Annotated in this window: 53 protein-coding genes, 5 tRNA genes and 1 other RNA gene (1 of these 59 running past the window's edge); 28 read left to right on the top strand and 31 right to left on the bottom strand. The window is 35.9% G+C overall.

All coding sequences use genetic code 11. The annotated features are described in order from the left end of the window. Together glyS and glyQ are read right to left on the bottom strand one after the other, a co-directional pair. Nucleotides 1-1,110, bottom strand: partial view of a glycine--tRNA ligase subunit beta gene (gene glyS / locus J3U23_RS10595; protein ID WP_416380078.1) — the 5' portion only. The gene continues 963 nt to the left of window position 1, outside the view; the window shows 1,110 of its 2,073 coding nt (coding positions 1-1,110); the start codon lies at nt 1,108-1,110; its stop codon lies off the left edge, out of view. A gap of 10 nt (nt 1,111-1,120) precedes the next feature. Next, on the bottom strand, nt 1,121-2,053 hold the full coding sequence (gene glyQ / locus J3U23_RS10590) for a glycine--tRNA ligase subunit alpha (protein ID WP_065562010.1): 933 nt from the start codon (nt 2,051-2,053) through the stop codon (nt 1,121-1,123). Nucleotides 2,054-2,255: 202 nt separating this feature from the next. Between glyQ and envC the strand changes: the two genes are divergently transcribed. Then, nucleotides 2,256-3,464, top strand: a complete 1,209-nt coding sequence (gene envC / locus J3U23_RS10585) for a murein hydrolase activator EnvC (RefSeq protein WP_267339218.1) — start codon at nt 2,256-2,258, stop codon at nt 3,462-3,464. After that, nucleotides 3,461-4,258, top strand: coding sequence for a divergent polysaccharide deacetylase family protein (locus J3U23_RS10580; protein WP_267339217.1), 798 nt, complete (start codon nt 3,461-3,463; stop codon nt 4,256-4,258). The genes envC and J3U23_RS10580 overlap by 4 nt, the downstream gene beginning before the upstream one ends. Nucleotides 4,259-4,264: 6 nt before the next feature. On the opposite strand, the gene rapZ is transcribed toward J3U23_RS10580, so the two are convergent. From rapZ to dsbB, 4 genes are all read right to left on the bottom strand, one after another. Next, nucleotides 4,265-5,113: an RNase adapter RapZ gene (gene rapZ, locus J3U23_RS10575; protein WP_065562013.1), complete on the bottom strand. Its 849-nt coding sequence runs from the start codon at nt 5,111-5,113 to the stop codon at nt 4,265-4,267. A gap of 93 nt (nt 5,114-5,206) precedes the next feature. Next, complete coding sequence (locus tag J3U23_RS10570) at nt 5,207-5,803, bottom strand: XTP/dITP diphosphatase (protein ID WP_267339216.1); 597 nt, start codon at nt 5,801-5,803, stop codon at nt 5,207-5,209. Between the two features lie 74 nt (nt 5,804-5,877). Next, nucleotides 5,878-6,534, bottom strand: coding sequence for a bifunctional tRNA pseudouridine(32) synthase/23S rRNA pseudouridine(746) synthase RluA (gene rluA, locus J3U23_RS10565; protein ID WP_065562015.1), 657 nt, complete (start codon nt 6,532-6,534; stop codon nt 5,878-5,880). A 75-nt stretch (nt 6,535-6,609) separates the two neighbouring features. Then, nucleotides 6,610-7,143 (bottom strand): disulfide bond formation protein DsbB, encoded by a 534-nt coding sequence (dsbB, locus tag J3U23_RS10560; protein WP_267339215.1) that lies wholly within the window; start codon nt 7,141-7,143, stop codon nt 6,610-6,612. Between the two features lie 148 nt (nt 7,144-7,291). Between dsbB and rluC the strand changes: the two genes are divergently transcribed. Together rluC and J3U23_RS10550 are read left to right on the top strand one after the other, a co-directional pair. Continuing rightward, nucleotides 7,292-8,266: a 23S rRNA pseudouridine(955/2504/2580) synthase RluC gene (gene rluC / locus J3U23_RS10555; RefSeq protein WP_065562017.1), complete on the top strand. Its 975-nt coding sequence runs from the start codon at nt 7,292-7,294 to the stop codon at nt 8,264-8,266. A 26-nt stretch (nt 8,267-8,292) separates the two neighbouring features. Continuing rightward, nucleotides 8,293-8,952, top strand: coding sequence for a histidine phosphatase family protein (locus J3U23_RS10550; RefSeq protein WP_267330950.1), 660 nt, complete (start codon nt 8,293-8,295; stop codon nt 8,950-8,952). 61 nt (nt 8,953-9,013) lie between these two features. Here J3U23_RS10550 and J3U23_RS10545 read toward each other — a convergent pair whose 3' ends face one another. From J3U23_RS10545 to proS, 3 genes are all read right to left on the bottom strand, one after another. Next, nucleotides 9,014-10,468, bottom strand: a complete 1,455-nt coding sequence (locus J3U23_RS10545; RefSeq protein ID WP_065562019.1) for a M48 family metalloprotease — start codon at nt 10,466-10,468, stop codon at nt 9,014-9,016. 134 nt (nt 10,469-10,602) lie between these two features. Next, a complete protein-coding gene (locus tag J3U23_RS10540; RefSeq protein WP_065735038.1) occupies nt 10,603-11,154 on the bottom strand; it encodes a tyrosine-protein phosphatase in 552 nt (183 codons plus the stop codon). Between the two features lie 33 nt (nt 11,155-11,187). Beyond that, complete coding sequence (gene proS, locus J3U23_RS10535) at nt 11,188-12,903, bottom strand: proline--tRNA ligase (protein ID WP_065735039.1); 1,716 nt, start codon at nt 12,901-12,903, stop codon at nt 11,188-11,190. Between the two features lie 170 nt (nt 12,904-13,073). Here proS and J3U23_RS10530 point away from each other — a divergent pair, with 170 nt between their 5' ends. Further along, nucleotides 13,074-13,454 carry a hypothetical protein gene (locus tag J3U23_RS10530; protein WP_065562022.1) on the top strand — a complete coding sequence of 127 codons (381 nt, stop codon included), beginning with the start codon at nt 13,074-13,076 and terminating at the stop codon, nt 13,452-13,454. Nucleotides 13,455-13,691: 237 nt separating this feature from the next. Further along, entirely contained in the window at nt 13,692-15,050 is a 1,359-nt protein-coding gene (locus tag J3U23_RS10525) for an L-serine ammonia-lyase (protein ID WP_267339214.1), read from the top strand. Between the two features lie 254 nt (nt 15,051-15,304). On the opposite strand, the gene mpl is transcribed toward J3U23_RS10525, so the two are convergent. The 4 genes from mpl to xerD all read right to left on the bottom strand — a co-directional run bounded on the left by mpl (nt 15,305) and on the right by xerD (nt 20,258). After that, nucleotides 15,305-16,687, bottom strand: coding sequence for a UDP-N-acetylmuramate:L-alanyl-gamma-D-glutamyl-meso-diaminopimelate ligase (mpl, locus tag J3U23_RS10520; RefSeq protein ID WP_220225585.1), 1,383 nt, complete (start codon nt 16,685-16,687; stop codon nt 15,305-15,307). A 121-nt stretch (nt 16,688-16,808) separates the two neighbouring features. Next, the gene (recJ, locus tag J3U23_RS10515; RefSeq protein WP_267339213.1) at nt 16,809-18,539 is read right to left on the bottom strand and encodes a single-stranded-DNA-specific exonuclease RecJ; all 1,731 of its coding nucleotides are present in this window, start codon (nt 18,537-18,539) and stop codon (nt 16,809-16,811) included. Between the two features lie 73 nt (nt 18,540-18,612). Then, complete coding sequence (dsbC, locus tag J3U23_RS10510; protein WP_065735043.1) at nt 18,613-19,317, bottom strand: bifunctional protein-disulfide isomerase/oxidoreductase DsbC; 705 nt, start codon at nt 19,315-19,317, stop codon at nt 18,613-18,615. Nucleotides 19,318-19,343: 26 nt separating this feature from the next. Further along, on the bottom strand, nt 19,344-20,258 hold the full coding sequence (gene xerD / locus J3U23_RS10505) for a site-specific tyrosine recombinase XerD (RefSeq protein ID WP_065562027.1): 915 nt from the start codon (nt 20,256-20,258) through the stop codon (nt 19,344-19,346). Nucleotides 20,259-20,404: 146 nt separating this feature from the next. Here xerD and J3U23_RS10500 point away from each other — a divergent pair, with 146 nt between their 5' ends. Further along, nucleotides 20,405-21,031, top strand: a complete 627-nt coding sequence (locus tag J3U23_RS10500; RefSeq protein ID WP_267339212.1) for a Pr6Pr family membrane protein — start codon at nt 20,405-20,407, stop codon at nt 21,029-21,031. Further along, nucleotides 21,028-21,678 carry a glutaredoxin 2 gene (gene grxB / locus J3U23_RS10495; protein WP_267339211.1) on the top strand — a complete coding sequence of 217 codons (651 nt, stop codon included), beginning with the start codon at nt 21,028-21,030 and terminating at the stop codon, nt 21,676-21,678. The genes J3U23_RS10500 and grxB overlap by 4 nt, the downstream gene beginning before the upstream one ends. A gap of 130 nt (nt 21,679-21,808) precedes the next feature. Here the strand turns inward: grxB and J3U23_RS10490 are convergent, their stop codons facing one another. Next, nucleotides 21,809-22,849 carry a tagatose 1,6-diphosphate aldolase gene (locus tag J3U23_RS10490; RefSeq protein ID WP_267339210.1) on the bottom strand — a complete coding sequence of 347 codons (1,041 nt, stop codon included), beginning with the start codon at nt 22,847-22,849 and terminating at the stop codon, nt 21,809-21,811. Between the two features lie 183 nt (nt 22,850-23,032). Here J3U23_RS10490 and J3U23_RS10485 point away from each other — a divergent pair, with 183 nt between their 5' ends. After that, nucleotides 23,033-24,352, top strand: a complete 1,320-nt coding sequence (locus J3U23_RS10485) for an MFS transporter (protein ID WP_267339209.1) — start codon at nt 23,033-23,035, stop codon at nt 24,350-24,352. Nucleotides 24,353-24,414: 62 nt separating this feature from the next. On the opposite strand, the gene J3U23_RS10480 is transcribed toward J3U23_RS10485, so the two are convergent. From J3U23_RS10480 to J3U23_RS10455, 6 genes are read right to left on the bottom strand one after another with little or no spacing between them, the layout of a single operon-like run. After that, the gene (locus J3U23_RS10480; protein WP_267339208.1) at nt 24,415-25,218 is read right to left on the bottom strand and encodes a pyrroline-5-carboxylate reductase family protein; all 804 of its coding nucleotides are present in this window, start codon (nt 25,216-25,218) and stop codon (nt 24,415-24,417) included. A gap of 15 nt (nt 25,219-25,233) precedes the next feature. Then, nucleotides 25,234-26,085, bottom strand: a complete 852-nt coding sequence (locus J3U23_RS10475; RefSeq protein ID WP_267339207.1) for a VOC family protein — start codon at nt 26,083-26,085, stop codon at nt 25,234-25,236. A gap of 12 nt (nt 26,086-26,097) precedes the next feature. Next, the gene (locus J3U23_RS10470) at nt 26,098-27,738 is read right to left on the bottom strand and encodes an ABC transporter ATP-binding protein (protein ID WP_267339206.1); all 1,641 of its coding nucleotides are present in this window, start codon (nt 27,736-27,738) and stop codon (nt 26,098-26,100) included. Next, entirely contained in the window at nt 27,735-28,565 is an 831-nt protein-coding gene (locus tag J3U23_RS10465; RefSeq protein ID WP_220225593.1) for an ABC transporter permease, read from the bottom strand. Before J3U23_RS10465 ends, J3U23_RS10470 begins: the two co-directional genes overlap by 4 nt. Before the next feature lie 2 nt (nt 28,566-28,567). Next, nucleotides 28,568-29,548, bottom strand: coding sequence for an ABC transporter permease (locus tag J3U23_RS10460; RefSeq protein ID WP_267339205.1), 981 nt, complete (start codon nt 29,546-29,548; stop codon nt 28,568-28,570). 11 nt (nt 29,549-29,559) lie between these two features. After that, on the bottom strand, nt 29,560-31,155 hold the full coding sequence (locus J3U23_RS10455; protein WP_267339204.1) for an ABC transporter substrate-binding protein: 1,596 nt from the start codon (nt 31,153-31,155) through the stop codon (nt 29,560-29,562). A gap of 329 nt (nt 31,156-31,484) precedes the next feature. Between J3U23_RS10455 and adhP the strand changes: the two genes are divergently transcribed. Both adhP and J3U23_RS10445 read left to right on the top strand, forming a co-directional pair. After that, complete coding sequence (gene adhP / locus J3U23_RS10450) at nt 31,485-32,516, top strand: alcohol dehydrogenase AdhP (RefSeq protein ID WP_065735054.1); 1,032 nt, start codon at nt 31,485-31,487, stop codon at nt 32,514-32,516. A 182-nt stretch (nt 32,517-32,698) separates the two neighbouring features. Then, entirely contained in the window at nt 32,699-34,144 is a 1,446-nt protein-coding gene (locus J3U23_RS10445) for an APC family permease (RefSeq protein ID WP_267339203.1), read from the top strand. 60 nt (nt 34,145-34,204) lie between these two features. On the opposite strand, the gene rimL is transcribed toward J3U23_RS10445, so the two are convergent. From rimL to J3U23_RS10425, 4 genes are all read right to left on the bottom strand, one after another. After that, nucleotides 34,205-34,756, bottom strand: coding sequence for a 50S ribosomal protein L7/L12-serine acetyltransferase (gene rimL, locus J3U23_RS10440; protein ID WP_267339202.1), 552 nt, complete (start codon nt 34,754-34,756; stop codon nt 34,205-34,207). A gap of 105 nt (nt 34,757-34,861) precedes the next feature. Beyond that, a complete protein-coding gene (locus J3U23_RS10435) occupies nt 34,862-36,226 on the bottom strand; it encodes a PTS ascorbate transporter subunit IIC (protein WP_267339201.1) in 1,365 nt (454 codons plus the stop codon). A 20-nt stretch (nt 36,227-36,246) separates the two neighbouring features. Next, complete coding sequence (locus J3U23_RS10430) at nt 36,247-36,519, bottom strand: PTS sugar transporter subunit IIB (protein ID WP_065562042.1); 273 nt, start codon at nt 36,517-36,519, stop codon at nt 36,247-36,249. A 30-nt stretch (nt 36,520-36,549) separates the two neighbouring features. After that, nucleotides 36,550-36,993: a PTS sugar transporter subunit IIA gene (locus J3U23_RS10425; protein WP_065735058.1), complete on the bottom strand. Its 444-nt coding sequence runs from the start codon at nt 36,991-36,993 to the stop codon at nt 36,550-36,552. 283 nt (nt 36,994-37,276) lie between these two features. Between J3U23_RS10425 and J3U23_RS10420 the strand changes: the two genes are divergently transcribed. Continuing rightward, a complete protein-coding gene (locus J3U23_RS10420) occupies nt 37,277-38,308 on the top strand; it encodes a LacI family DNA-binding transcriptional regulator (RefSeq protein ID WP_267339200.1) in 1,032 nt (343 codons plus the stop codon). Between the two features lie 109 nt (nt 38,309-38,417). On the opposite strand, the gene J3U23_RS10415 is transcribed toward J3U23_RS10420, so the two are convergent. The 3 genes from J3U23_RS10415 to tgt form a co-directional block, all read right to left on the bottom strand. Further along, nucleotides 38,418-38,542: non-coding RNA, RtT sRNA (locus J3U23_RS10415), on the bottom strand. A 40-nt stretch (nt 38,543-38,582) separates the two neighbouring features. Further along, nucleotides 38,583-38,659 (bottom strand) — tRNA-Pro (locus J3U23_RS10410). Between the two features lie 71 nt (nt 38,660-38,730). Then, nucleotides 38,731-39,867 (bottom strand): tRNA guanosine(34) transglycosylase Tgt, encoded by a 1,137-nt coding sequence (tgt, locus tag J3U23_RS10405; RefSeq protein ID WP_267339199.1) that lies wholly within the window; start codon nt 39,865-39,867, stop codon nt 38,731-38,733. A gap of 139 nt (nt 39,868-40,006) precedes the next feature. On the opposite strand from tgt, the gene J3U23_RS10400 reads away from it, so the two are divergent. Next, nucleotides 40,007-40,669 carry a M48 family metalloprotease gene (locus J3U23_RS10400; protein WP_267339198.1) on the top strand — a complete coding sequence of 221 codons (663 nt, stop codon included), beginning with the start codon at nt 40,007-40,009 and terminating at the stop codon, nt 40,667-40,669. A gap of 51 nt (nt 40,670-40,720) precedes the next feature. On the opposite strand, the gene queA is transcribed toward J3U23_RS10400, so the two are convergent. Next, the gene (queA, locus tag J3U23_RS10395; protein WP_267330976.1) at nt 40,721-41,746 is read right to left on the bottom strand and encodes a tRNA preQ1(34) S-adenosylmethionine ribosyltransferase-isomerase QueA; all 1,026 of its coding nucleotides are present in this window, start codon (nt 41,744-41,746) and stop codon (nt 40,721-40,723) included. A 155-nt stretch (nt 41,747-41,901) separates the two neighbouring features. Here queA and J3U23_RS10390 point away from each other — a divergent pair, with 155 nt between their 5' ends. Continuing rightward, nucleotides 41,902-42,660, top strand: a complete 759-nt coding sequence (locus J3U23_RS10390; protein WP_065735063.1) for a M48 family metalloprotease — start codon at nt 41,902-41,904, stop codon at nt 42,658-42,660. A gap of 63 nt (nt 42,661-42,723) precedes the next feature. Here J3U23_RS10390 and J3U23_RS10385 read toward each other — a convergent pair whose 3' ends face one another. Then, a complete protein-coding gene (locus J3U23_RS10385; RefSeq protein WP_065735064.1) occupies nt 42,724-43,938 on the bottom strand; it encodes a pyridoxal phosphate-dependent aminotransferase in 1,215 nt (404 codons plus the stop codon). 146 nt (nt 43,939-44,084) lie between these two features. On the opposite strand from J3U23_RS10385, the gene J3U23_RS10380 reads away from it, so the two are divergent. The 7 genes from J3U23_RS10380 to J3U23_RS10350 all read left to right on the top strand — a co-directional run bounded on the left by J3U23_RS10380 (nt 44,085) and on the right by J3U23_RS10350 (nt 51,063). Then, nucleotides 44,085-44,354 (top strand): ACT domain-containing protein, encoded by a 270-nt coding sequence (locus tag J3U23_RS10380; protein WP_065562050.1) that lies wholly within the window; start codon nt 44,085-44,087, stop codon nt 44,352-44,354. 42 nt (nt 44,355-44,396) lie between these two features. Next, nucleotides 44,397-45,752 (top strand): PFL family protein, encoded by a 1,356-nt coding sequence (locus J3U23_RS10375; RefSeq protein ID WP_267339197.1) that lies wholly within the window; start codon nt 44,397-44,399, stop codon nt 45,750-45,752. A gap of 306 nt (nt 45,753-46,058) precedes the next feature. Further along, nucleotides 46,059-46,535 carry a PTS sugar transporter subunit IIA gene (locus J3U23_RS10370; RefSeq protein ID WP_267328982.1) on the top strand — a complete coding sequence of 159 codons (477 nt, stop codon included), beginning with the start codon at nt 46,059-46,061 and terminating at the stop codon, nt 46,533-46,535. A 9-nt stretch (nt 46,536-46,544) separates the two neighbouring features. Next, nucleotides 46,545-46,823 carry a PTS sugar transporter subunit IIB gene (locus tag J3U23_RS10365; protein ID WP_220218834.1) on the top strand — a complete coding sequence of 93 codons (279 nt, stop codon included), beginning with the start codon at nt 46,545-46,547 and terminating at the stop codon, nt 46,821-46,823. Between the two features lie 10 nt (nt 46,824-46,833). Further along, entirely contained in the window at nt 46,834-48,222 is a 1,389-nt protein-coding gene (locus tag J3U23_RS10360) for a PTS galactitol transporter subunit IIC (RefSeq protein WP_220218835.1), read from the top strand. Between the two features lie 87 nt (nt 48,223-48,309). Next, nucleotides 48,310-50,373 carry a BglG family transcription antiterminator gene (locus J3U23_RS10355; protein WP_065562055.1) on the top strand — a complete coding sequence of 688 codons (2,064 nt, stop codon included), beginning with the start codon at nt 48,310-48,312 and terminating at the stop codon, nt 50,371-50,373. 27 nt (nt 50,374-50,400) lie between these two features. Then, the gene (locus tag J3U23_RS10350; protein WP_267339196.1) at nt 50,401-51,063 is read left to right on the top strand and encodes a class II aldolase/adducin family protein; all 663 of its coding nucleotides are present in this window, start codon (nt 50,401-50,403) and stop codon (nt 51,061-51,063) included. A 95-nt stretch (nt 51,064-51,158) separates the two neighbouring features. Here the strand turns inward: J3U23_RS10350 and dhaL are convergent, their stop codons facing one another. Together dhaL and J3U23_RS10340 are read right to left on the bottom strand one after the other, a co-directional pair. Next, complete coding sequence (gene dhaL, locus J3U23_RS10345) at nt 51,159-51,788, bottom strand: dihydroxyacetone kinase subunit DhaL (protein WP_267330979.1); 630 nt, start codon at nt 51,786-51,788, stop codon at nt 51,159-51,161. Nucleotide 51,789: 1 nt separating this feature from the next. Continuing rightward, on the bottom strand, nt 51,790-52,794 hold the full coding sequence (locus tag J3U23_RS10340) for a dihydroxyacetone kinase subunit DhaK (RefSeq protein WP_267339195.1): 1,005 nt from the start codon (nt 52,792-52,794) through the stop codon (nt 51,790-51,792). A 285-nt stretch (nt 52,795-53,079) separates the two neighbouring features. Between J3U23_RS10340 and tcdA the strand changes: the two genes are divergently transcribed. The 7 genes from tcdA to J3U23_RS10305 form a co-directional block, all read left to right on the top strand. Then, on the top strand, nt 53,080-53,874 hold the full coding sequence (gene tcdA, locus J3U23_RS10335) for a tRNA cyclic N6-threonylcarbamoyladenosine(37) synthase TcdA (protein WP_267339194.1): 795 nt from the start codon (nt 53,080-53,082) through the stop codon (nt 53,872-53,874). A gap of 263 nt (nt 53,875-54,137) precedes the next feature. Continuing rightward, nucleotides 54,138-56,849, top strand: coding sequence for a bifunctional acetaldehyde-CoA/alcohol dehydrogenase (gene adhE / locus J3U23_RS10330; RefSeq protein WP_267339193.1), 2,712 nt, complete (start codon nt 54,138-54,140; stop codon nt 56,847-56,849). Between the two features lie 153 nt (nt 56,850-57,002). Continuing rightward, nucleotides 57,003-57,078: transfer RNA gene (locus J3U23_RS10325), tRNA-Thr, on the top strand. 32 nt (nt 57,079-57,110) lie between these two features. After that, nucleotides 57,111-57,195 (top strand) — tRNA-Tyr (locus tag J3U23_RS10320). Nucleotides 57,196-57,250: 55 nt separating this feature from the next. After that, nucleotides 57,251-57,325: transfer RNA gene (locus tag J3U23_RS10315), tRNA-Gly, on the top strand. Between the two features lie 3 nt (nt 57,326-57,328). After that, nucleotides 57,329-57,404, top strand: a tRNA-Thr gene (locus tag J3U23_RS10310). Nucleotides 57,405-57,586: 182 nt separating this feature from the next. Next, nucleotides 57,587-57,671: GTP-binding protein (locus tag J3U23_RS10305; RefSeq protein WP_010312103.1), on the top strand; the 85-nt coding region annotated here is incomplete at its 3' end.

Here is a 57,671-nt window from a genome sequence, read left to right as displayed (position 1 = left end):
GGCCTCAATACGAAGTGCTTTATCTTTAACTGTACCAAGTTGTTGTTGAAATAAAACCGTCTCAAGGCGAGGAAGGCGATCTTCCAAACGTTGTTTTAAGTCTGTTCTATAGAAAAATTCGGCATCAGCTAAACGAGGACGAACCACTTTTTCATTACCAGAAATAACAACTTGAGGATCTTTTGATTCAATATTTGCAACGAAGATGAAGTTTGGTAATAGTTTTCCTTGTTTATCATAGACAGGGAAATATTTTTGATCGCCTTTCATCGTATATACCAATGACTCGGCTGGAACTTCTAAAAATCTTTCTTCAAATTTTGCTGTTAATACTACAGGCCATTCAACCAATGATGAAACTTCTTCAAGTAAGCTTTCAGTTAAATCTGCTTTACCATTAAGTTTTTCAGCAGCTTCTTGAGCTTGCTGCTTAATGATTGATTTTCGCTTGTTATAGTCAGCAATAACTTTGCCTCGTTGTTCAAGGATTTCAGGATATTGGTCAGCATTATCAATGGTAAATTCTTGTTCACCCATAAAGCGGTGTCCGCGAATAATACGATCTGATTGAATGTCTAAAATGACGCCCGGTACAAGTTGATCACCATATAGCATAGTTACAGTATGGCTTGGTCTGATAAATTCAACTTGGCGAGCTGCCCAGCGCATAGGTTTAGGAATAGGTAATTTATTTAATGCATTTTTAACCATATCACATAATAAATTAACAACAGGCTTTCCTTTTTGATTATGAGTATAAGATAACCATTCGCCTTTATCTGTTTGAATGCGCTCTGCTTGAGAGATATCGATGCCACATCCTCTAGCCCAGCCTTCTGCTGCTTTTGTTGGTTTACCATTTGCATCAAATGCGGCACTTACCGCAGGACCGCGTTTAACAACTTGGCTATCTGGTTGAGTGTCATTTAAATTCAATACTTTTAAAGCTAAACGGCGCGGCGATGCAAACCAAAGTACCTCACCATGTTCTAAGTTAGCATTATCAAGTTGTTCAATAAAATTAGCTGCAAAGCTTTCAGCCAAAGTGCGGAGTGATTTCGGTGGTAACTCTTCAGTACCGATTTCTACTAGAAATGTTTTTTGCATAATATATCAATTCCTACTTTGATGCATTTTGGTTAGAACGTTTATTTTGGCACATTGGAAATCCAAGTGCTTCACGAGAGGCGTAATATGCTTCAGCAACCATTTTTGTTAATGTTCTGATACGCAATATGTAACGTTGTCGCTCAGTTACTGAAATAGCTTTGCGGGCATCAAGTAAATTGAAGCAGTGAGCTGCTTTTAAAATACGTTCATAAGCAGGTAGCGGTAGAGGTTTTTCTAATTCAAGTAACATTTTTGCTTCTTTTTCATGTTGTTCAAAACAATAAAATAAGAAATCAATATTAGCGTACTCGAAATTATAAGTGGATTGTTCAACTTCGTTTTGGTGAAAAACATCACCATAAGTGGTTTTACCAAATGCGCCATCACTCCAGATTAAATCATAAACGCTATCTACACCTTGAATATACATAGCAAGGCGTTCTAAACCATAAGTAATCTCGCCAGTCACCGGTTTACACTCAAGACCACCAACTTGTTGGAAATAGGTAAATTGGGTCACTTCCATACCGTTTAACCAAACTTCCCAACCTAATCCCCATGCACCTAATGTTGGATTTTCCCAATTGTCTTCTACAAAACGGATATCGTTAACAGTTGGATCAAGACCAAGCTCTTTTAGTGATCCTAAGTAAAGTTCTTGGATATTATCTGGTGATGGTTTTAAGATAACTTGGAATTGGTAATAATGTTGTAACCTATTAGGATTTTCACCATAACGACCATCAGTAGGGCGACGAGAAGGTTGAACGTAAGCAGCATTAATCGGTTCAGGACCAAGTGCTCTTAAACAGGTCATTGGATGAGAAGTACCTGCGCCGACTTCCATATCTAATGGCTGAATCACTGTACAACCTTGATTAGCCCAATAATCTTGTAACGTAAGTATTAAACCCTGAAAGGTTTTGACATTAAACTTTTGCATGATGTTATCTTTGTGGTTAAATTAATTTTTACTACAAATTAAATAGTGCTACATTTTATACTTTTTATTAGTGCTTGTGAAATGCCTAATTACTTTTATTAATAAAGTTACATAATATAGTTTTCATTTTGCATCTTTACACATTTGTAGGTATAGTAAAGTTATCTTTATTGCTTGGTAATAAATCATAAATAAAAAGGCCATGTCTATTTATCGTAATCTATTGATTATTTTATTTATTGGATTAATGAATACACATTTTGTGTATGCTGATGATAATCAACAATTAGAATCATTGCGTCGTTCAATTAAAGAGCATGAAAAGCGCCTAGCAGAACAAACAAAAGAACGGACTCAATTGGTCAATGATCTTAAAAACCAAGAAACTGAAATTGCTAATTTACTTACATCGATTGAAAAAAATGGTCTTACGCTAAAAAAATTAGATGGGGAAATTACTAATTTAATCAAGCAAATTGATGAATTAACCATTAAACAAAATCAACAACGAGATGAGTTATCCAAACAGCTAGAAAGCGCATTTAAATTAGGAAAAAATACCAATTTTAAGTTGATCTTTGCTAGCGAACAAAGTGAGCGTAATGAACGCCTTATTACTTATTTTCGTTATATTAATGAAGCAAGACAACAACAAATAAATAAGCTTCGTGAAACGCAATTACAACTCAATGAAAAGAAAAATGCTTTACAAAAAAAGCAAGCCACTCAAAAAACACTACATAACAAGCAAAAACAAGAGCAAATAGCCTTAGAAAAAAATCACCAAAAACGCCAAAAAACTATCAATTCTCTTGAATCATCAATGCAAAAAAATCAACAAAAATTAGCTCAACTTAAAGATAATGAAGCGAAATTACAGGCTAAGATTGCTCAAGCAGAAAGAGAAAACCGTCGAATTGCGGAAGAAGAAGCAAGGCAAGCCAAAAATATCCAAGAAAAACAAAAGAATACAAATTATACACCTAACGCGGATGAACGTGCGTTAATGGCTCGAGTTAGTGGTATTGGTAAACCACAGAATCAATTTCTTTGGCCTGTAAATGGTAGTATTGCTCATCGATTTGGTGAGGCTTTGCAAGGTGAACTTCGTTGGAAGGGAATGGTGATAAATGCCAAAGATGGCACACAAGTCAAAGCAATTACTGATGGTCGAGTTATCCTAGCCAGCTGGCTGCAAGGTTATGGTTTTGTGGTTGCGCTTGAGCACGGTAAAGGCGATATGAGTTTATATGGCTATAACCAACGTGTTTTAGTAGAAGTCGGTGATAATGTTAGGACAGAGCAGCCGATTGCAATTGTTGGTTCAAGCGGAGGTCAAAATACTCCTGGGCTTTATTTTGAAATTCGCCGAGATGGTAAAGCATTAGATCCTAGTGGTTGGTTAAAATGATTAAACGTATATTATATATAGGGATATTATTATTAAATGTAAATAGTGCATATGCTGCGAAACTAGCGTTAGTGATTGATGATTTTGGTTATCGTCAACATAATGAAGAACAGATTATTTTATTTTCACCCAACATTACAATTGCTGTTTTACCACATTCACCAAATGCCAAACATATCGCAACCTTTGCTCATCAACATGGTAATGATGTGATTATTCACTTACCTATGGCTCCTATGGGGAAACAACCTCTAGAAAAAGATACTCTATTTCCTTATATGGATGAAGCAGAAGTAAAAAGAATTGTTGATGATGCAGTATCCCTAGTTCCATATGCAATTGGTGTAAATAATCATATGGGCAGTTTGATGACATCAAATTTCAATGGTATGCACAATGTTATGAAAGCGTTAAGTCATCACTCAATGTTTTTTTTGGATAGTAAAACGATAGGTAAAACTCAAGTAAAAAATGCCGCAACTGATTATAATATAACTGTAATTGGGCGTGATGTATTTTTAGATGATCAGCAGATAGAAAGTGCTATTAGTCAGCAGTTTGATCTGGCAGTTAAAATTGCGCAAAAAAATGGTTATGCTATCGCCATTGGCCATCCACATCCTCAAACCGTTAATGTTTTAAGAGCAAAATTAGCTAATTTGCCTGACAATATCGAATTAGTTAAAGTCAGTGAATTAATTAAACCGGCTAAACCTAAGCTAACTCTGAAAGATATTTTTGAAAAATATAAAAAACGATTTGAGGAGTTACCAAATTTTGAACTTTCAGAGTAGTAGTAATTATTTTTTTTCAAGTGTTCGATGACGAATTTGCACTTGTTTATTTTGCGCTTTAAAGAACTCGGCTAATTGTTCTGCAATAAAAACAGAACGATGTTGCCCACCAGTACAACCAATGGCAATAGTTAAATAGCTACGATTATTTTTTTCTAACATTGGTAACCACTGTTGTAAATAATTGGCTGTTTGATAAATGAAATTGGTAACTTCATCATGTTTTAGTAAGAAATTTTTAACAGGCTCATCTAAGCCAGTTAATGGACGTAATGATATATCCCAATGCGGGTTAGGTAAAAATCTTACATCAAATACGAAATCAGCATCGACAGGTAAACCATGTTTAAAGCCAAATGATTCAAAAATCATGGTTAATTCCCGCTCTTTTTTTCCTAAAATCCGTGAACGAAGAATATTAGATAACTCATGAACTGAAAGATTATCAGTATTAATAACTAAACTTGCGTGTGATTTTAAAGGCTCTAAATACTTCTCTTCAAGATCAATGGCTTCTTCTAAAGAGTATTTTTGATTGGTTAGTGGATGTATTCGTCTTGTTTCGCTATAACGTCGGATCAGAGTATTACGACTACAATCAAAAAAGATGATTTCAGGAGTAACAGATGATGGTAATCGCTGAAAAATATCATGATCAAAATTAAAGTTAGCTGGTAAATTGCGAATATCGATACTAACCGCAACAGGTGTATTGTTATCTTTTAATGATTCTGCAAGTTGCGGTAATAATGCGACGGGAATATTATCAACACAATAAAAACCCATATCTTCTAATGCGCGTAATGCAATTGATTTTCCTGAACCAGAACGGCCACTTACTATCAACAATATCACAATATCGACTCCAAAATAATTGGTGCACTAGTATATACTGTTTAGTTCAACATGTGCAATTCATGAAAAGAAACAATAAGCTAAATAAACTCTCTAATAATCTGTTTTTATTTTAGCTATTAACTGTTTTAAAGCCTGTCCACGATGAGAAATCTGACTTTTATGTTCTTTAGTTAACTCTGCTGCACTGCAATTAAGCTCAGGAATATAGAATAATGGATCATAACCGAAACCACCACTTCCATGAGGTTCATTCATAATTAATCCATTCCATTTCCCTAAACAGATGATTGGTGTAGGATCATTTTCATGTCGCATAAAAGCGAGTGCACAATAAAAGTATGCTGTCCTTTTTTCTTTAGGCACATCTTTTAATTTAAGTAATAGCTTTTCATTATTGCTTTTGTCATTACCATGTTCTCCCGCATAACGAGCAGAATAGATACCAGGTTGCCCGTTTAGTGCTTGAACAACTAAACCTGAATCATCTGCTATCGCCGGTAGTTGAGTCACTTTTGCGGTATGTCTTGCTTTTAAGATGGCATTTTCAATAAATGTTAGGCCTGTTTCTTCTATATCAGGAACATTGAAGGTATTTTGGGCTATAACATCAAATCCAGCATCGGCTAAAAGCGTTTGTAATTCATTGACCTTTCCTTGGTTATTAGTGGCTAAAACAATTTTCTGCATTTAATGACTCCATGATATTAGTTTTATATCGTAATTAGTTAATCAAGTATAGCAAGTAGATGTACGCTTAAATTTTAAAAATCAGGTTCACAACGGAATGTCAGAGTTTCACCGGTTTTAGGATGATTTATTGTTAGATGTTGAGCATGTAACAATAACCTTTTTGACATTGAAAATGCTTCAGGATGAGCATAAAATTTATCGCCTAAAATAGGATGCCCTATAGCTTGCATATGCACTCTTAATTGATGAGAGCGCCCTGTAAATGGAAACAATGCCACCCGAGTTGTATTATCATTATTGCGTGAGATAACTTGATAATGTGTTAATGCGTATTTGCCATTTTCATGATCTACCATCTGTCTTGGGCGATTAGGCCAATCACAAATTAATGGGAGTTCGACTTGGCCTGCGTCATCCTTAAGGTGACCGTGGACCACAGCAATATATGTTTTTTTAGGTATACGCTCTCTAAACTGCTTTTTAATTTCTCTATCTGCTAATTTAGATAAAGCAGCAACCATAATGCCACTCGTAGCCATATCTAGACGATGGACTGATTCAACATAACTATATTTTTGTTGTAAACGATGAATAATACTATCTATAAATTGTGGTTTATTTCCTGATACCGACAAAATACCAGGTTGTTTGTTAACCACAACAATATGATCATCTTGATATAAAATAGTTAACCAAGGATCAATGGGGGGATGATATTCCAAAAGCATTTAGTGTGATAATTTGTCAAATTAAATTGTCACACATTCTAACAAACTCGGTAAAAAGTGCCAGTTGAAATAAACTTATTTACTCCAGATTGACTTTTTATTAGCTGAAAACAATTGGCAAAATAGTATGATCAAACTAACAAAAAGATAGCAAGCAAAAATGATTATCATCCATTGCGACATTTCAATAGTTAAGAACGACCAAATTTTTTCTGAACAAGAACCATAAGCATTAAACAAGCTTGGTAACCATTCATTTAATGGTAACCAAGAAGGGAATTGGACATTAATTGCACAGGTATCACTTAAATCCGGTTCGAACTGCAAATGGGCATGAAAAGTTGCTAATTCAAACCCCTTAAAAGCGCTAAATAGCCAGATTAATATGCCAGCTAGTCTAAATATTAATTTTTTAGGGTTGATAAGTCCAACGATGCTGCCAAACATAATACCGTAAATTGCACATCGCTGATAAATACATAAAGTACAAGGAGCTAGGCCTAAACCATGTTGAAAATAGAGAGCGGTCAATTCAAAAATAGCGGTGGAAAGAAACAATAAAAACCAAGCAAATCTTCCTCGAGAGTATTGGTTGAGTAAATACAACATACTATTTTATTCCTCCATATTCCGCTATAATCATTTTATATTAAGGTTATTAAAATTAACCAATCTTATTCTTATTACCATTAGTGTAGTTTATTTTTAAGTAATGTAAAACGACTTTTATTTATTAAGGGTGGATTAATCTTTTCTTATGGACTCAAACGTTCAACAAACAAAATTACAAGTCTCATTTGTCACAATCACTGAAGAAAATGTGACACAACGAATTGACAACTTTTTAATAACATACCTTAAGGGTGTGCCTAAAAGTATGATTTATCGCATACTTAGAAAAGGGGAAGTGCGTGTCAACAAAAAGCGGATTAAGCCAGAATATAAATTAGCTGTTGGTGATGAAGTTCGAATTCCACCTATTCGTGTTTCAGAAAAAACAGTTCCTGAAATTTCAAAAAAACTGAATAAAGTTGCTGATTTAGAAAAATCAATTATTTATGAAGATGATGTGATTCTTGCGATTAATAAACCATCTGGCATTGCTGTACATGGTGGAAGTGGCTTAAGTTTTGGCGTTATTGAAGGATTAAGAGCATTAAGACCTGAAGCCAAATTTTTAGAATTAGTACATCGTATCGATCGTGAAACATCTGGTGTTTTACTTATTGCTAAGAAACGTTCTGCACTAAAAGCATTACATGAACAACTTCGTTTAAAACAGATGCAAAAAAATTATTTAGCTTTAGTGAAAGGTAATTGGCCTTCTGAATGTAAAGTTGTACAAGCACCACTATTAAAAAATGTACTCAAAAGTGGTGAACGTGTGGTTAAGGTAAATGCAGAAGGTAAGCCATCTGAAACACGATTCAAAGTGGAAGAACGCTTTGGTTTTGCAACATTAATAAAAGCTAGCCCAGTAACCGGACGAACGCATCAAATTCGTGTACACACTCAATATGTTAATCATCCAATAGCATTTGATGATCGTTACGGAGATAGCCAATTTGATGAATTGCTAGCTAAAAGTAAACTTAATCGATTATTTTTACATGCAGCTAATGTGAAATTTATTCATCCAAAAACTTTACAAGAGATGCAATTACATGCTCCGATGGATAATATATTGCAAAACTGTTTAATCCAGATTAGAAATGATAAATATCAACAATGATTTAAATGAGAAGGTAATCAACAATAATGAAAGATCTTAATTTATATTTAATTAGACATGGTCAAACCGAATGGAATATTAAAGATCAAATGCAAGGATCGAAAAATTCGCCTTTGACAGAAAATGGTGTTTTAGGCGCTCAAATCACTGGAAAGCATCTGAAAAATATACCTTTTATACAAGCCTACTCAAGCCCACAACAACGGGCTAAAGAGACTCGAGATTATATCATTCATGAAAATGACAATGTCATTCCGACTTTTGAACTTGATAATCTAAGAGAAATGGATTTTGGTCTTTGGGAAGGCAAACATGTCCCTTCATTAAAAAAAGAAATACCTGAATTCACGACTTATTTAACCGATCCTGAAAACTTTGACTCATCTATTAACCAAGGTGAAAACTACCTTGATATACTTTCTCGAATGAAAGAAGCTTTAAATGTTATCGTAAAAAATGCACCGCAAGATCAAGGCAATATTTTGGTTGTATCACATGGTACGGTTTTAAGAATATTACTTTGTGTTTTAAATGGTGGAGATTGGCGTAGACATCGTGATGAAGATTATTTCCCACGAGTGTTAAATACCAGTATAAGTGTAGTTAACTATAAGCAAACTGATGATAAGCCTGAGGGGGAATTTTCAGTTAAGTTTTATAATAATGTCGATCATTTAAACAATTAATTACCCTTAATTTAGTCATGTTTACTCGGCTAATTAAGTTATTAGCCGAGTAATATTCAGACTACCTTCTGCTATAAGCAGCGTAACGTTTTTGTAATTGTTTCAATTGATTAATTCTTGCGTCAATTTTTGAAATTAATGTTTGATTACCTTTAGCTTGAGCTCTAGCATTGGTTAACAATTGAATTGCTTCAGGGAAACGTCCTTCAAGCGCGATTGATTCAGCCCTTGCACTCATTTCTTGAGCTCTCGATTTTATTCCCCCATAAGCGGTAACCAGTAAATCCCAACCATTAGTATCATCATTGTGATCAAATGTATAACGATGCAATAAACTCACAGCTTGCTGATATTGGCCATCTTTTATATAAGCATTAGCAAGATTTAATTGTAATACAGCATTATCCGGTGATCGTTTTAAGGCAGATTGTAAACGAGCTATGGCTTCTTTATTATTATTACTTTCTAAATTGATATCTGTCATTAAATCAATATACCAAATATTATCTGGATCATTATCTAATAACGGTTGCAATTGAATTTTTGCTTGAACAAGATTTTTACTTTTGTAATTACTTAGTGCGACGGCATAGGTTAGCGCCTTTTTACCCTGATCGGTATTCAATTTGCGATAATTATCAAGTAATAGTTTAGCGGTATTATTATTTCCCATAAGTATTGCTATTCGGGCCTTAGCTAAATAATAACTTAATGAGGAAGGTACATTTTTTTTAGAATATTGCAAAGAGCGATTGCGCATATCCGATAAACGGCTATTCGGTAATGGGTGAGTCATTAAAATTTCAGGCGGTTTACTACTGAAGCGACTTTGATCAGCCAGTTTTTGTAAAAATTCAGAAGATGCATGAGGATCAAATCCGGCTTTCGCTATGGTTCTAAGCCCAACTCTATCAGCTTCTTGTTCATTTGATTGAGTAAAACTAATCATACTCTGTGTCGAACTTGCCATGGTGGTTGTCATTGCCGCCATACCCGCTTCTGGATTAGCTAATGTTAATAGTAATGAACCTAAGGCTCCCCCCCAAACATAAGGACTATTTTTATTTTGAGCCTCCATAGCGCGAGCTAAATGGCGTTGAGTAACATGCCCAATTTCGTGAGCCATAACCGAAGCTAATTGGCTTTCATTATCAGTATCCATAATTATTCTTGAATGAATGACAACATTACCGCCAAAAAAAGCAAAGGCATTGAGCACATTACTTTTCATTATATAAAAATGGAAAGGGGTTTGAACTGATTCAGATTTAGAAACTAATTTTTTCCCTAAATTATTAATATATTGATTTAAGACAGGGTCATTGGCTATAGGAGCACTGCCTCGTAACAATCGCACATAATAATCACCCATCTCTTTTTCTTGCCCGATGCTTAATGTGGTTGCAGCTGCGGTTCCCATCTCAGGTAGTGTTATATTATCTGCTGCATAAACAATAGGTGTATTTTGTAAGAATAGTGATGTTGATAGTACCAATGCGATTGCTTTTTTTAACATATTTATGACTCATAAAAAAATTTGATTATGAAACATTTTAGCTTAAAAAAAAGACAATATCACTTTGAATTTTTTATCAAATTGAGCTATTTATTTGATAAAGACTATTTAGTTTATTAAATTAAATAATGAAATTATTCAAATACAGCATGGCGAATATATTCTACATCAACGTTTTCAATGTATTTTCGTATGTTAGGATAAACATTGTAGTGATGACCAAATTCAGTTTGCATTAACTCATTAATTGCTTGAGATTTAGTCCAATTCTCAAAAACCAAACGGTACATAGCAATAGTGACGCCGGTACGATCACTGCCTTGCCAACAATGGATTAATATCGGTTTAGGAGAGGTATGAATCGCTTTCATTACTTGGATCATTTTCTCATCAGTAATATCACCTGCCCGCATTCGAATCCAAACTTCTGATATCTGTGCATTTTCGACTAACTCTCGATCGCTGTGAAATAGCCGTAAATTTATAATGGTTTTAAAGCCAAGTTTATCAAGCTGCGCTATCTGCTCTACACTGGGTTGCTCAGAGCGATAGACATCATTAGAAACTTGATAAAAATTATCGGGGAGATGTAAAGAATTGATATTAGATTGGCAACCACTAATGATAAAGCACAAGTAACACAATAAGAAAATATTAGTTATTTTGGATATTTTATTACAGGCCATTTGTGCTCCAATATTAAAATCTAATTCTTAAATTTATTGTTGACGTTTTTTAATAAATTCAACGATATCATCAACTTTAATTAATTCTTTATCGCCACCCGCACGATGTTTGTATTCCACTTCACCATTATCAAGGTTACGTTCACCAATAACGATAGTATGAGGAATACCAATAAGTTCGGCATCTGCAAACATAACACCAGGACGCTCTTTGCGATCATCAAATAATACTTCAATACCCAGAGCTTGGAGATCGGCATAAAGTTTTTCAGCAGTGGCTTGTACTTTTTCTGATTTATGCATATTCATTGGAATAATGACAACACTAAATGGTGCAATCGCTTCTGGCCAAATGATCCCTCGATCGTCATGGCATTGTTCAATTGCAGCTGCAACAATTCGGCTAACCCCAATTCCATAACAGCCCATGATCATCACATGGTTTTGTCCATCTTCACCTTGGACAGTTGCTTTCATTGCCTCTGAATACTTAGTACCAAGTTGGAAAATATGCCCAACTTCAATACCACGTTTAATTTGTAATGTCCCTTTACCATCTGGGCTAATATCGCCTTCAACCACATTACGAATATCTTCAATGCGAGGTAAAGCGACATCTCTTTCCCAATTGATATTGAAATAATGTTTATGATCAATGTTGGCGCCAGCACTAAAATCACTCATTACTGCCACATCACGGTCAATGATGATTGGCATATTAAGGTTTACTGGTCCTAAAGAGCCAGGTCCTGCATTCACTACCGCGCGAATTTCTTCTTCAGTTGCAAATTCAAGCGGTGATGCCACAATATCAATTTTTTCCGCTTTGATTTCATTCAACGTGTGATCACCACGAACTAATAAAGCTACAAGTTGGTGCCCACTCTCTTTAGTCGCCTTGACCATGAGTGTTTTAACTGTTTTTTCAATCGGTAAATTGAATTGTGCAACTAATTCATCAATTGTTTTGGCATCAGGAGTATCAACTAGTTCCATTGCCTTAGTTGGTGCTGATCGGCTTTGCGTTGGTGCTAATGCTTGTGCCATCTCAATATTAGCAGCGTAATCAGATTCAGTTGAAAAGACAATATCATCTTCACCACTATCGGCTAATACTTGGAACTCATGCGACCAGTTGCCACCAATAGAACCCGTATCAGCACGCACAGCTCTAAAATTTAAGCCAGCACGAGTAAATACCGCACTGTAAGCCTTATACATATCATCATAGGTTTCTTGTAAAGATTCTTGTGAAGTATGAAACGAATAAGCATCTTTCATAATAAATTCACGCGAACGCATTACCCCAAATCGTGGGCGGACTTCGTCGCGGAATTTGGTTTGAATTTGATAAACATTAAGCGGTAATTGTTTATAGGAACTGACTTCATTACGAAGTAAGTCAGTGATCACTTCCTCATGGGTTGGGCCTAATACAAAATCACGGTCACCACGGTCTTTGATACGTAATAGCTCTGGACCATATTGTTCCCAACGACCACTCTCTTGCCAAATATCAGCAGGTTGCACAACTGGCATTAACACTTCAATTGCCCCTGCTTTGTTCATCTCTTCCCGAACAATATTTTCAACTTTTTTAAGTACACGATAGCCAGTAGGTAGCCAAGTATATAATCCTGCGGCAACTTTACGGATCATGCCGGCACGTAACATTAATTGATGGCTTATCACTTCAGCATCAGCGGGTGTCTCTTTTAATGTAGATAGAAGATATTTACTGGTTCGCATAAATTTATCCTGAAAAAAATAATGTACTAATAATATACTAAAATGTGAGCTAGTTTAGCAGTACCTAACGTAACACTAAAGTAATTTTATTGGTTATTGTTGTTATGAGTAAAAATATAGAGTAAATTTAGATAATTATAAGATTAGAAAAATAATAAGGTTGAATATTTTTGAAATTTTTATCTCGTATTGCTCTTATTTTGTTCTGCATGATTCTACTTTACTATCCATTCAAAATCGCCAAATACCATTTAATGGATATGAGTTATGATGAAATTTCAAATGTCGGTTGGCGCTTTGATACTTGCAAAACTAAAGATGATGATTTAGTAAGCAGTGCTGATTGCCCGTGTGGTGGATTAATCGAACCGGATGATGATGTTTACATTAACAACGACGGATACATGTACTTTGGTAATAAACTCTATGGTAAGGTGACTTTGATAGAAAAACCAAGCTATTTTCAAATGGATCTTTTGACGGGGGGATTTTTAAAAATTGAACATATAGATACAGGGTTCATTTGTTACTACGACTCTGTTATGGATTAAAATAACGGGTATTATAAAATTGTTACTATGATTCTATATAATCATTTTGACATGTTTTTAAACCAAAATTAGGTGTCAAAAACCCCGCTCCTCAACTTTTTTTTAATTTATTTAAGGATAAAAATTTAATCTCAATTATTAGCTTGATTAGCTAATACTTATCACCATAATATAGCACTATATAAGTCATTTTTTATTCATAACTACGTGCATGTCAAAGATTATAAAAGGGATAAAATGGGTTCAGTTTTTGAGATATTTAAAATTGGTATAGGTCCTTCAAGTTCACATACAGTTGGTCCAATGCGAGCGGGTAAGGCGTTTATTGATCAACTGATTGATAATGGGCAAATGCCATTAGTGACAAAAATTGTGGCAGATGTTTATGGTTCTTTATCACTGACCGGCAAGGGGCATCATACTGATGTTGCAATTATTCTTGGATTATCTGGCGAAAAGCCTGATACCGTTAATATTGACCAAATTCCCCATTTAATTCAAACCATGAACCAATGTGGTAAATTACCGATATATAATGGTAAATACCAAATCGATTTTTCTAACGAAAGCATTATTTTTCATTCAACTTTTTTACCATTACATGAAAATGGTATGACGTTAAGCGCTTATCATGGTAATGAACTCATCGTCCAGAAAACCTATTATTCAGTGGGTGGAGGAAAAATTGTTGAAGAGGAGCAGTTTGGACAACAACAGCAGAATTCTGTTGATGTGCCTTATCCTTTTTCAACAGCAGCGCAATTATTGAAGCATTGTGATGATAATTCGTTGTCGGTATCGAGTATTGTGTTAAAAAATGAGTTACAACTGCATAGTTATGATGATGTTGTAAATTATTTTTCTTTAGTTGGACAAACAATGCTTGATTGTATTAAACGCGGCATGAATACTGAAGGATTATTACCTGGTGCGCTTAAGGTTCCTCGTCGAGCAAATGCACTTTATCGCCAATTATTGACTAGCAAAAATAATAATGATCCAATGATTATTATTGATTGGATAAATATGTTTGCGTTAGCAGTTAGTGAAGAAAATGCCGCAGGGGGAAGGGTAGTGACGGCGCCAACCAATGGTGCTTGCGGCATAATACCAGCCGTTCTTGCCTATTATGATAAGTTTATCGATCCGGTCTCGCCCGATATTTTTATTCGCTATTTTTTAACTTGTGGAGCCATTGGTTTACTTTATCAAAAAAATGCATCTATTTCAGGTGCTGAAGTTGGTTGTCAGGGTGAGGTCGGTGTTGCTTGTTCAATGGCGGCTGCTGGTCTGGCTGAATTGTTGGGGGGTAATCCTCAGCAAGTTTGTATGGCAGCCGAAATTGGTATGGAACATAATTTAGGTTTAACCTGTGATCCTGTTGATGGTCAAGTACAAGTTCCTTGTATTGAACGTAATGCGATTGCTGCAGTTAAAGCAATTAATGCGACACGCATGGCATTAAGGCGCACTACTGCAGCTATCGTTTCGCTTGATAAGGTGATTGAAACTATGTACGAAACCGGAAAGGATATGAATGCAAAATACCGAGAGACTTCGCGCGGTGGGTTAGCAATTACTGTTCACTGTAGTTAATAATGAAGAGCTAGTTATGTGAGCTTTTTGCTGTGCAATGTAAGTAATCACTCACCGAAATTACTTTAGTGAGTGATAAATGTTAAGTTATAAGTCTTACAATAATCACTGTTAAAACATTACCACTATTACTCGATGCCACTATTATCTGATTATAAATAAGAGTGGCATATTTAAGTATTACAACAATCTTTTTTGCATCTTTTAATATGCAGATGCATTTAGGAAAATTAATTATTTAGTGCGATTAATCGTTATGCATCTAATTGTTTTCTTAATTGTTGTTTTTTTAAGCTTTCTAAAATCTTGTTATGAATTCCACTAAAACCACCATTACTCATAATCAAAATGGCATCGGTTGGTTTGGCTGATTTTGTTATCATTTCAACTAATAAGTCAATATCAGCTGTCCAATAAGCCGGTTGGATACAGGCATCGACTACATCAGCAACTAACCAAGGTAGTTGTTCTGGTTGGAACATATATATTTCATCAGCGCGACCTAATGATGGAGCAAGTTCATCTTTTGAAATCCCTAACTTCATTGTGTTAGAACGAGGCTCTAATACTGCTAAAATTCGTCGATTTGCACCAATTTTGCTGCGTAATGCTTCTAATGTTGCTAAAATTGCCGTTGGATGATGAGCAAAATCATCATAAATTTCAATGTTATTGACCTCACCATATAGCTCCAAGCGTCTTTTAGCATTTAAAAATGATCCTAATGCTAAACAAGCATCTGCTGGATCTATACCAACATTGTGTGCAGCGGCAATTGCCATTAAGGCATTATGCATATTGTGTTCACCAACTAAAGAATAGTTAACTGTACCCATCTTTTTGTTGTTGTAATAAACATCAAACTGACTAGCATCATTAGCAATCTTTTTCGCTAACCAACCGTCTTCAGATTCGGTAAAAGATTGTTTACTCCAACAACCTTTTGCTAATACTTGTTTTAAATTGACATCTTCTTGAGGAGAAATAATCAATCCTTTACTTGGTACTAAACGAACTAGATGATGGAACTGTTTCTGGATAGAACTAAGATCATCAAAAATATCTGCATGATCAAATTCCAAATTATTCATAATCAGTGTTTTGGGACAATAATGCATAAATTTAGAGCGTTTATCGAAAAATGAACAGTCATACTCATCCGCTTCAATAACAAAAAAGTTGCCTTCACCTAATCTTGCTGATACTTCAAAATTACCCGGAACACCACCAATAACAAAACCTTGTTTGTAGCCTTGTTTTTCTAAAATCCAGTTAACCATTCCAGCCGTTGTTGTTTTACCGTGTGTACCTGCTACAGCAATAACCCAACGGTCTTTTAGTACATTATCATGTAACCATTGTGGTGCAGAGACGTAAGGAATGTTATTGTCCAAAATGTATTCAACACAAGGATTTCCTCTTGATAGGGCATTGCCAATGATAACTAGATCAGGAGTTGGTGTTAATTGTGATGGATCGTCTCCTTCAATAATATCAATATGCTCTTTTTGTAACAGCGTACTCATTGGTGGGTAAACATTTTTATCTGATCCTGTTACTTTGTGACCTAATGAACGAGCTATTAATGCAATACCGCCCATAAATGTGCCACAAATCCCAAGAATATGAATATGCATTTTTTGTCCTTAATGTTGTATAAAATGTACTAATGATAAAACGATTGTATTGCTAATTTTATTTTTATGATTAACTGATCTGATTTTACAGAATCTAGTAATTATAGTCGATCTTAATCGCTTATGCGATAGGCCAAATATGTCTTATCATTAATTTTAGGGTTTGATTTCCTCGAAACTCATTTACATCTAAGTGATAAACAATTTTTGCTTCTTTTATCGTTTGGTCTGGCCACTTTGTTAAATTAACATTAAAACAGATCCCTTCAATTATTGGTCCCCCATTTTTGGGTTCTAATACTAATTTAAGGTGTTTTTCAGCAAATATGCGTTGCTGATGAATAATAAATTCGCCATCAAATGTAGGTTCGATAAATCCTTCACCCCATGGACCAGAGTCTTTTAGTAGTTTTGCAATTGAATAATTAAAATCTTCGTTATTTATCTCGCCATCGGTTTCAATCGTTTGTTCAAGTACCTTCAAATCAAGTTGCTCAGTTATCACTGTTTCTAAAAGATCCCTAAATTTATCTAAATCTTTTTCTTGAATACTTAATCCAGCAGCCATGGCATGACCACCAAAGCTAACCAAAATATCTGGATATCTTTGATTCAATTCATAGAGTACATTTTGTAAGTGAATACCATCTATTGATCTTCCAGAACCTTTCAATAATCCATCTTCTGTCGAAGCGAAACATATCACAGGACGATAATATTTGTCTTTCAATCGTGCTGAGACTATACCAATAACACCTTGATGCCACTCAGGATGATGTACCACTATTGAATTAGGTAAAGAAGGTTTATGTATCTGTTCAACGTGGGATAAAGCTTCTTGATACATCGTTTGCTCAATTAATTTTCGATCACTATTAAGCGTATCAAGGTCGGCTGCTTGATTGACTGCACTATCATAGTCTTCACATAACAATAATTCTACGCTCAGAGACATATTATCCATTCGTCCAGCAGCATTTAGTCTTGGGGCTATATAATAAGCAAGATCTGTTGAGGTGAACGTGAGGGGATCTCGTCTGGAAATATTTAATAATGCTTTAATTCCTTCACAACAATAGCCTGCTCGGATACGGCTAACACCTTGATGGACTAGTATTCGGTTATTTAGGTCGAGTTTTACCACATCGGCAATAGTGCCAAGGGCAACTAAGTCTAATAAGCTAGCAATATTAAATTCTTCTAAATTATGTGTGGTGAACCAGTTTTCCTTGCGTAATTTTGACCGTAATGCCAGCATAAAATAAAAAGCTACACCAACGCCTGCTAAATGTTTTGAAGGAAAAGTGCAATTTGGTAAATTAGGATTGATAATTGCATCCGCAGGAGGTAGTTTTTCTGGACATAAGTGGTGATCGGTAATAATGACGGTTAAATTCGACTGTTTTGCAAATTCGACCGCCTCAACAGCAGAAACACCGTTATCAACAGTAATAATAAGATCCGCTTTTTGTAAAATTGCTTTCTTTACGACGTTAATACTTAAGCCATATCCATCATCAAAACGATTTGGAATAATATAATCGACAAATTGACACCCCATTTTTTTTAACGCTTTTACCGTTAATGCGGTACTGGTTGCGCCATCGGTATCAAAGTCTCCAACAATGATTATTCGCTCATTGTTTTTCATTGCAGAATAAAGGATGTCAACAGCTTTATTGGTCCCATCTAGATTGTCGTAGTTACATAGATTACGAGTGGTATAGTCTAGTTCTTGCATAGACGTTATTCCGCGCAATGCATATACTCGCTGCAACAATAACGGAATGTCATTTGATAATTCTGGTAGCGTTTCGGGTAATTTACGATGTATTAATTTATCTGCTTTCATATGATGAATGTTAGCGCGTATGCGCTAACAATTTTTTGTATTCTATAATTTAAAGGTTATAAATTATACAGTACTAGTTATTAGATTTCTTTTTTAAAATTTCGATTAATTTATCAGCCGGAACGTAACCAGAGACAAGTTGTCCATCAGGTAATACTATTGCTGGTGTTCCACTAATACCTAGTTTTTTACCAACGTTAAATTGCTGTGTTACATAAGGGATCATGCTATTAGCAGGTGAAATTTTATTACCTTTATATGCATTTTCAAAAGCGGCTTTGCGATCAACTACACTCCAAATGGATTGCATATTTTTACCTACTTCACTATCTGCTCCTGCTCGTGGAAAAGCAAAATAGTGAACTGAGATGCCTGCATTTAAATATTGCTCAATATTTTCGTGTAATAATTTACAGTAGTGGCATGTGTAATCGGTAAAAACTGAGATAACATATTGTTCATTTGGAGCTTGATAAACAATGGCATCTTTTTCAATTGATTTCATTAATTTTAAGTTATTGCTGTTGGCAATATTTACTGGTTCACTGCCTTCAAGATTATAGATTGGCCCTTGAGTTAAGAATTTACCATCATCAGTGACATAAAAGATACCATCTGGTGTGGTAACACTTTTTAGCCCTTGTATTGGATTATTTTCGATTGTAATTTCTTTGCTAGAAAAACCTAACTTTTCCATTGTTTTTGTAATATCGGCGTTAGAGGCTAATACTGAAGTTGAGATCAATGCTAAACCTAAACTGATTACTAATTTTTTCATTCAATTATCCTTAGTTTATTGAACCGCTATGCGCGAGGATGATGTTTGCTGTGCAACTGTTTTAATCTTTCTGTTGCAACATGTGTATAAATCTGTGTAGTTGATAAACTACTATGCCCAAGTAACATTTGTACAACACGCAAATCGGCACCATGATTAAGTAAATGCGTTGCAAAAGCGTGTCTAAGTACATGAGGCGAAAGGGCTTCTATATTAATGCCCGTTAGTATGGCATAATATTTTATCCTATGCCAGAAAGTCTGTCGTGTCATTTTTTTACCCAATCGACTTGGAAAAAGAACATCAACAGGGCCATTTTTTAAAAGATCGTTGCGCGCATATTTGAAATAGTATTCAAGCCAATAAATAGCCTCTTCTCCCAAAGGAACTAAACGCTCTTTATTTCCTTTACCAACGACTCTAACTACTCCTTGTCTAAGACTTACATCGCTAATCTCTAGATTCACTAACTCCGAAACGCGTAGCCCTGTTGCATAAAGCACTTCTAACATCGCTTTATCTCGCAATTCTATTGGATCATCAATACTTGGTGATTCAAGAAGAGCATCAACCTGTAATTCAGTTAGATCTTTGGGTAACTTTTTGGGTAATTTGGGTGATGATAATATAGCTGATGGATCATCCGTACGATAATTTTCTTGATATAAATATTGAAAAAAACGTTTAGTCGCACTAAGTAAACGAGCTGAACTGCTTGCTTTATAACCATCTTTAACGCGTTGCAATAAAAATTCCTGCAAATTAATTGATTGCGCAGTGATGAAATTAACTTGCTGTGATTGCAGTGATTGGCTTAAAGCAAACAGGTCGAGTTTATAAGATTCGATAGTATTTTCAGAAAGATTTCGTTCCAACCAAATTGAGTCTAAAAATTGTTCAATTAATATTTTATTTTGTGATGATATCTCTTTATCAGACATTAAAAGCCAACTCTTTTTTCGACGATTTTTCCTATTATATACTAACTGCTAATAACTATTCACTTTAGTTTATGTTGGAAGAATCTTTTGTATCTTTTCTTTAGCCTACGATATACTGCATTATCAGTTATTTTTTATAATAAGTTATGCTGAAACGAAATATTAATCTTTTTATTGTGCTATATGCTTTTTTGGTAATAGGTCTTGAAACTTATATTTATTGGCATACACGACTTCGGCCTTGGCAACCAGGAACACCTATCGGGAGAATGGTTTTTTATTACAGTTTTTTTACCGTGTTGTCTAATCTCATGTTGGCATTTAGCTGTTTGTGGTTAGCCTTTAATCCAAACTGTAATCGATATTTATTTAAAGTGATTCGATTAAATGGTTTAATCGGAGTAATTATAACGGCTATTGTCTATAATCTAATATTAAGAAGTATTCATAAACCACCGAGTACATTATTACAATTTACTAATGAGAGTTTACATGTCGTTTTACCTATTGCTGGCGTATTAAGTTGGTTAATATGGGGGCCATTTCGACGCATTCATTTCAAGATTATCGTTGGCTCGTTTTTGTCAATGCTAATTTATGGTATTTATATCTTCACAAGAGGTTATTTTACTAATCAATATCCCTATCCTTTTATTAATGTAGTGAAGGTTGGTTACGCTAAAGCGCTTTATTCCTCTGGATTGGTTTTTGTGCTGTTTTTAGTCTTGGCTTTTTTATTATGGGGCATTGATTGTTTTAGGAGACGAATATGAAATTATTTATTTATGAACACTGTCCTTTTTGTGTACGTGCAAGAATGATTTTTGGCTTGAAAAATATTCCGGTTGAACAGCATGTTTTTCTAAGTAATGATGCTAAATCACCAGAAAGCATGATTGGCGAAAAAATGGTGCCCATCTTACAAAAAGAAGATGGTAGCTATATGCCAGAAAGTTTGGATATTGTTGCTTATATCGATAGCAATTATGGCGGTAGCCCTATTTTAACAGGACCTAAAAATCCAAAAATTGAAGCATTGATAAAACAACTTCAACAATATGACTATAAGTTAGAGTGTCCGCGTTATATCAAGCTTGGTTTAGCTGAATTTGCTACTCAAGATGCTATTGATAATTTTGTCACAAATAAGAGTAAAAAGATGGGATCGTTTGATGAATGCCTTGCTCAGACTGATTCGTTAATCGCTAAGGTTGCTGATTTATTCACTCAACTTGAATCTTTAATTACTTCACCTCATGCATGTAATGGCTTATTATCTTGGGATGATATTTGTTTGTTCCCAATATTACGCAATTTGACATGTGTTAAAGGACTTAAATTTCCGACTAAAATCAGAGAATATTTAGAATCTATGTCTAAAAAAAGTAAAGTAAATTTATTTTTTGATAAAGCTATCTAATTGGATATATTTGCAGGAGTATCAAAAAGTAATCAGCTAATTAATTGCTAATTATAAGAGTACAAGTAGGAAGAAAACTTGTACTCTTTTTTGTATTAAATCTTCGTTATAAATTTTAAAAAATAATCAATTAATTGCTTAGTACAGGTTCAATAATTTCAATCTTATCTTTGCCACCATACACATCATACCAAGGTGTTGCGTATTGTTTTAAGATTTTGTTAAGGTGCTCAACATTTTCACGACCAGTTGTATCTAGCCAGCGTTTTAAGCCATCTTTACCGCCGTTAGCATATGCTGCCACGCCTTCAAACCAAGTTGCACGACCGCCTAAAATACCACTGTATTTAGCGCCATGTTCGCCAGCAAAAATAAGCTCTTCATGGAAAGTTTTGGTTGGTACACCCGCACTTAAGTAGATAAATGGGCGTGTGGCGGCGTCACTTGCTTGTTTAAAATATTCAGCCGCTTGTTTTTGGGAATATACCACAGGATTATTATCGTTAAATCCTTCAACATTTTTAAATAGAACTGGCACTTCTACTTTTAAGATATCGATGTAATAGTGATCTTTAGTAAATTCCTCAATAGTTTTGATCACTTTTTGAGGTTTGATTTTGGCAAATTCAGGGCTTTTATCATCAGTCACCACATTATCATAGACAATTGGTTCGACAAATACCGGAATATCAGCGGCTCTCGCTTCATTGCCTAAACGTTCTAAAAAGGCATGTTTTTTATCTAAGATATCTTGAGGATCATCCGGATTATAATAAACAAGGACTTTTGCTGCATCAGCACCTTTTTTCAATAAACGTTGCAGTGAATCTTCAGGCAAAATATCGGGTAAACGACCGGGAGTATTGGCATCATAACCAGTTTTTTCATAAGACATAATTAAGCCAGCATTTTTATTTTTTGCCGCCATACCTTTGAAACCAAGTTCTTCATCAAGCAAAATGGCACTAACATATTTGGTTAATTCCTGAGAAACAAGCTCTTTAAATTCATAAACCATGTCAATGTGATAACGCTCTTGACCAACGGCATTTTGCATCATTTTTACCATTGAACCACGCTGATCGATTGCTAATGCTGCAATTACGCCATCTTGGTTAGATAATTGTTGCATACGGTTGAATTTTCCACGAGAAATGCGTTTTGTTGCCATTTTAGAACTCTCCATTTGTTAAGATTTTGTTATTGTAGGTATTTGTATGGCTAACTATTAATCATTTAGTGCTAGTTTTGATTTTTGTTTACTTTTAGATATTTTCTTTTAAATAACAGTTAGTTCTTGTATAGTAGTACAATTTACTAGACTGGTTGTAAACAAATATTTACAAGGATGATTATGCCAAATTCTGCAATTTCCAAAAATGTGAGAACATTAAATAATCAGGATTATAAAACCTTAGCGCTTTCCGCGTTAGGTGGCGCATTAGAGTTTTATGATTTTATTATTTTTGTCTTTTTTTCAATAACGATTAGCCATTTATTTTTTCCGACTAATATGCCTACATGGTTAAGTCAAGTTCAGACTTTTGGCATTTTTGCTGCCGGCTATTTGATTCGCCCTTTTGGTGGTATTGTGATGGCTCATTTTGGTGATATATTTGGCCGCAAAAGAATGTTTACACTTAGCATCCTATTAATGGCTTTACCAACATTATTTATTGGCTGTCTACCAACTTATGCCAATATCGGTATTTTTGCGCCATTATTACTGTTAATGATGCGATTATGCCAAGGACTTGCCGTTGGTGGTGAAGTTCCTGGAGCATGGACATTTGTTGCCGAACATGTTCCTAAAAATAAAATAGGTCTAGCGTGTGGTATTTTAACTAGTGGATTAAGTTTAGGTATCCTGCTTGGTTCACTGGTATCGACAATAATGAGTAAAAGTATCTCGGTAGAACAAATGAATGAGTGGGGATGGCGAATTCCATTTATTATCGGCGGTATTTTCGGTTTAATCGCTATGTATCTACGTCGTTGGCTAAAAGAAACGCCGATTTTTCTTGAAATTCAAAAACGTAAAAATCAAGAATTATCAAGAAAGTTGCCAGTAATTACTGTGATTACTCAATATTTACCCCAAACAATTTTATCGATGCTACTTACTTGGGTGTTGTCAGCGGGTATTATGGTGATAATGTTAATGACGCCAATTTTGTTACAAAAGCAATTTGGTTATTCAGCAATCGAAGCTTTGCAAGGGAATATATTAGCTATCATCGGACTGATTATCAGTTGTACATTTTACGGTATGATGATGGATAAGTTTTCGATGGGCAAAGTACTTGTTGTTGGTTGTATCGTGGCTGCTATCATGATTGCTATATTTTATCTATCACTAGATAATCCGAATCTTCTATTTATCACTTATTCATTAGCAGGTTTTAGTGTTGGAATTGTCGGTTCTTTTGCTTATTTTATGGTTAAAGTGTTTCCAACTCAGGTGCGTTATAGCGGTGTGTCGTTCTCATTTAATATGGCTTATGCCATAGCTGGTGGCTTAACGCCATTACTAATCTCATTTTTTAGTGATTTTGTAAGTAAAATGGCGCCCGCTATTTATGTTGTTGGATTATTTGTGTTAGGTGCATTGATCGGGCTATTTTTATTAATCAATAATAATAGCCAAAAATATATAGCAAAAGATATCTCTTAACATTTAATAGATAATAAAAAAAGTTGAGGAGCGGGGTTTTTTAAGTTCCTCAACAATTATATTTAGCTTATTTTACTGCTTTTTCCCAGCTCAATAGTTCGAATGACTCCAGCTTTCACGCTTCGTTGTAACCCTGCGGCAAAATCACTATTATTTAGTTCATACAAACTATGCATTCCAACTCCGGCTGGCGAGTTATTAATATCAAGCAATTGTCTTGGATGTTTTTGACTTAATTGAAGCATTGAGGCTGCGCCGTGTAAATTTTCGATCGCAATACGTTTGGCCATATCTCGGGGCAATCCAACTAAAACTCCAGCATCAACTAACGATTCATAAAAATAATAAATATAATTCGGTCCTGCAACGGCATAGCCAGTAAAAATATCAAGCAGTGATTCGTCAATATATTCAAGTTTACCAAAACTTTTGAAGAATTGGGTGACGGGTTTTTGTTTTGCAACAGCCTGATCATTCTCGTCGGTAGCAATACCTGAATAACCAAAACCTGTATCGGTAAGTGTATTTGGAATTGTTCTAATAACAGGAAGATCAACTTTTAAGGATTGTTTTATTTGGGCAATTGTTACTCCAGCAATGATTGAAATGATAATAGTCTCTTTAACATCCAATTGTTGAACAATGTTACGCCATGCATCTTGAGGTCGAACCCCCAATACAATAATATCTGCATTGACGATTTTGCCAGTTGGGGTAACACCATAAGTTGAATGTAAATAGTCTAAGCGAGATTTAACAATATCGTTCACTAATATATTTTGGGGTTCATATGTTTTATTATTTATCAAAGCGCTAATAATCGCTTCAGACATATGGCCACTACCGACAAATAAAATTTTACTCATACTGATAGTTCCTATTTATAATTGGCTAAAGATCATTACAACACCATAAGTTTCACTGGCAGGTACGATAATCGTATCATTCTGTAAATTGTATTTAACTTCCCCATTTTCTAGTGCTTGTTGGGTTTGCGCTAATGATTTTGTTGTGAAGCCTAAAGCAACTTTACGATCTTGGTCGTTATTCGCTTTACTTACTGACGAGCCAAAAAGATGCTGTATTGCATTTGGTGTAAGGTAATCAATAAATTTATCTTCAGCTTTTAGACGTACGCCTCCGTCAATTTCGATAATGTTTGCTAAAGGGAAAGTTTTTTCAAGCAATTTAATTGAGGAACGGGGTTTTTGAGCTTCAATAATGACTTGATTAATATTTATTACACCATTTGGGTGCGTTTGCCACTCTTTACGCCAAACCAGTTCCGGGGTCAGTTGGTCGCAAAAAAAGATCTGTCCATTTGGTGTATAGGAAGGGTCTAATCTGACGGTTTTAAAACGCGCCTCTGGTTTAGTGCCATCATTTAATTCGACAGGTCTAAAAAAGGATTTAGGACCGTCACCCTCAACTTTTATACCTTGGCTAACAAGTTGTTGATAAAGTTTGTTGGCATCTTTGGTTTTGAAAACTAATCCAGTTAGCCCGTCAGCAAAACACCAACTTTTATCTACTTTACCCGCATTTTGAGGTTCAAAACCTAAAAGCTCAAGATATGTGGTCGTAAATATCGCTAAATTGTTACTTGTTCCTAGTGAATGGTGGCCCCTTGGGGTTGTTGTGAATCCCAGTTTTTGATATTGAGAATTTGCTTGATCGAGCTGATCTGATACGGTGATTACAACATGATCAATTTGTGGACTAAGTATTGTCATTATATTCACTCCTTAAATATGAATAGCGGGAGACATATCAATTAATCGATGTGGATTCCATCCTTTACCAGGAACCGCATCAAGTAGATCTTTGGTATAAGATGCTGTCGGATTTAGAAAGACTTGTGATGCGATACCTTGCTCGACGATTTTTCCTGATTTCATTACAATAATATGATCACAAATTTGTGCAGCAACTCGCAGGTCATGGGTGATAAATAGAACCGTTAAATCCAGCTTTTTTTGTAATTGCGTTAATAGTTCAAGAACTTGTGCCTGAACTGAAACATCAAGCGCCGATACCGGTTCATCAGCAATCAATATTTTCGGCTCTAATGCTAATGCTCGAGCAAGGCCTATTCGTTGTCGTTGTCCTCCTGAAAATTCATGAGGATAACGGTTTAATGCCTCGCTTTCCAATCCCACCATGTTGAATAACGCTTTTGCTCTTTTGATTGCTTCGTGTTTGTTTGTTCCGTGAAGTATTGGTCCAATCGTAACTTGATCGCCGACTTTTCGACGTGGATTTAATGACGCATAGGGATCTTGAAAGACCATCTGAATATGGCGTGAATATTGTTTAAGTTTTTTCCCTTTTAAATTGGCAATATCTACATCTTCAAAGTTGATTTGACCGCTGTCTATTTCTAATAATTTAATAATGCATCTGGCTAACGTTGATTTACCTGAGCCGCTTTCTCCCACAACGCCTAAAGTACTACCTTTATGTAACTTAAAGCTAACATTATTAACCGCATAGGTTGTACGTCGGTTTTGCTTAAAAAAGCTATGGTTGTGATAGGTTTTTGATAGGTTGTTCACTTCAAGAATAATCTCTTTATTAATACGTTGAACATCCCCAGGAGTAAGGGGAGGGACAGCGGCTATTAACGCTTGTGTATAAGGATGTGTTGGTGAATTTAATACGTCACTCGCTAAGCCTTGCTCAACGAGTTTTCCTTTCTGCATAACCGCAATACGAGTTGCAATATCAGCAACTACACCAAAATCATGAGTAATGAATAATACAGCGGTACCTTTACGTGATTGTAGTTCACGTATCAATTTCAATATGCATGCTTGAGTTGTGACATCTAAAGCTGTTGTTGGTTCATCAGCAATCAAAATAGCGGGTTCTAATGCTAATGCCATAGCAATCATGGCACGTTGACGCTGGCCACCAGAAAGTTGATGTGGATAAGCTTTAGCAACAGACTGCGGATTGGGCATTTGCACATCCGTTAATAATTGGATAACTTTTTGGTTAATCTCTTGTTTAGTTAACTTAGTGTGGATAGTGAACATTTCACTAATTTGATTAGCGATGGTTTTTAATGGATTTAGCGCAGTCATCGGGTCTTGGAAAACCATACCAATATGCGCGCCACGAATTTTACGCATTTGCTCATCATTGTAGGTGAGTAAGTCGTTACCTTCGAATTCGATCTCACCTTGAGAAGCAATAATACCGTCGGGTAATAATCCCATGATTGCATTGGATAATAAAGATTTACCCGAACCACTTTCACCAACAATACATAGGATTTCGTTAGCATAAAGATCGAGTGACACATCATTAACCGCATATTTCCGATCCGAACCATGAGGCAAATCTAGGGTTAAATTTTTAATTGATAGTCTTTTTTGATTCATCGTTTTTTTAACCTTGGATTGAGTGCATCATTTATTCCTTGTCCAACTAATGATGCAGATAAAACGGTTAGCAATATTGCAATGCCAGGGATAGCTGAAACATACCATTGTTGACGTAATACTAGTCGTCCATTACCGACCAGATTCCCCCATGATGAAATATTGGGATCGGAAAGGCTCAAAAAAGCTAGCGCACTTTCCATTAATATCGCGGTTGATAAAATAACACTGGCATACATAATTACTGGCGGTAATGCGTTTGGTAAAATCTCTTTAAACATGAGTCTAGTTGAGCTCATGCCTATGGTTTTTCCCGCCTGTACAAATTCACGATTGCGTAATGATAAAAATTCTGCTCGAGTTAACCTTGCAACGGGCGGCCAAGAAACAACACCAATTGCAATCACCACAATATTGATTGTTGAACCAAATACCGCAACAGCAACGAGTAATAGTAAAAAGTTAGGTAAAATCTGGAATGCTTCTGTAAGGCGCATCAGTATGTCGTCAACCCATCTTCCGTAGAATCCTGAGATGGCACCAATAACCACACCAATAATAATTGCTATGAATGTTGATATAAGTCCGATAATCAGTGATACTTTTGCACCATGAAAAAGCTGGGCAGCGATATTTCTTCCTGCCTGATCTGTTCCAAGAATAAATTTAGGATTTGTAAAAGGCCATTGTAAGGGGCGGCCAGCTAAGCGAAGCGGATTGCCAGGAAAAAACCAATCTGCGCTTAATGCAATTATGATAATTAATAACAGTAAAATTGTACCAATTCTAGCAATTGGGCTACGGAAATAGTCTTTTAATATCGCCATCATTAATGTCCTGTAATGCGTGGATCGAGCTTTGCGTAAAGCATATCGACAATAAAATTAATAATGATAACGAGTATTGCTGAAACAAATACTACGCCAAGTAAAGTGTTTAAATCTCTTTGTACTACAGAATCATAGGCAAGTCGTCCTAATCCTGGAATGGCAAAAATGGTTTCAATAACCACCGAACCGCCTAACATGGTGCCTGCTTGTAGACCGATTAGCGTTATCATTGGTAACATGGCGTTACGTAGTATGTGATTAACCAGTATCTGGCGGCTACTTAATCCTTTCGCTTTAGCTGTTTTTACAAAGTCTAAGGTCGATACTTCAAGTAATGAAGCGCGCATAATGCGTAAATAGATTGCTAGATAAACTAAAGCTAGGGTGGTAGTTGGCAAGATTAAATACCATGCAATATCAAAAAATGCTGAAATACCCGTTAATGATTCACCGATACTGCCAAATCCACTAGGTGGTAACCAATTCAAATAAATTGAGAAGAAGACAATTCCCATGAGAGCTAACCAAAATGAAGGTGTTGAATAAAAAATTAGTCCCAGTACTGAAATGAGTGTATCTGGCCAACGATTCACTTTTTGAGCGGATAAAATGCCAAGGATTGTACCGAAGGTAAACGCTAAGAACATTGCGCAAACCATCAATAGTAATGTAGCCGGTAAACGTTCTAAGATCATATGGCTAACTGGCTTATTATATATTGCTGATTGCCCCAAATCTAAATGAACTAATCGCCATAAATAATTGATTAATCGTGAACTTGTTGATTGGTCAAGTTCATAATGATGACGCATTTCATCAATAACGCTTGATTCGGCACCACCAATTTGGGCAAGTAAAGCATCCACTGTATCGCCAGGCGCCAATTGCAATAATAAAAATAGCGCAATTAGTATGATAACCAGTGCTGGAATCGTGGTTAATAATCGTCTAAGTGCTAAAGTCAGTATATGCGTCATCATTTCACCTTAACTTAGTGTTCTATCCATACATCAAACCAACTACTTGATGGCCAACGTGCTGTATTATGATGATTGTGTACTTTGTTATTAATCACTGAGATGAATTCACGTTCTGTTGCGAACCAGAGTGGTAGTTCAGTATTCACGACATCAACTAGTTGACCATAAAGTGCTTTACGTTTGACTGGATCTATTTCAGTTGCGGCACTATCGATTAATTGGTCGACAGCATCTGATTTCCAGCCATATTGATTTGTCCAAGGCGCTCCTTCAGGACTGCCAGAACGTAACCAAACAGTTGTCGATACTGCTGGATCGCCTCTATATTGGTGCCACCCTGTTGCAATATCAAAATCGTGGAGTTTATAAACGGCATTTAAAGCGCCAGCAGTGTCGAGATTAACGATAACCACATTAATGCCGACTTCAGCTAAAGATTGTTGGATAAATGTTGCAAAAAGTGGAACATCTTCACCATTATTAATATGGACTAATTTTAAGGTAAAACGAGTGCCGTCAGCTTTTCGTGGATAACCTGCTTCATCTAATAATTGTTCAGCTTTTTCTCTATCAAAAGGGTAAACAATTTTACTCTCTTTAGGGTAAAAAACGTTTGATGATGGAATAATACCGGTTGCAGGCTTACCAAATCCGTATAAAAAGTCATCGATGAAGAAAGGAATATCGAGTGATTGAACAATTGCTTTGCGAACGTTTAGGTTAGCAATGATCGGATTGCGGAAGTTAAATTCTAAAGTATTATTGAAAATATTTGCTTGAGAACCTTTTGTTAAAACCTCAAATTTTGAGTTTTGTTTGAATCGATTAATATCAGCAAGGCTTAATTTTGAGTATGCACTTAAATCAATTTGTCCACTTTCAAGTGCAGCTGATGCTGAAGAGTTATCGTTAATAATGCGCCAGATTATTTTATCTAAATAAGGATATCCTTGTCGCCAATAATCAGCATTGCGTTCAACAATAATATGTTGTCCTCGTTGATATTCAACGAACTTGAATGGCCCAGTCCCTACGGGTGCGGTGTTATAAGGATTATTTAATACATCGGTACCTTCGTACAAATGTTTGGGAACAACATAGCCAAGATCAACTAAAGCTCTTAATAGTAAATCTAATGGCATTGGACGAGAATAATTGAATACCACTGTATGGTCATCAGGTGTATCGACAGAGGTTAAATTAAGTTGTAATGTAGTTGAGAAATTTAATCTTTTTTTCCAAAACTCTAGTGCATTATATTTCACATCTTGTGATGTAAATGGTTTACCGTCGTGCCATTTGACGCCTTCGCGTAATTTAAATGTTATTGTTTTTCCATCCGGTGAGGAAGTCCATGATGTAGCAAGAACAGGAACAATTTGACCATCTGCATCGAGATCGACTAATGATTCAACTACTTTTCCTGATACTTCATATACCCCCGTTGACGCGCGTAAAGCTGGGTTGAGAACTCTTTGTTCTCCAGAATAATGAACAACTAAGGTACCACCTCGTTGTGGTGTTTTTTCATCCGCCACCGAATAAAATGGCAACAAAATTGAGAGTAGTCCTATAATAAATGTTTGTTTGATATTGAATAATTTCATGTATGCTCCTTGTTGTCACCATATTTTCGGTATTTATAACAATGAAAATTTTTAGGATTTAACTATAAAAATTTTTAGTAAAGTTGAGAAATGCCGATATCGCATATTTATATTACTTTTAGTTATATATTTACTAGCGAGGCTAACTTGTAGAATTTTTATGATCACCAGTTTTTTAGATGTTTAGGATAAATATCGCATATACACAATAAATTAAAAATAATTCTCATTTTTATTGATAATTGTGAAATAGCGCATATTTTTTCTAAATAAATAGGCTAAAATAAAAGCAGTTATGTTTTTAAATTGTAATTATCTAGGAGAAACAAATGAAAGCTGCAGTTATTAGACAAGAGTGCGATGGTCAAGTTGAAATTAAAGATATCCCTGTACGTCCTTTAGAAGCGGGGGAAGCTTTAGTTGAGGTTGAATATTGTGGACTTTGTCATACCGATCTTCATGTTGCAGCTGGAGATTTCGGTAAAAAACCTGGTCGTGTAATTGGTCATGAAGGTGTCGGTATCGTGACTAAAATTGCGCCTGATGTAAAAAGCTTGAAAGTTGGTGATCGTGTCAGTATTGCATGGTTCCATGCAGGTTGTGGTACTTGTGAATATTGTATTTCCGGTAACGAAACATTTTGCCGTAGTGCATTAAATTCTGGTTATACTGTTGATGGCGGTATGGCTGAGCAATGTATTGTTAAAGCTGATTATGCGGTAAAAGTCCCTGATGGATTAGATCCAGCTCAAGCAACAAGTGTAACTTGTGCGGGGGTTACCACTTATAAAGGAATTAAGGTAGCGGATACTAAACCAGGTCAATGGCTCGCAGTATTTGGAATTGGTGGTCTTGGAACTTTGGCTATTGAATATGGTAAGAATGTTTTTAATAACAAAGTTGTTGCTATTAGTAACAGTGATAGCCAGTTAGAATTGTGTAAAAAACTTGGTGCTGATTTAGTTGTTAATCCTAAAAAGGTGGAAGATGTTGGTGCCTATATTAAAGAGCATACAGGTGGTGGTGTTCATGGTGCAGTTGTGACTTCAGTTACTAAAACTGCATTTAATCAGGCTATAGGTTCTGTTCGTCCATTAGGTCGTGTTGTTGCATTAGGTCTACCTTCTGAAACAATGGATTTAAGTATTCCTAAGACAGTTTTAGATGGCATTCAAGTTTTAGGTTCATTAGTTGGTACCCGTGAAGATTTAGCCGAAGCATTTCGTTTTAGTGCTGAAGGTAAAGTTGTGCCAATAGTTGAAAAACGCCCATTTGAAGATATCAATAATATGATTGATGAAATGAAAGCGGGTAAAATTCGTGGTCGCATGGTTATCGATATGAAAATGAAGAAAAAATAATCATTATCATTGAATTGTTAAAAGTCAGCTTTATGCTGACTTTTTTATTAAACAGAATGTTAACTATTTTATAACTTGTATGACTTTTTTTAGATTAAGAATAATCTTTCTTGTGTTTTATAAATAAAACCCTATCATAAGCCAATTTTGCTTGCTTAATTGATAGATTTAAGGGGTTGTTTATGTCTGAGCACAATTTAGAGAATAATTTGCGGAAAGATTTGGGTTTACTTTCTGCACTATCACTAGTTGTTGGAATGGTTTTAGGGGCTGGTGCCTTTATGAAACCGCCAGCGGTACTAGAAGTAGCTGGGGATTATAATTTTGCATTGTTAGCTTGGATAATCGGTGGTGCTTTTTCTATTTGTGGTGGTTTAACACTCTGTGAATTGGGCGTTATGTTCCCGAAAACAGGTGGCATGTTGGTTTATTTAGAAAAGATTTATGGTGCAAAAGTTTCACATCTATATGGTTGGATGATAACCGTTTTATTTGCGCCATCATTAGTAGGCGCATTGGTAGGATATTTTAGCTCAGTTTGTTGTTTATTATTTGATATCAATGATTCTTATCGATTGGCGGTTAGTGCTGGGGTTTTGGGGTTCATTGCATGTATCAATTCAATAGGGGTTAAACAAGCTGGATATCTGCAAACCATCGCTACTTTTTGTAAACTCATTCCAATTTTGTTGTTAGCAATATTTGGATTATGGAAAGGTAATGGTCAAGTTGCATTATTTAGTTCAAGCGGCCAAGGAATTGAAACTACTGCGCCATTTGCAGTAGCAATATTGGCAACCTTGTTTGCTTATGATGGTTGGGCGCAAGTAGCGTCCGTTGCTGGTGAAATTCGTAATCCATCAAGAGTGTTACCCAAAGCCATTATTCTCGGCATTATATTTTTAGTAATAGTTTATGCCTGTATTAATATTGCATTATTCAAAATATTTCCTGTAAAAGAGATGGTTACGCTTGGACACGATGCATCTGCGGTGGCTTCACAACGAATGTTTGGACATTTAGGTGGTAATTTAGTTGCAGTTGGCATTATGGTTTCAATTTTAGGCGGTATCAATGGTTATATCATGACGTTATCGCGAACTATGTTTAGTATGGCTGAACGAGGTACAATTATTGGAGCACGTTTTTTAAGTACTATTGATGAAGATAGCCGTTCTCCGGTTAATGCCATTATTGTTTTGGTCATTTTTTCATTTTTGTATTCAATATTACTAGATGCTGATCGGTTATCTGAGATTTCAATGTTTGCGATTTGGGTATTTTATCTACTTACTTTTGTTGGCGTGATTATTGCCAGAAAAAAATATGCTGACGTGGCTAGGCCTTATAAAGTTATCGGTTATCCTATTATTCCCATTGTGGCTATAAGCGGAGCAGCTTATGTTATTTATGGTATGTTGATTTATCAAACTGTAAACGGTATTGCTTCAATCTGTTTGACATTGATAGGTTTACCTTTGTACTACTATTATTACAGAAAAAATCATAATAAAGAGCTTTCACTTGGTGAAATGAAAAGATATCGTGTCAAAACACAATACGTTATTGCTTGTGGAACTTTATTCGTTATAACTGCATTAATTGTGTATGGTTATATCATTAATTGAAATATATTCCTTAATAAATACATTCAATAAACCGACTATTGTCGGTTTATTTTTTTAAACTTAGATATAACTTGAAATTAAGCTATAAATATTTTGATCATAATAAGTGCCATTAAGATATTCTGCTTGTTTAAGTGTTCCTTCATAATCAAAACCACAACGCTTAGCGACTTGATTACTTTTTAAATTAGTGACAGAACATTTAATGACAAAACGTTTAATAAGTTTTTTTATCGCATAATAATGTGTGAGTGCTAGGATAGCTTGTGTAATAATACCCTTTCCTTGTGCTTTGCTATCTAGCCAATAGCCTATATAAGCTGTTTTATTGCTTTTATCAATGTGGTTAAAAGAAAGTAATCCAACTGGTATGTTATTATTTAAAATAACATAGGTTTTAGTTTCATCTCGTTGATGTTTATTAAAACAATCTGCTAAAAAGTTAGCCGTATCTGACTCGCATTTGACAAAGTCTGGCCATGCCATAAATTGACTGAACAAAACACGATTTGAATCAATAATCTGATATAATGCATTGGCATAATGAGCCGTTGCGGTTTTTAGATAAATATCTTCAGTGACATAAATTCCATTTTGTTGGTTATCATCCATTTTTTATTCCTTTAAAAAACAACTATACAATGACTATTTTTATAAAATTGCCAGACTGATTAGTCTGGCAAATTAGATGGATTTTAATCGATACAATATTATCTATTAATCATTATGGGTTTCGGTTTTCGGTTTAGCTACATAGTTATACACAACTAATAAAGCGAATATACCAACAATAATCATCATGATAACATCTTTATTAAACCATTTTGCCATATTACCAAGTAAAATGCCTACACCACAAAAATCGACATCAGAAAACGTTGTATTGGCAAAACCAAGTGATCCTAACACAGGTAATAATACCACAGGTAAGAATGTCACTAATAAACCATTAGCAAATGCGCCAAGCATTGCGCCTCGACGTCCACCCATTGCATTACCAAATACGCCAGCAGTTGCACCACAGAAGAAATGTGGAACCACGCCCGGTAAAATGAGCACAGCGTTAAGTTGACCTAGAACAAATAATCCGACTAATCCACCTAAAAAGCTGAATAAAAAGCCAATTAATACGGCATTAGGGGCATAAGGGAAGACGACAGGGCAATCTAAAGCTGGTTTTGCATTTGGGACTAACTTTTCAGAAAACCCTGTAAATGCCGGGACAATTTCAGCAAGTATTAAGCGTACACCTTGCAATATAATAAAGACGCCTGCGGCAAACGTAATTGCCTCAATAATGGCATAAACTAAATAATTATCACCACTGCTAAGATTGCTTTCAACATAATTTGAACCGGCAAATACAGCTAAAATAAGGTAGATAATCATCATGGTTAACGAGATTGAAATTGAACTGTCACGTAAGAAGCTTAAGTTTTTTGGCAAATTCATCTCTTCGGTTGAACGAGATCCTTTTCCAACTGCCATTCCAAGCCAACCAGCTAAGACATAACCTAGTGTACCAAAGTGACCAAACGCGACATCGTCATTACCAGTAATTTTGCGCATTTGTGGTTGAGCTAAAGCTGGGAAAAACGCCATAATTAGCCCTAAAACTAATGCGCCAGTAAAGACTAATTGCCAATCTTTAAACCCTGAGACAGTTAAAATAATACTAATCATACAAGCCATATAAAAAGTGTGATGACCTGTTAGAAAGATGTATTTTAAACGAGTAAATCGAGCAACGATAATATTTGCAATCATGCCAAACGCCATAATTAAAGCAGTTGCTGTGCCATACTCATTTAATGCCATTGAAACAATGGCTTCATTGTTGGGAACAATTCCTTGTAGTTCAAATGCTTGTTCAAACATTAAGCCTAATGGGGTAATGGCACTGATGAGTACTGTTGCACCACCGCCTAATACCAAGAAACCTAAAATAGTTTTAATGGTTCCTTTAACCGTATCGGCAAACGATTTACGTTGAGCCAATAATCCTACCATTGCGATTAAACCAACAAGTACCGCTGGAACTTTTAGGATATCAACAATAAATTTTACTATTTCCTGAATCATAGCAACACCTCAAAATTTGCTTAGTTTTTGGCAAAATGTTCAACGAGTTTCTTTTCCAAATCGTTGATATCAATAATATTATTTAATACTACTAATTTTTCGGTTGGAATTCCTGAGCTGGTAGCTAGATCTTTTGTCATCACGAACAAATCAGCTTGATCGGGTGTTGCTGACGCTAGATCAGCGTGAGTGACTTCTGCATCAATGTTTAGTTTTTTGAGTACTTTTTTGATATTCATTTCTACCATAAAACTACTACCAAGGCCTGAGCCACAAACAGCCATAATTTTCATATTGTTTATCCTTTTATTTGTTTAATTTGATTAATAACGATTAATTACAGACAAAATTTCATCGCTGCTTTTTGCATTGAAAATTGTCTGAATATCTTTTGTTTCGGCGAATAATGTTGCTAATTGAGTTAATAACTCGATATGACTAGTACTGTCATTAGCGGCTAATAAAGTGATTAAATAAACTGGATCATTTTCTGCTGAATTGAAATTAACGCCTTTTTTGACAAGCAACATAGATAAACCTAGCTTATTTACCCCTTGTTCTGGACGAGCATGTGGCATTGCAATACCTGGAGCTAATACATAGTAAGGGCCAATTGATTCATGTAGTTGAAAAATAGCATCAATATAGTTAGAAGAAATTGAATGGTTATTTAATAAAGGTTCTGCACAAATTTTTATTGCCTCTTTCCAATCTTGTACAGAATCAATAGTTTTGACAGTTTGATAATTTAGCCATTGATTTAACATTTTACCTCCGAAATAGATCTCTATATGTTTCTATTGAAAATTAACATATTGTCTAACTATAAAAATTTAAAAAAGATAAAAGTGTGATAGCGCTATCATTTTTGGTGCGTTTTTTTTCGATTATGTGATTTAGGTAGCATTTTTGATATATTGCTAAAAGCTAATTGTTTTAACGTAATGATATTATATTAATAAGTGCATTTTATCTAACAAACTTTTCATATTACCTAAATGATATAATATATAAATAGTATGAATTAGATTTGTTCTTTTGAGATTAAGTATGCAGGATGTAAAAAAACGTAAGGGTACAGGCCAAACAACCTTGTTTGATGTGGCTAAATACGCAGGTGTTGGAGCCATGACAGTTTCGCGTGCTTTAAGAACTCCAGATAAGGTATCAGATAAACTTCGCCAAAAAATTCAATTAGCCGTCGATACATTAGGTTATAAACCAAATATTTCTGCCAGATTGTTAGCTTCAGCTTCTGCCAAGAAAGTTATTGCTGTTATAACTACAAAAATTTTCGAACATTCTATACAAATATCATTAAATTCGTTACAAACATATTTAGCTAAACAAGGTTATACAATCCTTATATTTGAATCTACTCTTTATTATAAGCGAGAATCTCAACTGCTAAATATTCTTTATAGTCATAATCTTGAAGCTATATTGCTTTTCTATTTTGAAGACGATGATTTCTTAAAACTTCTTACTAATAATAAAACAATTCCTATTTTTAATGTAGGTAAACATTATGATGAATGCTCAAACATTAAAATCGGATTAGATGATAGTCTAGCAATGTCAATGTTAACTGAACATGTAATTGACAAAGGATACAAAAATATAGGATTACTTTGTGCTAATCATCAATATCATATATTCCAACAAAGGTTACATGGCTGGCATAAAGTTATGTTAAGTAAACATTTACCCACACACAGAATTATTAATGCAGCCAAACCAGCCAATTTTACGACAGGAAGTGAGTTACTATCAGACATTCTATTGAATTGGCCAGAAATAGATGCATTAATCTGTACAACAGATGAATTAGCTTGTGGGGTTCTTTATGAATGCCAGCGGAGGCATATTCGTGTTCCATACCAGTTAGCTGTTTGTGGGTTTGGAGATAGCGAATTTAGTAAGGTGAGTTTTCCAACATTGACAACAGTTTCTTTGCCTTCAAATAATAAAGGGGAATATATTGCTCGTTTATTGCTGAATAACTTAATAAATAAAGAAGATGATTTAACCCCAGACATGCCATCATTAGAACCAGTAATATGTTCAAGAGCGAGTTTATAGCTTTAAAAATTTAGGATAATAAGAAGGATTGTTGTAGTTAACTTGAAGTTAAATTTAAATAAGTTAGTTTTAAAAAAGCCTATTAACGAGAACGGGCTTTTCATGAAATTGGTTGGCGAGAGAGAATTCCTTGCATTTCATACTAACTCTTCTGGTTGTTGCTAAAGCAACGTTGTCTCGCTGTGCTCGGCTCTAACCTCCGTCGGTTCTCATCCTCTAGACTGAAGTGAATAATAAAAAAGCCTACTCAATGAGCAGGCTTTTTTATTTAAATTGGTCGGCGAGAGAGGATTCGAACCTCCGACCCACTGGTCCCAAACCAGTTGCGCTACCAAGCTGCGCTACTCGCCGTTAGGATGCGCATAATACTGCGCTAACCTCGATGTGTCAATAGTTACCCCTAAAAATTATAATGATAATTTTTATTTTGCGAAAGGAGCGGGGGTTTTGCCAATTCTTTGGTAAAACTCGACGACAAATGCTTCGTAACGTTGATTAGCAACCGCATCACGAATTTCAGCCATTAAGCGTTGATAATAACGTAAATTATGGATGGTATTGAGTCTTGCCCCTAATATTTCTCCACATTTATCTAAATGATGAAGATACGATTTCGTGTAATTTTTACAGGTGTAACAATCACACTCAGGATCGAGTGGGGTCGTGTCATCTTTATATTTGGCATTACGTATTTTAATGACTCCATTAGTAACAAACAGATGCCCGTTACGTGCGTTACGAGTTGGCATCACGCAATCAAACATATCAATACCACGACGAACACCTTCAACTAAATCCTCAGGTTTACCTACACCCATTAGATAACGTGGTTTATCAGCTGGTAATTGTGGGCAAGTTCCTTCTAAGATACGATGCATATCGGCTTTCGGTTCACCCACCGCTAATCCGCCAACGGCATAGCCGTCAAAACCAATTTCGGTTAATCCTTTAATCGAGATATCACGTAATTCTTGATGTATACCGCCTTGTACTATACCAAATAAGGCATTTTTATTGCCTAATTCGTCAAAACGTTGGCGACTACGTTTTGCCCAACGTAGAGACATTTCCATTGATTTTTTGACATAGTCCCACTCGGCAGGAAACGGCGCACATTCATCAAAAATCATGACGATATCAGAACCAAGATCATATTGGATTTCCATTGAAATTTCAGGTGATAAAAAGATTGAATCTCCATTGATAGGATTACGGAAATAGACGCCTTCTTCTTTAATTTTACGAATATCACCAAGACTAAAAACTTGGAATCCTCCAGAGTCGGTTAAAATCGGGCCTGGCCACTGCATAAAATCATGCAAATCACCGTGCTTACGCATAATTTCTTGTCCAGGTCTTAACCATAAATGGAAAGTATTACCCAATAAAATTTGTGCACCTGTTGCAGCGACTTCTTCTGGGGTCATACCTTTGACGGTACCATAAGTGCCAACTGGCATAAATGCAGGTGTCTCAACTGTATATTCAACACCACGACGATCGAACTTCATTCGTCCACGACGAGCTAAGCCATCAGTATTATCTAGTTCAAATTTCATTTTTTTGTGTTAACCTCTTGCGACCAAATAAACAGTTTGGCGCTAATTATTGATATAATACGCTATCGTATTATTTTTGCGGTGCGTAGTTTATCGTGCTAAACCTAAATAGACAATATCTATAAGGATCTTTGAGCTTTTGAAATATATTATTTTCTTATTTGTAGTAATGTTAGTTGGATGTCAAAATCAAATACAGCCAACTATCATTTCATCTGAACGAATTAAAACATTATCTGACTCTGATATATTAGCTATTAGCCAACAAGCTTGCATTGAAAATGATAAGAAGGCAATTATTGCACCCGATTATCATTTTCTTAGTAATAGATTATCCAATCTTACCAATAAGTTACCTAGAAAAATAAATAATATTGAATTAAGTTACAAAGTTTACCTTGATAGTGAACCTAATGCTTGGTCTACAGCTAATGGTTGTATTCGAATAAATAGTGGATTGATGAAATTACTTGAAGATGATGAGTTACAAGCAGTGATTGCTCATGAACAGGCTCATATTGCACTAAAACACGGAATAAGTTTATTTAGACAAGCGCCTTATATTGAGATTACTGATAAATCCAATGAAATAGTGATTATGGTAAAAGAAGAAATTTCCCATCAATATGAGGTTGAAGCAGATAATTATGCTTTTGATTTATTAGTTAAGGAAAAAATAGATCCCAAAGGATTGGTTAATATGCTAACAAAAATGCCAATTCATGCTAAAAATCAACCAACATCCCATCCAACTAATATAAATCGTATTAATAACATCACTAACAAGTTAAAGCATTATTAGTATTTTTATATTTTGCCAATTAAATTTAGGTAAAATTTAATTGGCTATAACTTATTTAGTAATTAGCATGGCATCACCATAACTAAAAAAGTGATATTTTTCGTTTACTGCATGTTGATAAGCTCGCATGGTATTTTCATAGCCAGCAAATGCAGAAACTAACATTATTAAAGTGGATTCAGGTAAATGAAAATTAGTAATAAGTGCATCGATTACTTTAAAATCAAAACCTGGATAAATAAATATCTGAGTATCTTCAAAAAAAGGTGCAATTTTGCCAGATTGTTTTGCTGCACTTTCCAACGCTCTGACTGATGTTGTACCGACAGCAATGACCTTATTTCCTCGGGCTTTGCATTCTAAAACTGCTTTCACAACTGATTCTGGTACTTCTGCATATTCAGCGTGCATGATATGCGTTTCAATATTTTCAACTCTTACTGGTTGAAATGTACCTGCACCGACATGCAACGTTACAAATTCCATTTCGACACCTTTGTTTTTAAGCTTTTCTAATAAAGGCTCATCGAAATGAAGACCTGCTGTTGGCGCAGCAACTGCACCAGGCACTTTACTATAAACAGTTTGGTATACCTCACGATCTTGATCTTCATCAGGTCTATCTATGTAAGGTGGTAAAGGGATGTGTCCAATTTCATTTAAAATTTTAAGTACATCATCAGGAAATTGTAATTCGAATAAAGTATCATGGCGAGCAAGCATGGTAACGCTAATATTATTTTCCTCACCTAAAATGAGTTCAGCACCTGCTTTAGGTGATTTAGATGCTTTTATATGTGCAAGAGCTCGATTATCTTCTAATAAACGTTCAATCAATATTTCAATTTTTCCACCAGATGCTTTTTTTCCATATATTCGAGCCGGAATCACTTTTGTGTTATTAAAAATAAGTAAATCCCCCTGATTGATGTAATCAGTGATATCAGTGAATACTTTATCTTCAATATGACCTGTACGGCTGTTAAGTGATAATAATCGGCATGAACTTCTTGTTTCTGATGGGTATTTTGCAATCAGTTCTTTTGGGAGTGTAAAATCAAAATCTGACAGTTGCATATTAGTGTTCCTCAAAAAATGAGGCACTAGTCTAAAGTGCTAATAATGACTAAGCAAGTAATTATTTGTTGATTATTATTAAATTTGCGTTAAAATTCAAAAAATCTAGCTTTAAGTTAGAAAAAAGTAAAATTTGTTAATATAAGGAAAAGAGTATGAAAAAACATCAAAAAACTTTGCTTGTTGCACTACCTTTAGTTGCAGCTATGTCGTTAGCTGGTTGTAAAAACATGAGTGCTAACGATTTAACTAGTCTTGGCATGAAAGGTTTGAAAGCGGCAACACTCAGTGATAATGATGTGAAAGCATTAAGCCAAAAATCATGTGCACAAATGGATGCTCAATCAAAAATTGCTCCAGCTAAAAGTGCTTACGCTAAACGTTTAAATAAAATTGCCAAAGCTCTTGGTAATAATATAAACGGTACACCAGTTAACTATAAAGTATATATTACTAAAGATGTTAACGCATGGGCAATGGCTAACGGCTGTGTACGTGTTTACAGCGGTCTAATGGATATGATGAATGACAACGAAATCGAAGGTGTTTTAGGTCATGAATTAGGTCACGTAGCTTTAGGTCATAGTAAAAAAGCAATCCAAGTTGCTTATGCTACAGAAATTGCTCGTGATGCAGCAGCAGCATCAGGTAATGCAGCAGTTGCTAAATTATCTAAATCAAGTATTGGTAAATTAGCAGAAAAAGTTATCAATGCTCAATTCTCACAAGCTCAAGAACAAGAAGCGGATAACTTCTCATTTGATTATTTAATCAAGAGAAAAATTAATCCAGCTGGTCTTGCAACAGCATTTGATAAATTAGGTGGCGGTGAATCATCAATTTTAAGTAGCCATCCATCTTCATCTAAACGTGCACAAAATATCCGTAATAAATTAGCTGAATTAAAAAGATAATTAATTCATATTACTGGTTAAATAAAAAGCGCCAATTCTGGCGCTTTTTTTATTTGTATCTAATTATTGCTTATAACTAGATAGAAAGTTACCAAAGCGATTAATAGCATCTTCAAGATCACCGGTATGTGGCAGTGCAACAATTCTTACATGATCGGGTTTGTGCCAATTAAAGCCACTGCCTTGCACTAACAATACTTTTTCTTGTAATAAAAAATCTAATACTAATTTTTGGTCATTGTGAATATTAAACTTTTGTTGATCCAGCTTTGGAAACAGGTATAACGCGCCTTGTGGTCTGGTGCATGAAACGCCCGGAATCTCATTTAACAACCGCCAAGCTAACATACATTGATCATATAAACGGCCACCGGGCACAATAAATTCATTTATGCTTTGATATCCGCCTAATGCGCCTTGAATAGCATGTTGTAATGGCACATTGGCGCATAAACGCATCGAGGCGAGCATATTTAATCCTTCAATATAGCCTTTTACATGCTGTTTAGGTCCACAAAGCGCCATCCAACCTTGTCTAAAGCCTGCTACACGATAAGTTTTTGATAAACCGCTCATAGTAACAACAAATAAGTCAGGAGCAAGGGCCGCAATCGAATGATGAACGGCATCATCGTATAAAATCTTATCGTAAATCTCGTCTGCAAAAATAAGCAAATTATGTTGGCGAGCAATTTCGGCAATCTCAAGTAACACTTCTTTGCTATAAACTGCGCCGGTTGGATTATTAGGATTAATGATCACAATCCCTTTAGTTTTGGGGGTGATTTTTCGTTTTATATCCTCTAAATCTGGTGACCAGTTGGCCTCTTCGTCACACAAATAGTGAACGGCATTGCCACCGGATAAACTAATTGCCGCTGTCCATAATGGGTAATCAGGCATAGGCACTAAAACTTCATCTCCGCTATTAAGTAGTGCTTGCATCGATTGCACAATCAGTTCCGACACACCATTGCCGATATAGATATCTTCAATATCTAAATTGGTAATTCCTCTGGCTTGATAGTGTTGCATAATGGCTTTACGAGCTGAGTAAAGCCCTTTTGAATCGCAATATCCTTGCGCAGAAGGTAAATTACGAATGACATCAACCAATAATTCATCAGGGGCGGCAAAACCAAAAGGGGCGGGATTTCCAATATTGAGTTTAAGGATAGTTTGACCTTCTTCTTCAAGTCGTTTTGCATGATCTAAGATAGGTCCACGAATGTCGTAACAGACATGATCCAATTTATTGGATTTTTGGAAATTTATCATAACTTCGCCCTTTCAATTTATTCTAATGATATTTTTATTTTTGTTGAAAAAAACAATCTACTCCTATTTCGATAATTTTTGAAGATGTTATTATAATCAACTCAATAAATATCTTTTAATTGTGTGAATTTTGTGCGGAGTATGTGATGAAAACGATCTTAACTGTCATAGGAAAAGACCAAACCGGAATAATTGCGGGAATTAGTCAAAAGCTGTTTGAATTAGATATTAATATCTTAGATGTGAGCCAAACGATTATGGATGAATATTTTACCATGATTATGTTGCTTGATTTATCCAAAATAAAAGTCTCGTTTGATGAAGTGAAAACTTCATTAACGCAAACAGGTGATAGACTCAAGGTTAAAGTCAATATTCAACGAGAAGAGATTTTCGATGCTATGCATCGTTTGTAATTTCAATTCTAATTCTACATTTCTTATTTAAGGATAGGACTAATGGAAACAAAACAGATCCTCGAAACAATTAAAATGATTGAGGAAGAAAAACTTGATATCCGCACAATAACCATGGGAATTTCTCTCCTTGATTGTATCGATAGTAATGGTGAGAAAGCTCGCCAAAAAATTTATGACAAAATAACGACATTAGCTAAAGATCTTGTCAAAGTAGGGGATCAAATCACTTCCGAATTTGGCATCCCTATTATCAATAAACGTATTTCCGTCACGCCAATGTCATTAATTGCCGGCGCCAGTGATGATAAAGATTATGTTGCATTTGCTAAAACCCTTGATAGTGCAGCTAAAGCCGTTGGCGTTAATTTTATTGGTGGGTTTTCTGCTTTAGTACAAAAGGGCTATCACAAAGGTGATGAGATTTTAATTAAATCCATTCCGCAAGCGCTGGCTCAAACTGAGCGGGTGTGTGCATCGGTCAATGTTGGCTCAACTCAAACCGGTATCAATATGGATGCGGTTAAGCAAATGGGGCAAATTATCAAACAAGCGGCAGAGTTAACCGCTGATAATAGCAGTATGGCATGTGCAAAATTAGTTGTATTTGCCAATGCAGTTGAAGACAACCCTTTTATGGCTGGCGCATTTCATGGTGTTGGTGAAGCCGATTGTGTGATCAATGTCGGCGTTAGTGGACCGGGCGTTGTTAAACGTGCGCTTGAGAAAGTAAAAGGTCAACCTTTTGATGTGGTTGCAGAAACGATTAAAAAAACTGCTTTTAAAATTACCCGTATGGGGCAATTAGTTGGAAAAGAAGCATCAGAGCGCTTAGGTGTGAAATTTGGTATCGTAGATTTATCGCTCGCACCGACGCCGGCGATTGGTGATTCGGTTGCGCATATTTTAGAAGAAATGGGACTGGAAGTTGTCGGCACACATGGCACAACGGCAGCTTTGGCGATGTTAAATGATGCGGTTAAAAAAGGCGGCGTAATGGCGTGTGGTCATGTCGGTGGTTTAAGTGGCGCCTTTATACCTGTTTCAGAAGATGCCGGCATGATTGATGCGGTTAATTGCGGGGCACTTAATCTGGAAAAACTCGAAGCCATGACCTGTGTGTGTTCAGTTGGTCTTGATATGATAGCCATACCGGGTGATACCTCCGCTGAAACGATTTCTGCTATTATTGCTGATGAAGCGGCAATCGGTGTCATTAACCACAAAACCACTGCTGTGCGGATTATTCCGGCTGTGGGATTAAAGGTGGGTGATAATATTGAGTTTGGCGGATTACTCGGTCATGCTCCTGTGATGCCGGTGAGTAAATTCAGTTCATTTGATTTCATTCATCGTGGCGGACGAATTCCGGCACCAATTCACTCTTTCAAAAATTAAATAACCTTCTACATTTATTGTGATTCTGTCTATTAAATTGCTAATAGCAGAATCACAATTGTCTAACTATCTAACTATCTAACTATCTAACTTGGTATAACTATTCTCAGATATTTCTCGCATTTTTTTAGCGATAACTTTTATCCCTATGATGTGCAATTTTATGGATATTTTTTGGTATCAAATCCAATAGTCTGCGCTGTTTTAATTTCCTAAAATCAATGACATCAAATAATTACTGTATGAGTTAGTCATCAAAATCAGCCCGATTTAAAAATGACTAACGACATAATGATGGAGGATGAAATGGAAAATGAATCTAATAACCAGCTGTTTTGTAACGATCTGATTGTGTTAGATAGAGACTTCCAAAATTCAAATCAATTTTTTGATTTTACTTTTTCAATTCTACAACGTGGTGGTTATGTTAATCCAACATTCTTAGAAGCGATTAAACACCGAGAGTCTTTATTTCCGACCGCTTTACCGACCAAACCTTATGTGGTGGCAATGCCACATACCGATATCGAACATGTTATTAGACCATTCATTTTCTTTACTCGAGTGAAAGGAACAATCCCTTGGTGTGAAATGGCAAATAATGATCATGTTTTAGATGCTAATTTTATCTTTCTATTGGGATTTAACCAAAAAGATGGACATATTGATTTATTACAAAAATTGATGTCCTGCTTGGTAAATTCATGTTTTTTAGAGGCGCTATATCAGGCAAAAACAGAACATGAAGTTTTTAACTTATTGACGTCAAATATCCATTTATAAGGAGGCATTATGAAAAAGGTTATTGTTGCATGTGGGAGTGGAGTGGCCACATCACAAACGGTTGCAAGTAAGGTGACACGCTTATTAAAAGAGAGAAATCTTAATGATATTAAAGTGGAAGTTGTCGATCTTAAGTCGGTTGATTCTCACATTAAAAACAGTGCGGCATACATTGCCATTACCAAAATTGAGAAAACATATCCTATCCCGGTTATTAATGGCATTGCTTTTTTAACCGGAATAAATATGGATGCAGAACTGCAAAAAATTATCGATGCCTGCAAATAGGAGTGTAATTATGGACTTTCTTGGAACAGTTATAAATTATATTTTGAATTTAGGTGCACCGGTATTTGTACCTATCATAATGCTCATTGCCGGCTTAATTGTCCGTATGAAATTTCGAGACGGGGCATCGGCCGCTATTACCCTGGGTGTTGCGTTTGTCGGGATGAGTATGCTGATTGGTTTTATGGTTGGCGCAATAGGCGCTGCTGCACAAACCATGATGGAGCGAACCGGCATTGAGCTCAGTATTGTTGACGGTGGTTGGACAACAATGGCAAATGTTTCGTGGGCTTGGCCATATGCTTTTTTAATGTTTCCACTGCAAGTAGGCGTCAATATCTTAATGTTGGTATTGAAAAAGACCGATACGTTTAATGCTGATTTATGGAATGTATGGGGTAAAATTTTTACTGCCTTTATTGTTGTTGCCGTAGCAACGCCACTTGTGGGCGGAATAATTGCGCTGATATTGGCTTTTGTTGTTGCAACGTTGCAAATTATTTTAGAGCTCAATTCCGGTGATATTAATCAGCATCGAATCGAAAAGTTAACCGGTATTCCGGGCGTAACTTGTACGCACCGAATGCTATTTTTCAGTGCCATTTATTATCCTTTTGATCTTCTATTACGCAAAATCCCAGCTTTGAATAAGCCAATGGATGCAGCAACCTTGCGTTCTAAACTAGGGGTATTTGCTGAAAATCACGTCATCGGATTTTTATTAGGTGTCATTTTTGGGATTATTGCTGGTTATGATGTGGCGGCCATTTTAATGCTAGGAGTACAAGCGGCGACCGCTTTAATGCTGTTCCCGATGATCTCAAAATTATTTATGCAGGCGCTATCCCCGATTTCCGAAGCGATCAGCGATTATATGAATAAACGCTTTGCCGGTCGTAAACTGTTTGTGGGTCTTGATTGGCCGTTTATGGGGGGAGCAAGTGAAATCTGGTTTACTTTAATTGTCGCCATTCCTATCACCTTAATTTGGGCAGTGATTTTACCCGGCAATAAAATCTTACCATTTGCCGGCATTATTAATATCGCACTGGTTGTGCCAGCTTATATTTTAACCAAAGGCAATACATTAAGAATGGTGATTTTAGCTATCATCGGTGTGCCATTTTTTCTGTTTGTCGGAACGCAATTTGCGCCAATTATTACCGATTTAGGCTTAGCCACTAAGGCGATTGATATTCCAAACAACCAACTTATTTCTAACAGCTCTATTGATGCACCTGTCTTTACTTATGCATTTTCATTTATTTGGCAATGTTTACAAGGCTATTTTGTTCCATTGATATTGGCTATTTATTGGTGCACTGGCTATTTCTTTTATGCACGTGAACTGAAAAAAGAGGCACAACAAGATAGTGTTGATCTGAAAATAGATGAGTAAAACTGGACTATTTGTAAACAGGTAATTAGTACAAACTGATGGTAATGCTCGTTATCATCAGATAACGAGCAAGAGGCTAATAATTATATGGTTGTTGATAAAAGAATTCATGCTGTTTTAAATGCATTAATTCAAAATCCAAGTGTCAGTGGCGTAGAGCTGCAAAATAAATTTGGGTTAACCCGTAAACAGCTTAGTTATACCTTAAAAAAGATTAATGATTTTCTTGAATCATCAAATCTTGAATTAATTAAACGATTTAAAACCGGAAAATTTAGCATTCCTAAAGTCGTGATTGAAACCTTTAGAGACGAACCCGTCTCGCTTTCTATTGGTCGATATATCTATTCAGAAGATGAAAGAGTACATCTACTGCTATTTTTTTTATTAACCAGAACTGAGCGCTTGTCATTAATTCATCTCTCCTCAGCGCTGACCGTTAGCCAAAATACGGTGATTAATGACATTAAAAAAGTGCAAACCCTGCTCGATCAATACCATATGCAGGTAACTTATGATCGTGAAAATGGTTATCGCATTGTTGGCACAGAAATTAATAAGCGCTATTTATTATTAAAGTTAATTCACCGCATCATTAATATGCCAATAGCCGATAAAATTTTTCGGCACAATAAGATTATTACTCAAGGCCGATTAGAACAAGTCGGACAAGTGTTTAGTGAAATTGAACGAAAATTAAAAATTGTTTTTACCGATGAACAACTGCAAGAATTAACCTATTTTATTGGTTTTATGCTACACCGAATTGAAACCAACAAAAAAATAGAGTTATTGCCGGAAAACTATACCGATGTAGCAAACAGTCGTGATTTTCAATTAATGAAAAAATTAATTGAACGCTTTGGCATTACCGATCTGAATGAGCAGATTTTTTTAACGGTATTGGTACAAAGTTCCAATATCCAAACATTATCAGACAAATATTTTCATCTCGATGCCGTGTTATTAGAGAGTGCAGTTGAAGTTATCGATAATTTTGAACAGATCAGCTGTATTACCTTTCAGGACAAAAGTGAATTAATTGAACGTATTTATCAACACTGGAAACCGGCCTATTATCGCATCCGTTACCATATCACCAACATCAACAGTGTTTACGATATTGTTTTGCAAGAGTTCGGGCATTTACATGAAATGGTACGTAAAGCCATAGCGCCATTTGAAAAAATACTGCATTGTAATATGCCGGATGAGGAAGTGGCGTTTATTACCGTTTTATTAGGCGGCTGGTTAACACGAGAAGGGCTAATTAACCAAATTAAAACAAAGAAAATTGCCATAGTTGTTTGTGAAAATAGCGCCACAGTCTCTACTTACTTATATTTGACTTTACAGGTGTTGCTTCCGGAACTTCACTTTTCTGATGCCATGTCTAAACGAGAGTTTGAAAAGTATAAACACTATTATGACATTGTTTTTTCAACCTCCCATTTATCCACCGATAAACTGCTCTTTATTGTTAACCCTTCGTTGAATAATTTGCATAAAAATGCATTACGTAACCAAGTTATTGGCACATTACAAGGGATTGACCCAAGCATTATCCAAGTTGAAGAACTAATGTTAATTGTTGAAAAGTTCACCCATATAAAAGACAGAAAGGCGCTACAAAAAGAGCTTACCGCCTACCTGTATAATGATGAACTCAATGACAATCCGCTACGAATCAACCAACAAGAGATCCCTTCGCTGGCGGATTTAATGCAAAAAGAGCATATCTACCTTGCCCAAACAGCCGATATTTCATGGCAACAGGCACTGGAATTAGCGGCTAAACCACTATTAAACGGACAATTTATTGAACGTTATTATCTGGAACGAATGATCAATAAAATCCAATTTGAACAGCCCTACATTATGCTCGTTGAAGGGTTAATTATTGCGCATGCCGGTATTGATGATGGTGTCAATCAAGTTGCCATGTCGCTACTTAGGTTACCCGACAAAATCGATATTGGTGGCTATATGCAAGCCGATTTAATTGTAGTGCTAGCGACCAACAATCCACAAAAACATCTTAAAGCATTGGCGCAATTAAATGAGCTATTAGAACTTCATGACGGTTCAACCCATTTACGCCAAGCCAAAAATAATCAAGAAATTTGGGAATTATTTGCCCGCTATCAATGAATATTTTGCCTAAAAAGGAGTGTTAAAATGTTAGAGATTCAAAAACAATATGTTGTCGATATGGCTAAGAAATCCAGTGAATGGGGACTTTGTAAACATAAAGCAGGTAATTCAAGTGTTCGGGACAAACAGACCGGCTATGTGCTAGTTACCCCAACAACCATTGATAAACAACTATTAACAGCACGTGATATTGTGGTTATGGATCTAGATGCTAATGTGATTGAAGCGCAATCCGGATTAAGACCGACTAGTGAATGTTTGATGCATTTGGAAATTTATAAGGCTCGTCCGGATGTGTTTGCCGTTTCACACACCCACTCAATTTTTGCAACGGCATTTGCGGTATTAGCAAAGCCCATTCCGGCAGTTGTTTATGAGTGTGCTATTTTGAATTTAAAAGACGGCGTGATTCCGGTTGCGCCATATGGTCGCCCTGGTACACCGGAACTGTCAACTAGTGTCATTGAGCCAATTAAGCGAGCCGATGCCATTTTAATGGAAAAACATGGCGCCATTGCGGTGGATAAAGATCCTTATGAAGCGGTATTAAAAGCGGCCTACATTGAAGAAATGGCAGAGATTTATTACCACGCATTGTTGATTAATGGCGGTAAAGATCCGAGTGGATTCCCGCCGCAAGAGTTACAAAGTTGGGCATATCCTTCCCAAATAAAATTTAAACAATAGGGTAGGTGGATAATGAAAGAGAGGAAAAGTCACGCTTAAATGACAGAAACAAACAAGTTAATAAATCCGCCAACACTGTTAGCGGATTTATTTTTTTAAGACATCTGAATATATTCATTCATATATTTTAAAATATAAGCCATTGAAACAGCGCCCGGATCCATATGACCAATAGCACGTTCACCTAAGTTTTTAGCTCGACCAAATACCGCTATCATCTGTTTGGTTTGCTCTGCGCCTTCCATTGCTGATTGGGCAATTTTAGGTAACGCCTCTTTCAAGGGTAATTGGCATAATTCATTTGCGCTGGTTGCCGCAGCTGCTAAAGCATCAACCATGGTCTTATCACCCGGTTTAGCATTGCCTCGTTGATAGACAGCTTGCCAACCTTGATTAAGTAGTGTTGCTAATGTGCTGGTATTAAATTCTGCCTCACCAATAATACTTTTACCACCAGCTCTAAATAAAGTGCCAAATATTGCACCGGAAGCCCCGCCCATACTGGTCATTAATTTTGTACCAACTTGATTGAAAAAATCACCAATATCATTTGGCTTAAACTGATTGTCTTGTAACAGTACTATTAATGTCGCAAATCCTCGCTTCATACCAATACCATGATCGCCGTCGCCAACAATTTGATCTAAAGCGGTTAATGTTGGCTCACTTTCCACCATTTTTTCGGCGACAAATAACATCATTTTACGTAGTTGTGACAAGTTCATTCTATTTTCTCCATCCTAAGGTTTGGCAAGGTAGGTCATAAAGGTGTTGTAACTGCTGATCTAATTTCATTAAGGTGATCGAAAAGCCGGACATTTCCAATGAGGTACAAAAATGGCCAATGGCAATATCATGGCTGATTATGCCTCGTGAATCGAGTTCAATACCGACTTTTCTGGCAATGATTAAAAGTTCGGTATTACTCATCGCACCTAAGTTATTAATCAGTACGCATACCCGATCGGCACGCACAAAAGGTAGATCGTCACACAATCTATCTATCATCTCTTTAACCACATCGTCGGTGGAGGTCATTGTTTGACGGCGTAAACCGGCTTCACCATGAATACCGATACCAATTTCAATTTCGTTATCTGCCAGTTCAAAGTTAAAGTTATTCGACTGAGGCAAAGCGCAACCATTGAGCGCTACACCGATAGTGCGTACGTTATTATTGGCTTTTGCTACGACTTGATAAAGCTGGTCAAGATCATATTTTTCCAATTGCGCTGCTGCGCCGGCTATTTTATAAAGAAACATAATACCGGCAACGCCCCGACGATCTGAGATTTTAGAAAGCGGAGCAGAAGCAATATCATCGGTTGCGCGAATGGTTTTGGTGGTAATATTTTCTTCGGCTAAAATTTCGGCAGCAATATCAAAATTCATCCCGTCCCCGGAATAGTTACCATATAAAAATAGTGCGCCATGACCTTGATGTGTGGTTTTGGTCACTTCAATTATTTGATCAGGTGAGGGCGAGGTAAACACTTCGCCAAGAGCACAGCCGTCAATGCTACCTTTACCGATAAAGCCGGCAAAAGTTGGCTCGTGACCGCTTCCGCCACCGGAAATAACCACAACTTGATCATCTGTGATGTGATTGCCATAAACGGCAAAGTAGTTTGGAATTGCAGTGAGTTTGCCATTATATCCATATACTAAGCCTTGCATCACTTCTTGCCTGACATTGTTAGGATCGTTGAGTAATTTTTTAGGTTTGCGCATTTGCTTTTCCTCTTTATTAAGCATAATTAACCAGCGATATTTTAGGAAAAACAAATAATTGAAACGAATAAAATTAATGACAAATAATATCCCACTAATTGCGCATCATCGGGATGTAAATTTAAAGTGTCTTGCAAAGCATATATTGCAACATGAGTCCTTGAAAAAGGATATATCGACATTATTTATATATAAATTAGTTAGCAAAGCAAATTATCTTTATTATTGGTAAACAAGTTTTTGGAGTGTTGGGTGTTTGACGATAAGCACCTTCGATAATCAATTATGAAATCAGAATCCTACTTTCAACGTTTTAGCGGTATTGCAAGGCTCTATGGTGAAGCAGCATTAACGCAATTTTCTCAAGCTCATATTTGTGTCATTGGTATTGGTGGTGTTGGGTCATGGGTGTCCGAATCTCTTGCGCGTAGTGGTATTGGGCAAATTACCTTAATTGATATGGATGATGTGTGTATCACCAATACTAATCGACAAATTCATGCGTTAAATATCAATATTGGTAAAGCTAAAACTGCTGTTATGGCTGAACGAATTTTACAGATCAATCCTCAATGCATCGTCAATGTCATCGATGATTTTATCAATCCGGATAATGTTGCAAATTATTTAGGGTCGAAACAAAACCCTCGCTTCAACTTTATTATTGATGCCATTGACAGCGTGCGTGATAAAGCTGCACTTTTAGCGCACTGCAAGCGAAATAAATTAAAAGTTATCACCATTGGTGGCGCTGGCGGGCAAAAAGATCCGACCAAAATTAAAATTGCTGATTTAGCTAAAACCATTCAAGATCCGTTAGCGGCTAAATTGCGTGAGCGCTTAAAAAATGATTATAAACTCAATAAAGATAGTAAAGGTAAGTATGGCATAGCGTGTGTTTTCTCGACTGAACAGTTAATTTATCCAGCTCCAAACGGTCAGGTTTGTTCAACTAAAAATCAAGCTGAAGGTAGTAAGAAAATGGATTGTCAGTCCGGATTTGGCGCTATTACTACCGTGACAGCGACTTTTGGTTTTGTGGCTGTGAGTTATATATTAGATAAGTTAATTAATGTTTGATTTTTAATTCAATTTAGCTAAAGAAACAATTTTGCTTCCTTTAGCTAATTAATTATATTTTTTAAAAATCTTCAAATTTAATTCGCTTAAAGTAATAATAAATTTTGTTCTTTTAAAGAACATTCATTTTTTGTTAAATATCTTATTGTATTAAGTAAAAAACTGATTTACGATATTCCACAATTTCGTTTTGCTATTACAAATATGTTCAAGGAAGACGCCAAACGATCCCAGTTTATTTTTTAATTTTCAAGGAGAAATCTATGGCAGTAACCAATATGAATGAGTTAAATGAGTTAATGACTCGAGTGAAAAAAGCTCAAGAAACTTATTCTACTTATACTCAAGAGCAAGTTGATAAAATCTTCGTAGCAGCAGCAACAGCTGCAGCCGCAGCTCGAATCCCTCTTGCACAGCAAGCTGTTGCTGAATCAGGAATGGGAATTGTTGAAGATAAAGTTATCAAAAACCTATTTGCTGCTGAGTATATTCTTAATAAATATCGCAATGATAAGACTTGTGGTGTTATCGCTGAGAATGAACCATATGGGACCATTACTTTAGCTGAACCGTTAGGGATTATTTGTGGTATCGTTCCAACAACAAACCCAACATCAACTGCAATCTTTAAATCATTAATTAGCTTAAAAACTCGTAATGCTATCGTATTTTCACCTCATCCACGCGCTAAAAAATCTACCATTGAAGCAGCTAGAATTGTGCTAGATGCTGCAATTAAAGCTGGTGCTCCAAAAGATATTATTGGTTGGATTGATGAACCATCTATCGAATTATCTAATGCATTAATGCATCATGATAGTGTGTCAGCTATCTTAGCTACTGGTGGTCCAGGTATGGTTAAGGCAGCTTATAGTTCTGGTAAACCAGCATTAGGTGTTGGAGCAGGTAATACTCCTGTAATTATTGATGAAACAGCTGACTTAAAACGTGCTGTTGCATCAGTATTGATGTCTAAAACATTCGACAACGGTATGATTTGTGCCTCAGAACAAGCTATTGTGGTTGTTGATTCTGTTTATGACGAAGTTCGTAGTTTATTAAAACAATATGGCGCTTATATTTTAAATGCTAAGGAAACCAAAGCTGTTCAAGGTATTATCTTAAATGATAAAGGTGCTTTAAATGCTAATATCGTTGGTCAACCAGCGACTAAAATTGCTGAATTAGCTGGATTTAAAGCGCCGGCAGGTGCAAAAGTGCTTGTTGGTGAAGTGAGTAAAGTTGACTTATCAGAACCATTTGCTCATGAAAAACTTTCTCCAACTTTAGCTATGTTTAAAGCTAAAGACTTCAATGAAGCAGTAGATAAAGCTGAGAAATTAGTTGAAATGGGCGGTATGGGTCATACTTCTGTTCTTTATACTGACCAAGATAGCAATCGTGATCGTGTTGCTTATTTCGGTAGTAAAATGAAAACATGTCGTATTTTAATTAATCAACCAGCTGCTCACGGTGGTATTGGTGATTTATATAACTTTGATTTGGCGCCATCTTTAACACTAGGATGTGGTTCTTGGGGTGGTAACTCGGTCTCAGAAAATGTCGGTCCGAAACACTTAATCAACAAGAAAACAATCGCTAAGAGAGCAGAAAACATGTTATGGCACAAATTACCAAGTTCTATCTATTTTAAACGTGGCTCACTTCCAGTTGCTTTAAATGAAGTAATTGAACAAGGTGCCAAACGCGTATTTTTAGTAACCGATAAATTCTTATTTAACAATGGTTACTCAAAACAAATTACCGATCAACTTGAAGAACGTGGTGTAATTTGTGAAACTTTCTTTGATGTTGAAGCAGACCCAACATTAAGTGTTGTTCGTAAAGGTACTGACTCAATGATAGCATTCCAACCGGATACTGTTATTGCTTTAGGTGGTGGTTCTCCAATGGATGCCGCAAAAATTATGTGGGTACTTTATGAACATCCAGAAACAAAATTTGATGAATTAGCATTGCGCTTTATGGATATCCGTAAACGTACTTGTCATTTCCCTAATATGGGTAAAAAAGCCAAATTAATTTGTGTGACAACTACTTCTGGTACAGGTTCTGAAGTTACACCGTTTGCGGTAGTAACAGATGATGCAACTGGCCAAAAATATCCATTAGCTGATTATGCAATTACACCAAATATGGCAATTGTTGATGCTAACTTAGTAATGAATATGCCTAAATCACTTTGTGCTGCAGGTGGTTATGATGCGGTAACTCATGCCTTAGAAGCTTATGTGTCAATTATGGCAAGCGAGTTCTCTGATGGACAAGCATTACAAGCATTGAGCATATTGAAAGCATATCTACCTAAAAGCTATAAAGAAGGGGCTAAAAACCCAGTTGCTCGTGAAAAAGTGCATAGTGCTGCAACGTTAGCTGGTGTTGCATTTGCTCAAGCATTTTTAGGTGTTTGTCACTCTATGGCTCATAAAATTGGTGCTGCATTCCATATCCCTCATGGTGTGGCAAATGCAATGCTGATTAGTAATGTTGTTCGCTTCAATGCAACAGATAAACCAACTAAACAAGGTACATTTAGCCAATATGGTTATCCTCAAGCCGTTAGACGTTATGCTGAAATTGCTGACCACTTAGGCTTAACTGCTGCATCAGATAAAGACGAGAAGAAAGTTGAAAAATTAATTGGTTGGTTAGATCAATTAAGAAAAGATCTTGAAATTCCATTCTCTATTAAAGAGTTTGGTATTGATGAAAAAGCTTTCTTAGCTCAAGTTGACCAACTTGCAGTTGATGCATTTGATGATCAATGTACAGGTGCTAACCCTCGTTATCCTTTAATTGCAGAATTGAAACAAATTCTACTTGATACTTATTACGGTCGTGCATATCAAGATAAAGGTGATATCAGCGAAGATGTAGCAGTACATACAGCAGCTAAAGGTGTTGCTTCAACTAAGAAAAAAGCAACGACTAAAAAAGCGACAAAAAAGAAATAATTTAACACATTATTTTTGATTAAATAAAAACCTGAAATAGTCTATATTTCAGGTTTTTTTTATATTTTTGATTTTTTTTTAAGCAAACAATAAAAAAAATGTTTTTTTTGCTTGCAAGGTTAAATGTTCTAGTCCATAATGCGCAGCACTTAGGCCGGCTTAGCTCAGTAGGTAGAGCAACTGACTTGTAATCAGTAGGTCGCCAGTTCGATTCCGGCAGCCGGCACCATTTTCCTAAGTAAACAGTTTATAATGATTCGGGGTGGGGTTCCCGAGCGGCCAAAGGGAGCAGACTGTAAATCTGCCGTGTCACACTTCGAAGGTTCGAATCCTTCCCCCACCACCATTATCTAACATTAGCAATTGCTAATTGAAGCATTTAGGTAGCCGAGTTTGAACATGCGGGCATCGTATAATGGCTATTACCTCAGCCTTCCAAGCTGATGATGCGGGTTCGATTCCCGCTGCCCGCTCCAATTGCTGATATAGCTCAGTTGGTAGAGCGCACCCTTGGTAAGGGTGAGGTCGGCAGTTCAAATCTGCCTATCAGCACCATTCTTGTTACTTTCCTAAACTTCTAAAAAAATTATATTTGATAGCTTTAAAGCTTGTCACTAGATGGCTTTATCTGTTATTATGCAAAGCTAATTTTAAATTAGTATTATGTTAAAACTAAATATGATACTTGGTTAATGTGGTGATTCACCACCGATTTGTATTACATTGAGGGACTATAAATGTCTAAAGAAAAATTTGAACGTACAAAACCCCACGTTAACGTTGGTACAATCGGCCACGTTGACCATGGTAAAACAACTTTAA

It is taken from the genome of Gilliamella sp. B3367, from assembly GCF_026536825.1.
In the GTDB taxonomy this organism is placed as follows: Bacteria; Pseudomonadota; Gammaproteobacteria; order Enterobacterales; family Orbaceae; genus Gilliamella; species Gilliamella apicola_E.
The sequence above is the reverse complement of the archived record's forward strand: the minus strand, read 5'-3'. Positions and strand labels throughout refer to the sequence as shown.

What these genes read in the sequence shown, in the direction of transcription:
- glyQ (WP_065562010.1), bottom strand. Translation starts at nt 2,053, where the DNA reads ATGCAAAAGTTTAATGTCAAAACCTTTCAGGGTTTAATACTTACGTTA.
- envC (WP_267339218.1), top strand. Translation starts at nt 2,256, where the DNA reads ATGTCTATTTATCGTAATCTATTGATTATTTTATTTATTGGATTAATG.
- J3U23_RS10580 (WP_267339217.1), top strand. Translation starts at nt 3,461, where the DNA reads ATGATTAAACGTATATTATATATAGGGATATTATTATTAAATGTAAAT.
- J3U23_RS10570 (WP_267339216.1), bottom strand. Translation starts at nt 5,803, where the DNA reads ATGCAGAAAATTGTTTTAGCCACTAATAACCAAGGAAAGGTCAATGAA.
- rluA (WP_065562015.1), bottom strand. Translation starts at nt 6,534, where the DNA reads ATGCTTTTGGAATATCATCCCCCCATTGATCCTTGGTTAACTATTTTA.
- dsbB (WP_267339215.1), bottom strand. Translation starts at nt 7,143, where the DNA reads ATGTTGTATTTACTCAACCAATACTCTCGAGGAAGATTTGCTTGGTTT.
- rluC (WP_065562017.1), top strand. Translation starts at nt 7,292, where the DNA reads ATGGACTCAAACGTTCAACAAACAAAATTACAAGTCTCATTTGTCACA.
- J3U23_RS10550 (WP_267330950.1), top strand. Translation starts at nt 8,293, where the DNA reads ATGAAAGATCTTAATTTATATTTAATTAGACATGGTCAAACCGAATGG.
- J3U23_RS10545 (WP_065562019.1), bottom strand. Translation starts at nt 10,468, where the DNA reads ATGTTAAAAAAAGCAATCGCATTGGTACTATCAACATCACTATTCTTA.
- J3U23_RS10540 (WP_065735038.1), bottom strand. Translation starts at nt 11,154, where the DNA reads ATGGCCTGTAATAAAATATCCAAAATAACTAATATTTTCTTATTGTGT.
- proS (WP_065735039.1), bottom strand. Translation starts at nt 12,903, where the DNA reads ATGCGAACCAGTAAATATCTTCTATCTACATTAAAAGAGACACCCGCT.
- J3U23_RS10525 (WP_267339214.1), top strand. Translation starts at nt 13,692, where the DNA reads ATGGGTTCAGTTTTTGAGATATTTAAAATTGGTATAGGTCCTTCAAGT.
- mpl (WP_220225585.1), bottom strand. Translation starts at nt 16,687, where the DNA reads ATGCATATTCATATTCTTGGGATTTGTGGCACATTTATGGGCGGTATT.
- recJ (WP_267339213.1), bottom strand. Translation starts at nt 18,539, where the DNA reads ATGAAAGCAGATAAATTAATACATCGTAAATTACCCGAAACGCTACCA.
- dsbC (WP_065735043.1), bottom strand. Translation starts at nt 19,317, where the DNA reads ATGAAAAAATTAGTAATCAGTTTAGGTTTAGCATTGATCTCAACTTCA.
- xerD (WP_065562027.1), bottom strand. Translation starts at nt 20,258, where the DNA reads ATGTCTGATAAAGAGATATCATCACAAAATAAAATATTAATTGAACAA.
- J3U23_RS10500 (WP_267339212.1), top strand. Translation starts at nt 20,405, where the DNA reads ATGCTGAAACGAAATATTAATCTTTTTATTGTGCTATATGCTTTTTTG.
- grxB (WP_267339211.1), top strand. Translation starts at nt 21,028, where the DNA reads ATGAAATTATTTATTTATGAACACTGTCCTTTTTGTGTACGTGCAAGA.
- J3U23_RS10490 (WP_267339210.1), bottom strand. Translation starts at nt 22,849, where the DNA reads ATGGCAACAAAACGCATTTCTCGTGGAAAATTCAACCGTATGCAACAA.
- J3U23_RS10485 (WP_267339209.1), top strand. Translation starts at nt 23,033, where the DNA reads ATGCCAAATTCTGCAATTTCCAAAAATGTGAGAACATTAAATAATCAG.
- J3U23_RS10480 (WP_267339208.1), bottom strand. Translation starts at nt 25,218, where the DNA reads ATGAGTAAAATTTTATTTGTCGGTAGTGGCCATATGTCTGAAGCGATT.
- J3U23_RS10475 (WP_267339207.1), bottom strand. Translation starts at nt 26,085, where the DNA reads ATGACAATACTTAGTCCACAAATTGATCATGTTGTAATCACCGTATCA.
- J3U23_RS10470 (WP_267339206.1), bottom strand. Translation starts at nt 27,738, where the DNA reads ATGAATCAAAAAAGACTATCAATTAAAAATTTAACCCTAGATTTGCCT.
- J3U23_RS10465 (WP_220225593.1), bottom strand. Translation starts at nt 28,565, where the DNA reads ATGGCGATATTAAAAGACTATTTCCGTAGCCCAATTGCTAGAATTGGT.
- J3U23_RS10460 (WP_267339205.1), bottom strand. Translation starts at nt 29,548, where the DNA reads ATGATGACGCATATACTGACTTTAGCACTTAGACGATTATTAACCACG.
- J3U23_RS10455 (WP_267339204.1), bottom strand. Translation starts at nt 31,155, where the DNA reads ATGAAATTATTCAATATCAAACAAACATTTATTATAGGACTACTCTCA.
- adhP (WP_065735054.1), top strand. Translation starts at nt 31,485, where the DNA reads ATGAAAGCTGCAGTTATTAGACAAGAGTGCGATGGTCAAGTTGAAATT.
- J3U23_RS10445 (WP_267339203.1), top strand. Translation starts at nt 32,699, where the DNA reads ATGTCTGAGCACAATTTAGAGAATAATTTGCGGAAAGATTTGGGTTTA.
- rimL (WP_267339202.1), bottom strand. Translation starts at nt 34,756, where the DNA reads ATGGATGATAACCAACAAAATGGAATTTATGTCACTGAAGATATTTAT.
- J3U23_RS10435 (WP_267339201.1), bottom strand. Translation starts at nt 36,226, where the DNA reads ATGATTCAGGAAATAGTAAAATTTATTGTTGATATCCTAAAAGTTCCA.
- J3U23_RS10430 (WP_065562042.1), bottom strand. Translation starts at nt 36,519, where the DNA reads ATGAAAATTATGGCTGTTTGTGGCTCAGGCCTTGGTAGTAGTTTTATG.
- J3U23_RS10425 (WP_065735058.1), bottom strand. Translation starts at nt 36,993, where the DNA reads ATGTTAAATCAATGGCTAAATTATCAAACTGTCAAAACTATTGATTCT.
- J3U23_RS10420 (WP_267339200.1), top strand. Translation starts at nt 37,277, where the DNA reads ATGCAGGATGTAAAAAAACGTAAGGGTACAGGCCAAACAACCTTGTTT.
- tgt (WP_267339199.1), bottom strand. Translation starts at nt 39,867, where the DNA reads ATGAAATTTGAACTAGATAATACTGATGGCTTAGCTCGTCGTGGACGA.
- queA (WP_267330976.1), bottom strand. Translation starts at nt 41,746, where the DNA reads ATGCAACTGTCAGATTTTGATTTTACACTCCCAAAAGAACTGATTGCA.
- J3U23_RS10390 (WP_065735063.1), top strand. Translation starts at nt 41,902, where the DNA reads ATGAAAAAACATCAAAAAACTTTGCTTGTTGCACTACCTTTAGTTGCA.
- J3U23_RS10385 (WP_065735064.1), bottom strand. Translation starts at nt 43,938, where the DNA reads ATGATAAATTTCCAAAAATCCAATAAATTGGATCATGTCTGTTACGAC.
- J3U23_RS10380 (WP_065562050.1), top strand. Translation starts at nt 44,085, where the DNA reads ATGAAAACGATCTTAACTGTCATAGGAAAAGACCAAACCGGAATAATT.
- J3U23_RS10375 (WP_267339197.1), top strand. Translation starts at nt 44,397, where the DNA reads ATGGAAACAAAACAGATCCTCGAAACAATTAAAATGATTGAGGAAGAA.
- J3U23_RS10370 (WP_267328982.1), top strand. Translation starts at nt 46,059, where the DNA reads ATGGAAAATGAATCTAATAACCAGCTGTTTTGTAACGATCTGATTGTG.
- J3U23_RS10365 (WP_220218834.1), top strand. Translation starts at nt 46,545, where the DNA reads ATGAAAAAGGTTATTGTTGCATGTGGGAGTGGAGTGGCCACATCACAA.
- J3U23_RS10360 (WP_220218835.1), top strand. Translation starts at nt 46,834, where the DNA reads ATGGACTTTCTTGGAACAGTTATAAATTATATTTTGAATTTAGGTGCA.
- J3U23_RS10355 (WP_065562055.1), top strand. Translation starts at nt 48,310, where the DNA reads ATGGTTGTTGATAAAAGAATTCATGCTGTTTTAAATGCATTAATTCAA.
- J3U23_RS10350 (WP_267339196.1), top strand. Translation starts at nt 50,401, where the DNA reads ATGTTAGAGATTCAAAAACAATATGTTGTCGATATGGCTAAGAAATCC.
- dhaL (WP_267330979.1), bottom strand. Translation starts at nt 51,788, where the DNA reads ATGAACTTGTCACAACTACGTAAAATGATGTTATTTGTCGCCGAAAAA.
- J3U23_RS10340 (WP_267339195.1), bottom strand. Translation starts at nt 52,794, where the DNA reads ATGCGCAAACCTAAAAAATTACTCAACGATCCTAACAATGTCAGGCAA.
- tcdA (WP_267339194.1), top strand. Translation starts at nt 53,080, where the DNA reads ATGAAATCAGAATCCTACTTTCAACGTTTTAGCGGTATTGCAAGGCTC.
- adhE (WP_267339193.1), top strand. Translation starts at nt 54,138, where the DNA reads ATGGCAGTAACCAATATGAATGAGTTAAATGAGTTAATGACTCGAGTG.